We start from the raw sequence: 42,214 nt of genomic DNA, 5'->3' as shown, positions 1-42,214 counted from the left end.
GACGGGGGGCGCCAGTGCCTCGCGGCGGGCGGGACTTCGGGTGCGGGTGGGTGGGGGTTGCTCGCGCAGTTCCCCGCGCCCCTTCGGGGCGCTTGTGTCCTGTGCCTCTTCGGGGCGCTTGTGCCCCGTGGGTCACATGCCGGGTGGGGGGCCGGTGGTGAGGGCCGGGGCCAGGGACGGGAGCCAGAAGACGGCGGGGGCCAGGGCCAGGGAGGCGATGCCCACGGCGCGGGCCAGGAGGCGGCCGGCCGGCGCCAGTTTCTCGGCGGTGATCACGGCGGTCAGGACCACCATGGCCCAGAGGTTCATCAGGCCGAACGCCGCCAGCAGCACCATCAGCGACCAGCAGCAGCCCAGGCAGAAGCCCCCGTGGTGGGCTCCGGCACGCAGATCGCGTGCGGCGCCCGGGTAGGAGGCGTAGCGCAGCATGCTCGCGACGGGCGAGCGGCACCGCGCCAGGCAGCGGTCCTTGAGGGGGGTGAGCTGGTAGACGCCGTTGACCGCGAACACCGCCGCGGCCACCGCCGTCCCCGCCGCCGCGGGGAGGCTCGCGGTGCGTCCCAGGCCGGCCGCCAGGCCGTACGCCGGGAGCCCGGCCGCGGCCCAGACCAGCAGGTAGGCGGCGGTGAAGACGGCCATGCGCGGTGCCCGGTGCGCGGTGATGGTGCGTGCGTACAGCGCGGCGACCGGCGCTGTGGCGGGCAGCATCATCGCGGCCGTCATCAGCGTCCACACGGCCAGGAAGGCGGGCAGTCCCAGGCCCATGGTGCCCGGCATCGCCGCCGCCCCGCCCCGGTGCGCCACCACCCATACCCAGGCCGCGGCCGCCGCGACCAGCAACAGCCCGGCGGGGGCCGCCCCGCGGGCGACGGTGGCCGGCCTGCCCGTCACGCGGACCATGTGAAGGGCGCCGAGTGCCCGTTGCCGCCGGCGAAGTCCCAGGACCTGCCGTAGACACCGGTGCCCGTGGCCCGGCTGGAGCGGGCGACGGTCAGGGTGCTGCTCACCGGGTGGAACACGCCGGTCAGGCCCATGACCGGGCCGTCCTCGCCGAACTGCGGGGCGACCTGGTCCTCGATCTCGATGTCGATGGCGTCGCCCACCCGTACGGCGTGCCGGCGGCCGTCGTCGCGGTAGGCGATGGGCGCCCGCTGCACGCCGAGGACCTCGCCGATGAGCGGGGTGAGCGCGGCCATCGGCCCGCCCGCCTGACCGGAGAAGACCTTGCCGAGCGCGTCCGCCTGCCCGTCGTCGGCCGAGGCGTCCAGGTACAGGGCCACCTTCCAGTCGCCGTCGGCCATCACCCGGGGCGCGTCGATGAACACGGCGACGCTCCGGTCGGAGACGTCCACGCCGTCGACGTCTCCGCTGTCCACGTGGAACGCGAAGGTCACCTGGCAGCGCTCGTGGTCGGCCGGTGCGGTGAGGCCCGAGGTGGTGCACGGGCAGACCACCTCGCAGTTGCAGCTCTCCAGGTAGGTGCCGCGCAGATTCCAGGGCATGACCTTTCGCCTCCCTCTCCCACGTCCCTCGCGGTGAAGGGAGCGCATCGGGAGGCGCAGCCGCGTCCCGGTGCCACTCGTGTCCGGACTTTTCCCGACCAGTCCAGGCTATTCCCGCCGACCCCCGTCGCGCAGATCCGGACACGGAGACAGAAAGCCGCGGGAAACGCCAGCACTCAGGCCGGGATCAGGTCGCGCAGGTTTTCCGGGGTGACGACCCGTGAGCCGGGAGGCGGTCCCTCGGGGCGTTCGAGGCCGAGGTACGTCACGGGCTCCTCCGGGATCCGGGCCTACCTGACGCGGCGGGCGGGCCGGGTGGCCTGGTGCAGCAGGTACTCCAGGGGCCCGCGCCGGAACCGACGGGTCCAGAGCGCGGCCAGGACGGTCGCCGTGCCGATGAAGCCGAGCAGGACCGGCAGCCCGCCGCGCAGCGAGTCGTCCTCGACCGCCGGCACGCGCCAGACGTCGGCGAAGAACCACAGGGCGACGATGTGCAGGACGTACACCGTGAGCGCCATCGTGCCGACCGCCGCGACCGGCCTGGTCAGGGCCGGCAGGCGGGGCGTCCGTTCGGCGACGGTCAGGCATCCGGCGACCACCGCGAGGGCGACGCCCGTATTGCCGAGGACGGAGAACGTGGTCTGGCTGTGCGGCGCCGCCACCAGCAGCCAGGCGAGCGGCGGGTGGGCCACGGGATCGCCGACGGTGTCGGACCACCAGGCGGAGGACGCCGAGCCGCCGTCCGTGGCGGCCGCGACGGCGGACAGGGCGTGCGGGACCAGGCGCAGGGCCAGCCAGGAACCGCCGTAGCCGAGGAGGGCGAGCCCCCCGCCCGCGAGGGCGAGCCGCGCGCGGATGCCGGGCCGGGTGAGGTCCAGCCGGGCCACCGCCATGCCCGCGACCACGAACGGCAGCCAGGTGAGCACTGGGTACTCGCCGGTGAACAGCAGTTCCACGAAGCCGTCCGTGCCGGTGACGCGGGCCAGCGGATCCCGCGCGACGACGGCGTCCGCCCAGCTCCCCGGCCCGGTCGTGGCTCTGATCGCGTGCAGCAGCAGGGGCATGACCAGCGCGCCCGCGGCGGCGATCAGCGTGAGGGTCCCGGCGCGCAGCCGGTACAGCGGGAGGACGGCGAGGAAGAGCAGCCCGTAGAAGCTGAGGATCACGGCCACGTCGGTGTCCAGGGCGGTCAGGGCGTAGCCGAGCACCGCCAGGACCACGGCGCGGATCACGATCCGGGCCACGGCCTGGCGGCCGGCGCGCCCGGTCCGCGGCCGCGGCCGGCCGGTGATGATGACCAGTGAGAAGCCGGCCAGCAGCGCGAACAGGGCGGAGGACCGCCCGCGCGCCGTCTCCAGCAGGAACCCCACCGGGCCGCCCACCGTCACGTCCGGCCCGACGTGCGCGGAGTACATGCCGAAGACCGCGAGACCGCGGGCGAGGTCGATGCCGACGAGCCGTCCCGTGGACGGAACGGCGGCCGGGAGGGGGGAGGCCCCGGCGCGGGGGGCGGGCGGGGGTGTGCGGGCGGCGTCGGGGGCGCGTGCCCCGGGGCACTTCTCCGACCCCCGCACCGGCACCGCCGGCGGTGCTTTCGGTGTCATGCCTCGATGGTTCACCGTTCGGCCGCCCCGTCCACCCGTGCGTGTGTCCGGAGGCACCCCGCCGACCGGCTGATGTCACCCCCGCCAACCGGCGGGAATCGCCGACGGCCAGGCGGCGGACGGCGCCGCGGTGGTACGGATCCAGCGGTGGTGGTCCGATGAGCGGAGCGCGGGTGATCCGGGTCCTGGTGGTCGACGACGAAGCCCTGGTCCGCATGGGCTTCTCGCACATCCTCAACGCGGCGGACGGTATCGAGGTCACGGCGGCGGTACCGGGCGGCGAGGCCGTGCGGACGGTGCGGGAGCTGCGGCCGGACGTGGTCCTGCTGGACATCCGGATGCCGGACGTCGACGGGCTCACCGTCCTGGCCCAGCTGCGCCGGCTGCCGGAACCGCCGGTGGTGGCCGTGCTCACCACCTTCGACACCGACGAGTACGTGGCCACCGCCCTGCGGTCGGGCGCCGCGGGCTTCCTGCTCAAGGACACCGACCCCGAGGAGCTGCCGCATCTCGTGCGCACGCTGGCCGAGGGCGGCACCGCGCTGTCGTCCAAGGTCACCCGCACGGTGGTGGACGGCTACCTCGACGCCGGCGGACCCGAGCCCGCCGCGGTGCGCCTGGCCGCCCGGCTGACCGGCCGGGAGCGCGCCGTTCTCGTGCTGATGGCCGAGGGCCTGGCCAACAACGACATCGGCGCACGGCTCCACCTGAGCACCGGCACCGTGAAGGGCCACGTCAGCGCGGTCCTCGGCAAGCTGGAGGTGGGCAGCCGGGTGCAGGCCGCGCTGATCGCCGAGCGGGCCGGCCTGCTGGCGCCGGCGGCCGACGAGGACGCCGGATGACCAGGCCGAGCCCGTCGGTCGCGGTCCTGGACGCAGCCCTCGTCGCGCTCGCGCTGGCGGACGCCTCGGTGCACGTGGACGGCGGGGACCGGCCGGCCATGGCCCTGGCGCTGCTCGCCGCCGGAGCGCTCACGCTGCGTCGTCGGCTGCCGCTGACGACCTTCGCCCTCACCCTGCCCGCCGCCCTGATCTCCGACGCGATGTTCGCCATCACGGTCGCGCTGTACACGCTCGCCTCGGTCAGCCGCCATCGCCTGCTGCTGGCCGGGTGCGCGCTGCTCTTCGCCGTCGGCGACTACCTCGCCTGGCCGCCGTGGTCGTCCCTGAACGCCACCCAGCTCACCGGGGCGGACGGCCTGCTCCACCTCACCTACACGCTGGCCACCGCGGCCGCCCCCGTCTTCCTGGGCCAGCTCGTCCAGGCCCGGCGCGACCTGTCCCTCAGGCTGGCCGAGATCTCCGAGGCCCGCGAGTACGAGCGGCTGCTGACCGCGCAGAGCGTCCTCGCGAAGGAACGCGCGCAACTCGCCCGGGAGATGCACGACGTGGTCTCCCATCAGGTCAGCCTCATCGCCGTCCAGGCCGGAGCGCTCCAGGTGGGCAGCGGCGACGGCGACACCAGACGGGCCGCGGCCACCATCCGGCAGCTCAGCGTGCAGACCCTCGACGAACTCCGGCACATGGTCAGCGTGTTGCGCGCCTCGGGCAGCAGCCCCACGGAACTCACCCCGCAGCCCTCCCTGGCCGACCTGCAACGGCTGGTCGACAGCAGCTGCATCGCGGCGGAACTGAGGACGGACCTGCCGGAGAACCTCCCGCCCACCGTCCAGCGCGCCGTCTACCGCACCGTGCAGGAAGCCCTCACCAACGTCCGCAAACACGCGCCCGGCGCCACCGCCGCCATCCACATCCGTCACCGGGACGGCCGGCTGCGCACCACCGTCACCAACACCGCCCCCACCCACCTCCCGCTCAGCCTGCCCAGCGCCCACCACGGGCTCGCCGGGCTGCGGCAACGCGCGGAGCTCCTCGGCGGCACGGTCACCTCCGGACCCACCCCCGACGGCGGCTACGAACTCCGGCTGGAACTGCCCACCGAGCCGGCCCGGTGAAGCGCGGGCCCCCGCGGCAGCAGGGCCGCCGCGGCGAGGCCGGCCAGGCCGATGACGGCGAGGGTGAGCATCGCGGCGGCGTAGGCGCCCTTGGTGAGACCCGCGACGAGGATCGTGCCGGCGATGGCCGTGCCGAAGGACGAACCGAGGTTGGAGACGCTGCGGGACAGGCCGGAGATCTCGCCCTGCCGTTCCTCGGGGAAGCTCGACTGGACGACGTTGACCGACGGGGTCAGCATCACGCCCAGGCCCAGTCCGATGAGGAGGAGGCCGGGGACGAAGGCCCACGCGGTGGCGAGGTTCCCGGCCAGCACGACCAGGACGACCACGCCGGTGATGACGACGGCGAAGCCGGTCATGACGAGCGTCCGCTGGGAGTGCCGGGCGGCGAGCCGCTCGGCGGCGAGCGAGGTGGCCAGCAGGCCCAGGGTGGCCGCGGTGAAGACGACGCCGGTCTGGATGGCGTCGTAGCCGCGGACGACCTGCAGATAGGCCGCCACGGTGAAGGACGTGCCCATGAGCAGCAGCCACTGGATGTTCTGGGTGACGAGCCCGAGGTTGGACGTGCGGTCGTGGAACAGGCTCAGGGACAGCAGCGGCTCCCGGCCGGACGCCTCCTTGGCGCGGGCGGAGCGGAAGAACCACCACAGGACGAGCGCGCCGAGGGCGAGCAGGGCGACCGTCAGCCAGACGTTGTTGTCGGCGGCCAGGATGCCCATGACGACGAGGACGAGGCCGACGGCGGACAGGACCGCGCCCGCGGTGTCGAAGGGACGGGCCGGGTCCGGGGGCAGCGGGTCCTCGATACGGCGGCTGAGCGCGACGATCACCGCGATCACCAGAGCCTGGAAGACGAACGCCGCGCGCCAGCTGATCGCGGTGGTGATGAGCCCGCCGATCAGCGGCCCCGCGGCGGCCCCGATCCCGCCCAGCGCCATGACCACCCCGAAGGCGCGGGCACGGGAGGTGAGGTCGGGGTACAGGAGCGTCGTGAGGATGTAGACGGGCGGGATGAGCAGGGCGGTGCCGACGCCTTCGAGGATCGAGTTGCCCAGGATCAGCACGCCGAGTCCGGGAGCGCCCGCGCTCAGCAGGGCGCCGGCCGCGTAGACGACGAGGCCGGTCAGGAAGCAGCGTTTGCGGCCGTACCGGTCGGTGAGCTTGCCGCCGGGGATCATCAGGGCCGCCATCACCAGCAGGAAGACCGTGATCGCCACCTGCACGCCCTGCACGGTGGTGCCCAGGTCCCGGCTGATGTCGTTGATCATCACGTTCATGTTGGAGCCGGCGAAGCTGCAGATGAACTGCGCCAGGGCGAGGGCGGCCAGCACGCGTCCGTGGCCGGCGGGCTGTCCGGTCCGCGCCGTCTCAGCCATCGGTGCCGCTCCCGCCCGGCGCCTCGCCGTCCGTGTCCTTGCCCTGCGCCTCGCCCGGCTCCTCGTCGGGCGTCCGGACGCCGAGGGCCACCGGGTGCCCGCGGTCGCGGCGGCCCCGTCCGCTCCGCGCCTTCGCCAGTTCCTCGTCGAGCGCCATGGCCGCGCTGACCAGGGCGAGGTGGGTGAACGCCTGCGGGAAGTTGCCGAGTTGCTCGCCGGAGGGGCCGATCTCCTCGGCGAACAGGCCGACGGGGTTGGCGTAGGTGAGCATCTTGTCGAAGGCGTACCGGGCCTGGTTGAGCCGGCCGCTGCGGGCGAGCGCCTCGACGTAGAAGAAGCTGCACAGGTTGAAGGTGCCCTCCGAGCCGCGCAGTCCGTCGGGGGAGGCCGCCGGGTCGTAGCGGTAGACCAGGCTGTCGCTGACGAGTTCCTCCTCCATGGCGTCCAGGGTGCTGAGCCAGTCCGGGTCGTACGGTGAGACGAAGCCGACCCTCGGCATGACCAGCAGCGAGGCGTCCAGGACGTCGGTGTCGTAGTGCTGCACGAAGGCCTGCCGCTTGTCGTGCCAGCCGTGTTCGACGATCTGGCGGAAGGCCGCGTCCCGGGCGCTGGTCCAGCGGGCGACGTCGGCGGGGCGGGAGAAGCCGGTGGCCGCGCGGAGGCCCCGGTCGAACGCCACCCAGGTCATCAGCCGGCTGTAGGTGAAGTTCTGCCGCCCGCCGCGCGTCTCCCAGATGCCCTCGTCGGGCTGGTCCCAGTGGTCGGCGAGCCAGTCCAGCACCCCGCCCAGCGCCCCCCACCCGCGGATCGCGCCGATGTCGCCGCCCACCACGAGGGCGTCCGACACCTCGCCGTAGATGTCGAGCTGGAGCTGGTCGGCCGCCGCGTTGCCCGCCCGGACCGGACGGGAGCCCAGGTAGCCCTCCAGGTGGTCGAGGTTCTCCTCGGTCAGGTGGGGGTCGCCGTCCACCCGGTACATGATCTGCAGCGGGTCCGCGGAGGCAGCGCCCCGGCTCTCGATGCGCTCCCGCAGCCAGCGGCGGAAGGCGTGCGCCTCCTCCTGGAAGCCCAGGTCCATCAGCGTGCGGACCGACAGCGACGCGTCCCGGATCCACGTGTAGCGGTAGTCCCAGTTGCGCTCCCCGCCGATCTGCTCGGGCAGTCCCATCGTGGCGGCCGCGACGGGCGCGCCGGTCGGGGCGTACGTGAGCAGCTTGAGGGTGATCGCCGAGCGGTTCACGACGTCCTGCCAGCGGCCCCGGTAGACGCAGGAGCGCAGCCACGACAGCCAGAAGTCGCGGCACGACTCGAACGCGTCGCCGACGCCTTCGAGGGACGGGCGGGGCGGGGCCGGGGCGCCGCTCGCCGTGCCGGTCAGCACCACCGCGGCGGCCTGGCCGGCGGACAGGACGAAGCGGGCGGTGATGTCGTCGCCGTCCGGGCGGAAGGCGATCCCGGCGGTGGACTGCACGTGCAGGTCGGTCCCCGGGCCCCGGAAGAGCACGGTATGACCGTCGGTCCGCGTCGGCGTGTGCGGGGCGCGGCCGTAGTCGAAGCGCGGCCGGCAGGCGAAGGCGAACGGCAGCCGGCCCCGGACCACCCGTGCGACCCGCACCAGGCGGTGCGTGTCGGTGGGGGCGGGGGAGTCGACGGGCACCATGAAGTCGGCGACCTCACCGACCCCGTCCGGCGTCATGAACCGGGTGACCAGGATGGCGGTGTCCGACAGGTACAGCTGCCTGACGGTCATGCCGTCGTCGCGGGGCAACTCCACGGCCAGCCGGCAGTGGCCGCCGCGCTCGCTGTCCAGGAGCGAGGCGAAGACGCTGGGCGAGTCGAAGCGGGGCGTGCACCACCAGTCGATGGTTCCGCCGGACGACACCAGGGCGGCGGTCTGGAGATCGCCGACCATGCCGTGCTCCGCGATGGGCGGGTACCGGTCCACTTGCCCTCCCGGTCGGTTCCGCGGTGCCGCGGCGGCACGGGTGCCCGCCGGACACCGACCTGTGCACGCCAAGGCTCGGGCATCACCGCGGCCCGCGCCTCACCCGTGCCGGGTGACCCCGGGCAGTCGCGGCCCTCCCCGCGCGGGCCGCCTCGCCCTGACGCGCGGCACCGCCCGCCGGTGTCTACGCTTGACGGGTCACCGCCGGGCGTTCAGGGGGGACCCGCGGGCAGCGGGTGGCGGTCCGACTCCCCACGACACCGGAACGGAAGGCACTCCCGTCATGGCTATCGCACCTGAGTCCGACACCCCCGTCCTCGACACGATCGCCGCGATGACGATCGACTCGGTGGAGCACTGCCACATGGACGAGCGCACGCTCATCCAGAGCCGCATCGCCGCGCTCGTCGCCATGGACGCGCCCGCGATCTCCTACCTGGCCCACGTCAACCCGGCCATCAAGGCCCAGTTCACCGTCGAGCAGCTGCAGGACCTGCTGATCGCGATCGCACCCGTCGTGGGAACGGCACGCGTCATGTCCGCGGCCGCCCACATCGCCAAGGCGTTCGGCGTCGCGCTCGCGCTGGTCGACAGCGAGGCCGAGGCCATCGCCCAGGCAGAGGCCGACAGCCGCACCATCGGCTGACCCGCCGTCATCTCGACGGCGGGGCCGCACGGTACGGCTGTCCTGCCCCGGGCACCGGCGCCCTACTGCCCGATCGGGTTGACGTAGGTGCCCGGGTGGGTGGCGCCGTCCTGCTTGAGGATCTGGCCGCCGAACGGCCACTTCAGGGTGAAGTGCTTCGTCTCGTTCGGCGGGGTGACCAGGAACGTCGCCGGGACGAACTTCTGCTTCGCCGGCGTGGACCTGGCCACCGGGAGCAGGGCGACACTGAAGTCCACGGTGTCGCCCTGCTTCAGCGTGATCTTCGCGGGCTTCTTGGCGGAGCGGACCAGGGACCAGGTGCCGTCGGTCCGCTGGGCGCCGACCATGTCGACACCGGCGAAGCCGGACAGGGTGCAGGCGTGCCTGCTGCGGTTGGTGAACCAGATGAACGCCTCGGTCTGCTTCCCGGTCCGCCCCATCTCCGGCTTGGCGTCGCCCCCCGTGGCGAAGCCGGCCTTCAGGTCGGCGGTGTGGCAGCGGGCCGCCGCGGCCTTGGCGGGAGCGGCCGAGGCCGGCACGGCGGCGGCCGCGGTGCCGGCGACGACGACGGCGGCGAGTGCCACGGCGGTCAGGTTGGTCTTCATGAAGTTCCGGTTCCCCTCGAGTCCGAATCGGCGCGCGAGGTCAGCGCGCGCTCACGTACCTGGAGACGTACGAACGCCGGTCGGGGTTCGGTCCCCGGGCGGACGATCTGCGCCGAGCGACTCCCCGCGTCGAGCCGACACGCGTCCCGTCCGGTCCGGTGCACGAGCGCGGCCCGTGAGCGTCCGGGAAGGCGCGCGGCGTGTCCCCGGAACAGCGGCTCGGTGTCGTTACCTGAGCCGTTGGGCCGTCCGGGGGAGCCGGGGCGGGCGCAGGTCCGTGTCCAGGCCGCTCGCGGATTCCGTGGCCCCTACAAGCGAGCGTTACGGATATATCCGTATTGTGTAACGCACGTCCTTCGTGTGCCCGGGTGGCGCCGTCGGCGGACCACAGTGTGGGTCCTCGGCACCGCGCCGGGAATCCCGGACTCTCGCCCGGCCCCGACCAGGGCCGGTCTGCACGAACGTGAGGTGACGGATCCATGTCTGTTTCTCGTACGGCGGTCCGCCTGATCGCCACCTGTGTGGCCTCGGGCGCGCTCGTCGCCGCCGCCGCCATCCCGGCCCTGGCCGCCGGACCCGGCCACGAACGCGACAACGGGTGGCGCTACGCGCACAGTCACAGGAGCGACCACGACGGCCGCTTCGGCGATCACGACGGCCGTTTCGGCGATCACGACGGCCGCTTCGGTGACCGCGACGGCCGTTTCGGCGACCGCGACCGGGACCGCGACCGGCGTTGGCACCACGGCTGGGACCGGGGCTGGGACCGTGACCACGACCGGCACCTGCACCAGGGCTGGGACCACGACCGGTTCGGGCACCCCGGCTGGTACCGCGAGCGGCACGCGGACCACGACCGCTACCACGGCCACCGTTAGTCGCCCGCGGGTACCACCACCGCATCCGGCCGGAGGGCCGAAGACCGCGCCGCGCGGTCTTCGGCCCTCCGGCCTTGGCAGGTGTGAGGCGGGAGATCGCGGGTAGTCGTCGCGCGCCGGCGGCGGAGCGGCGCGAGCGCCTGGGGAGGTCGAGCGCCGCTCCCTGCCGGCGGCGGCCCGGGTCGGCGGGTGACGCACTCCGTGCGGATCGGCCCAGGATGGTCTCGCCCTTCCGGGGCATCCGGTAGGACATGGCTACTGGATCGGCAACGGCAGGCGGACGAGGGCGGGTTCGCCGAGCGGCGAACGGCGACGCGGTCGCGGTGGCGGCCCGTGCGGGCTTTGTCGGACGCGGCGTCATCTACGCACTGATCGGCGTTCTCGCACTGCGGATCGCGTTCACCGGCGGCGGCCAACAGGCCGACCGGGGTGGCGCGGTCGCCGAGATCGCCCACAAACCCTTCGGCACCGTGCTGCTGTGGCTGCTGGGCGCCGCCCTGGCCGGCATGGCCCTGTGGCGGCTGTCCGAGGCCGCCTTCGGGCAGGCCGGCCCCGACGGCGGGAAGCCGGGCAAGAGGGCGGCGGCCGCGGGCCGTTGCTGCTTCTACGCGTTCGTCGCGTACTCCGTGCTCTCCTTCGCGGCCGGGGCCAGGAACAGCGGCAGCGGCAGTTCCGACCGGAGCTCCCAGGACGTCACGGCGCAGGCGCTGGGCTGGCCCGGCGGGCAGTGGATCGTCGGTGCCGCGGGCGCCGTGGTGGCCGCGGCCGGCCTGTGGATCGCCGTCCGGGCCCTGCTGCGCCGGTTCGAGAAGCACCTCAGGATGTCCGACATGTCGCGGCGGATGCGCAAGGCCGTGTCGTTCCTGGGGATGTTCGGCGGTACGGCCCGGGGCGTCGTCTTCGCCACCGCGGGCTGCTTCGCCATCGCCGCGGCCGTCCGCCACAAGCCCGGCAAGGCCAAGGGCATGGACGACACCCTGCGCACGTTCGCCGACACCCCGGCGGGCCCCTGGCTGCTGGCGCTGATCGCGGTCGGCCTCATGGCGTTCGGTGCCTTCTCCTGGGCCAACGCGCGGTGGCGCAGGGTCTGACCGGCGGGGAGCACGGCCCACACCAGGTGCGGACCGGCGCCACGGACGCCACGGACGTCCGGTCGGCGGCGTCGCGGGACGGCGCACCGTCAGGCGTGCTCGGATCCCCCGGGTTCCGGCGCCGCGGGGCCGGTGGCGGCCTGGCTGTCGGGCAGGATCGGGAAGATCTGGTCGAGGCCGACGATTCCCAGCACGCGCAGGGTGTGGGCCGGGACGGCGGCGAGCGCGATGCCGGCCCCGGCGGCCAGGGCGTGGTTGCGGGCCACGATCAGGGCGGTGATGCCGCTGGAGTCGCAGAACTCCATGCCGTCCAGGTCCAGCACGAGGCGCTCACCCGGCCGGAGGGTGAGGGCGGTGACCTGGTCGCGCAGCTGTCCGGCGGTGGTGTGGTCGAGTTCGCCGAGGACCGCCAGAACGGGGCCCGTCGTCGCGGAGCGGGTGGTGATCTGCAGCGGGCTCATCTCGTGTTCTTCGTCGTGGAAAAGGCGGCGGGGACGCCGATGGCGAGCAGGGCGGTGTCGTCGTCGAGTCCGTCGCCGAAACCGTCCAGCAGGCCGGTCAGGGCCTGGATGACGGCCTGCGGGGACCGGCCGGCGTGGTCGGCAGCGAAAGCGCGGAGCTGGTCGTCGCCGTACAGGGTGGTGCGGTCGGCGCCGGTACGGGCCTCGGTGACGCCGTCGCTGTACAGCAGGAGGGTGTCGCCGGGATCGAGGGTGGTGGTGACGGTGGTGAAGGGCGCGGAGGGCAGGATGCCGACGAGCAGACCGCCGGGGGTGTGCAGGTAGTCGGCGGTGCCGTCCGCGCGCAGGACCAGGGCCGGGGGATGGCCGCCGGAGGCGAGCGTGACGGTGGCCTGCCCGGTGCCGACGTCGGGCTCGGCGACCCCGAATATCGTGGTGCAGTAGCGCGGGTCGCCGCCGGTGTACCGCTCGTGGAGCACCTTGTTGAGGGTGGACAGCGCGGAGACCGGGTCGGGGTCGTGCAGGGCGGCGGCGCGCAGGGTGTAGCGGGTCAGTGAGGTGAGGGCGGCGGCCTGCGGGCCTTTGCCGCACACGTCGCCGAGGAAGAAGGCGAAGCGCTTGCCGTCGACGGGGAAGAGGTCGTAGAAGTCGCCGCCGAGCCGGTCCGGCGAGGCGGTGCGGTAGTGGGCGGCCGCCTCCATGCCCGGCACGGGCGGCAGGGAGTCGGGCAGCAGCGACCGCTGGAGCACGGCGAGGGCGTCCTGCAGCCGGGCGCGGTCGGCCTCGGCCTGTTCGCGTGCCTCCTCCGCCGCCCGGCGGGCGCGCAGGAGTTCCTCCTCGTAGGCGCGGCGGTCGCGGGCGTCGAAGACGGTGGTGCGGATGAGCAGCGGTTCGCCGCCCCTGCCGTGTTTGACCGCGGAGGAGACCAGCACCGGCATCCGCGCGCCGTCGGCCTGTCTGAGTTCCAGGGCGATGCCGCCGATCTCGCCCCGCATCCGCAGCAGCGGCGCGAAGTGCGTCTCGTGGTACAGCCGGCCGCCCACGGTCAGCAGGTCGGCGAAGCGCATCCGGCCCACCACCGCGTCCCGGTCCAGGCCGAGCCAGCCCAGCAGCGTCGCGTTGATCTTGGCGATGGTGCCGTCCATCAGCGTGGACAGGTACCCGCACGGCGCGTTCTCGTAGAGTTCCTCGGCGCTGTCCTCCAGCAGTGCGGCGAAGGCCGCGGTGGCCGCGTCCTCGTCCCCCGCGCCCTGCGGGTCGGGTTGCTGCCCCGTCCGGGACATCATCGCAGGCCGGCCAGGAAGGCGGTGATCGCCTGGTTGGTGGCCTCCGGCGCGGACAGGTGCGGGCAGTGCCCGGTCGCGTCGAGGGTGACCAGCGTCGAGCCGGGGATCGCCCGGTGGACGAAGGCGCCGACCTCGCGGGGGGCGATGGCGTCCTGGGTGCACTCCAGCACCAGCGTCGGCACGGTCACGGTCTTCAGGTCGTCCCTGGAGTCCGAGAGGAACGTGGTCCGGGCGAAGACCCGCGCCATGTCCGGGTGGGTGGCGCAGAAGCTGTTGGTCAGCTCCGCCGCCAGCTCGGGCCGCTCGGCGTTCCCCATGATCACCGGGGCCATCGCCGCCGACCAGCCGAGGTAGTTCGCCTCCAGCGAGGCCAGCAGTTCGTCGATGTCCTCGGCGCTGAACCCGCCGCGGTAGCCGTCGTCGTCGATGTACCGGGGGGAGGGGGCGACCATCACCAGGGCGCCGATGCGCTCCGGAGCCAGGCCGGCGGCCAGGACCCCGATCATCGCGCTGACCGAGTGCCCCACGAACACCGCGTCCCGCAGGTCGAGCGCCTCGCAGACCTCGACCGCGTCCCGGGCGTAGCCGTCCAGGGAGGCGTAGCGGTCCGCCGAGAAGGCGGCCGGATCCGAACGGCCCGACCCCACGTAGTCGAACAGCACCACCCGGTACTCCTCGGCCAGGGCCGGCACCGTCAGCCGCCACATGTTCTGATCGCAGCCGAACCCGTGAGCCAGCACCACCGCCGGACCCTGCGGGTTGCCGACGACGGTGACGTTGTTCCTGCGATCGATATCCATGACTTCACCCTCTCAGACACCACTCACCACTCCAGCACGCCCGCAGGGGACCGGCCGATGCGGGCCGGTCCCCTGCGGGGCGGTATGCGCGAAGTCAACTCACCATCGGTACCAACGTCCCCGGCCACCGCCGGCGTTGGTGGAACGTGCCACGAATCCGAGCAGCCACAGCACCAGGACGGCGAGCGCCACCCACCACAGGATCTTGACGGCGAAACCCGCACCGAAAAGGATCACCGCGAGAAGCAGAACAAGAAGAAGTGGAACCATGTTTATCGACCTCCTGTCGCTCCGGGTGCCCGGCGATTGCACCGTCATTCCCGTTCGGTGCCTTGTTTGTGAAGGAAAGTTGTGGGCATCCGCGCTGCTGACGTGCCTTCTTGCCAGGCGGCGGGCCTTCCCGGGGACAATACGGGAAGGCCCTTTGTCACTTGTGCCGCCCTCGCGCCGATGTGCCGGATCTGCTCATGAACACCGGGACGGCGGGTAAGTGGAATTGCGCGACGGCGGGCGCCCGCCGCGAAAAGGCAGGCACCCGCCGCGAAAAGACGGAACGAAGACCACGTGAAGACGGTACGAAAGCGACGGAAAGAACAGGCCGACCCACGGGAAGAGTTCTATGGTCACCCCGCTGAAGAATCGAGCGTCGGAAGAACCGGAACCGGAGGCGTCCCCGCGGTACAGCGCCACCTGGGACACCACGGACACGGCGATCACAGACGCGCGAGCGGCCGTACGCGCCCTGCTGGCCCGGTTCGGCCACCAGCAGGACGCTCGGCCCAGCCAGGACGCCCAACTCGTCGTCAGTGAACTGGTCACCAACGCGGTACGTCACGCGCCGGGCCCGGTGGGCCTGGCGCTGGAGCTGTCACCCGACGCCGGGCTGCTGCGCATCGCCGTGAGCGACAGCTCTCCGCGTCCGCCGGAACCGCGCGAGGCCGACCCTGGCCGGGTCGGCGGACACGGGCTGCGCCTGGTGGTCCGGCTGTGCGGCCGGCTGCACACCGTCGCGCGGGAGAGCGGCAAGGAGGTCGTCGTCCACCTCCGCCTGCGCGGGGAGGAGGCCCCCCGCCGGGAGTTCAGGTGAGCATGCCCTCGCGCAGCCGGGCGAGGGTGCGGGACAGGAGCCGGGAGACGTGCATCTGGGAGACGCCCAGGTGTTCGCCGATCTGGGCCTGGGTGAGCTCCTCCACGAACCTCAGGTGGATGATCTGCCGGTCGCGTTCGGGGAGTTCGGCGATCAGCGGGGCCAGGGCGTGGAAGTCCTCGACCAGTTCCAGGGCGGTGTCCTCGACGCCGATGAAGTCCTGCAGGGCGCTCTCGCCGTCCTCGCTGTTGTTGATCGTGGCGTCCAGCGAGGAGGAGTTGTAGCCGTTGGCGGCCAGGCGCGCCTCGCGCACCTCGTCCTCGGGCAGGCTCATCAGGTCGGACAGCTCCTTGACCGTGGGGGTACGGCCGAGGCGGCTGCGGAGTTCGTCGGTGGCGCGGGCGAGCTGGACGCGGGCCTCCTGGAGCCGGCGCGGCACGTGCACGGCCCAGGTGGTGTCGCGGAAGAACCGCTTGATCTCGCCCACGATGTACGGCACGGCGAAGGAGGTGAACTCGACCTCGCGGGATATCTCGAAGCGGTCGATCGCCTTGATCAGCCCGATCATGCCGACCTGGACGATGTCCTCCATCTCCTCGGGCTCGCGGCTGCGGAATCGGCCGGCCGCGAACCGGACCAGGGACATGTTCATCTCGATCAGCGTGTTGCGCGCGTACTGGTGCTCGGGCGTGCCCTCCTCCAGGACGGCCAGCTGGTCGAAGAACAGCTTCGACAGCTCGCGCGCGTCCCGGGGCGCGACCTTCGCGGGGTCCGCGATCTCCGGCACGCCCACCGTCTGCCCGGCAGTCTGAACGGTCGTCGTCGGCACGATGCCCCTCCCAGTCGGTCGCCCTCGTCCACGCCGGTCCGTCGCCCGGCAGACACGCGCCTACCCCGGCCGTCGAGCGGCATTCCCCCGATCGCCGTGATTCTTCCGGAAGGTCGCTGCCCGTCAGGGGGTGTGGGGGCGGCCGGGAGGGGGACTTGGAGACCAAGCCGAGTCCAGCAGCGTTCCCCTGGGGACTGGCCCGGCCCAGGCTTCTCTGGTTCAGCCGAAGTGCCGGAGGAGCCGCCTGACGGGGTCAGGAAAGGGTGCCCTCCTCGCAGACCCGGCGGGCGACCTCGCGGAGTTTGACGTTGTTCGCCTGGGAGTAGCGGCGCAGCACGTTGAACGCCTCCTCCTCGGTGAGGCGGTGGCTGCCCATGATGATGCCCATCGCCTCGCCGATGGTGTGACGGGTGGCGATGGCCTGTTCCAGCTGGGCGTGGGTGCGGGCGCTGGAGAAGGCGACGGCCGCGTGCGAGGCCAGCAGCCAGCCCGCCAGCTCGCTGGCCTCGGTGAACGCCCCCGGTTTGCAGGAGTAGAGGTTCAACGCCCCCAGGTCCTCCTCCTCCGTGTACAGCAGGAAGCCCATCATGCTGCCGACGCCGAGCCGGTGGGCCTCGGGCGCGAAGGCGGGCCAGCGCTGCTCCTCGCCGGTGAGGTCGGCGATGCGGTAGACCCGCTCGCCGTGCGAGCTGTGCGCCGCGTCGAAACACGGGCCCTCGCCCAGCCGCTGCTGCAGCCGGTCGCTGTCCGTGACCAGCTGGTCGGTGGGGGCGAGCGTCTCCACCCGCGCGTCGTGCAGCACGAGGATGCCCGCCGCGTCGCAGCCCTCGACCAGTTCGGTGGCCGATGCCGTGATCCGTTCCAGAGTGCTGGCCACGGAGTCCTGTGCCAGGAGATCCCGTGCCATCGATGCCATCTGCTCCGCGAACCGACCCCAGTCCACGCCGTCCTCCGCTACTCGTCCCGTCCGGACAAGCCTCGCGATCAGCTTGTCACGCGAGGCTCGCTCCTGCCTCGCAAGCGGATACCCGTGGCGGGCCGGGAGATGACTGCGGGTGCCGACGACGCGGCCGGGTCGGCGCACAATTCGACCAGTTGTTCGTTGTCCGCCCGCTCGGCGTGCTTGATGTACGTGTCCAGCCGGAGGGCGTGGTCAGGCAGCTCTCGACGTACCGGAGAAGACCGGTGAAGGCTCTCCGCGCGCCGCCCGGCATGAGGCACCGGGACCGGGGTACCCGGCCTTGGTCCACCCCGCCCGGCCAGGAGCGGGACCCGGAGACGACCCGCCCTGTCGGCGGTGCCGTCCCTCTCCCCTCGCGCCCTCTGCCCCGGCGGTCTGGTTCCTTTCGCGCCGCTGTGTCAGGCTGGCGGGGTACCAACCTGGTCCTGTGGGGGACCCCGCGCTGCCGAGCGGTCACCGAGGAAACGTGGCCGGCGGTGGGTACGGGTTGTCTCGCTCGGCTGTGCGCGGCGCTCCGCCGCCGCCCCTGGACGGCCTTCTTCCGGCAGTGGGAGCCGACCGCGATGGTCCTCGACCGACCCCCGAACGGTGGTTCTGCCCCATGGTGGACTTCGACGTACGCATCAGCGACTCCCCCACCCGGATCCTGCTCGCGCTGAGCGGGGAACTGGACTTTCCCGCGGGCGCGCGGGCCGCGGCGGTCACCGACGGGCTGCTGCTCGGCGGCCGTGACCTCACGGTCGACCTGACACGGGTGGGCTTCATGGACGCCGGCGGTCTGGGGATGCTGCTGCGCCTGCGCCTGCGCGTCGTCGCGGACGGCGGCGTGCTGGGCCTGTGCGGCGTGCGGCCCCAGGTGCGCCGGGTGCTCCAGCTGACCGAGACCGAAGCGCGCTTCGGCTCGGTCCTGACCGGTACCGCCGCGGACGGGGCCTAACCGGTCAGGGCGACCGCCATCGCGATGAGGCCGATCACCACCAGCAGCACGACGGCCATGATCAGGACGAGCGGCATGGCCGCCCAGCCCTTGCGCAGCTCGGGCGGCTCGGGATGAGCGATGCCGGAGATGCTGCCCTCCGCGGGCGGGGTGTCGCCGGGCGGCACGCCGCCACCTGGTTCGAGTCCCGGGGTTCGGCCCGGCTCGGGATCAGGAGTCGTCATGACGCGGACTCCTCTCGGTTCTCGGTCGGCCGCGGCCGACGGGCACCGCGGCGAGCTGGCGGCCTCCGGGTTTCCCGCCCACGTGCCGCCAAACAGACCGGCCCTCCAGCGCCGAAGGGGTGACCCCGGCACGCCGGGATCACCCCTTACCGTTCCCGCGCGGAGCGCGTCAGCGCAGGTCGCGCACCTTGATGGTGTAGATGCCGCGGCCGTGGGTGGCCGCGTACAGGGTGCTGCCGTCGGGGCTCGGCTTCAGCTGGAGCACGGCGACGGCCGGGAGCGAGCCGACCCGCTGCCAGTGGGTGCGGCCCGGGGCCCGGTAGACCACACCGAGGTCGGTGGCGACGGCGAGGCCGCCGTCGCGCGTGACGAGGGCGGAGTTCGCCGGCACGTCGGGGAGGTCGGCCGAGATGTCGGTCCAGGTGGTGCCGCCGTCCTTCGACTCGAAGACGTGGCCGACGCCCGCGCCCGGTCCCTCGGTCCAGTGCCGGGAGAAGCCGTTGACGGCGAGGAAGACGTGGTCGGCGTTGCGGGGGTCGACGGCGAAGCCGCTGAGGTAGCGGTTGGGCACCGTGCCGTCCACCGGCAGGGTGATGTCGTGCCAGCCGGTGCCGTCCGCGTTGCCGACGGCGATGCCGCGGGCGAAGCCCTGGTTGTTGCAGGGGCCGCACCAGCCGACGTAGACCTTGCCGCCGGAGGCGGCGACGGCGGTCGCGGTGCGGCCGGCGCCGAGGTCGTGCACGCTGGTCCACTCCGCACCGCTGCGGATGGCGTAGCCGTGGGTCTGCACCCAGACGTGGCGGCCGCCCGCGATCCAGGTGTTGCTGTCCTTGACGTCCGTGGCGAGCGGGGCGATGAAGCGGGCCTCGCTGGTGGCGTTGTCGGCCGGGGCGACGTTGTACGACGTCGCCTTGCTCGCGTCGTTCACCCAACTGCCGTCGTTCACCGCACAGTTCTGGGTCACCTGGATGGCCAGGTAGACGTACTCCTCGGCGATGTTGCAGCCGTTGGCGGGGTCGGTGAGCGTGTCGCCGCCGTCGCCGCCGAAGTTGGAGCCCATCACGGTGTCGTTGCTGCGCAGGACGGACTGGCCGTTGTCCTGCAGACCGCCGGTGACGGAGACACCGCCGTTGGTCAGGTCCTTGCCGATGCCCACCGAGTAGTACTGGAGGGTGTCGATGGTGCCGTCGTTGAGGGAGGTCCAGTCGGTGGCGTGGCCGGAGGCGTCCTGGGAGCCGTCGACGGGGCGCTTGTAGACGCCGCCGTCGTTGCCGACGTACACGAAGCTCTTGCCGTGGTAGCGGCCGATCGCGACGCCGTGCTGGTCGGAGTGGGTGGTCTGGCTGCAGTCGCCGGTCTGCTTCGCCGGGTCGATGGACCAGCAGGGGAAGGTGAAGTTCCAGTACGGGCCGACGGTGGACCAGGTGGAGCCGCCGTCCTTGGTCTCGTAGACCTCCTCCAGGCCGGCGTAGACGTGCTCCGCGTTCGCCGGGTCGACGGTGAGGAACTGGTTGTACCAGGCCTGCACGCCCGGCATGTAGCCGCTGGTCGTCAGCGCCGAGCCGTCGGCGGCCAGGCCCTGGTAGTCGGCGATCTTCGTCCAGGGGCCGGTGGGCGACCCGGACTTGGAGACGTAGATGCCCTCCAGGCCGCTGTCCGGGTTGGTGTTCAGCTGCTCCGGCGACTCGTCGATGGCGTAGTAGCGGGAGCCGTCGGCGGACCGGGCGAAGGTGACGTTGCCGACGTTGTCCGCGTCGGTGGGCAGGTCACCGAAGCCGCTGCTGATGCGGGTCCAGGTGCCGTCGGTGCCCTTGGTGTAGAAGCCGTTGTAGTCGTCGCCGCTGCGCCAGCCGACCGCGAGGATCACCTTCGAGGGGTCCTTGGGGTCGATCGCGATGTCGTTGGCGATGTTCTTGTACGCGGCCGACGGGTCGCTCGCCAGCGAACCGCCCGGCAGGTAGTCGGGGTTGGGCGCGAACTCCAGCTTCCAGGCGCCGGTGAGCTTCCTGGTGGAGTGGCTCCACACGCCCTCGCTGGTGGCCGCCCACACCTTGCCGCCGCCGAAGCGCAGTTCGTGGATGGTGGTGGACTCCAGTTCGTCGCCGCCGACCCGGCTGCGGGCGGAGAAGGTGCCGTGGTGCGGGTGGGAGAGGACGTAGACGCCGCTGCCGAGGTAGGCGTCCGCGTTGGTGGTGGCCTCGCCGGTGCCGAGCCAGAGCCGTCCCGCGCCGTCGAGCGCGAGCGCGCCGGTGGACTGCGAGGGCAGCCGGTCGCTGATCGGCTTCCAGTGGCCGCCGCCCCGCCGGGACCGCCAGACACCGCCGCCCGCGCTGCCCGCGTAGACGTATCCGTCGTCGTCCGCGGCGATCGCCGCCATGCGGCCGGTGACGTCGCCCGAGCCGCCGCTGGAGTTGGAGTCGATGTCGCGGTAGCGGGCGTCGTCGGAGTCGTACGGGAGGTCGGTGATGTTGCGCCACCTGCCGCCGGTGGCGGGCAGCCTGGTCAGGCTGGTCCAGGCGGCGCCGTAGGCGCCGGGGGCGACGATGCCGGGCGAGGTGCGGGCCTCCGCGTACTGGTCCGCGCCCTCGGCGATCTCGTCGGCCTCGTTGCCGTCGTCGTCGTCCGCCGTCACCTTGGGAGTGACGGCCCCCACCGAGTGCGCGCGCTCGGCGGCGAGCCGGTCGAGCGCGCGGACGCCGAAGGGGCCGGAGGCGCCGCCGGGCGCGGCGCCCGCGGGTATCGCGACGAGCGCGGCGGACGCGGTGATGGCCCAGATCGTGAGCCACCGTCTCTTACGGGTTGTTGCTGACACCGGATCCTCCCGAACGGGCAGTTGCACAGACGTCGCACAGCACCCGATCACCGGCGGCGCGGGGTGTCCGGAACTTGGTCAGTTATTGACCAGAACCTGCCATCCCCGGTGGGCCGGTGGCGCGGCGTCAGCCCGAAGTCACCGTGCCCCGCCCCCGGTTGCTCAGGGGCGGGGCACGGGCGCAGGACGGCGGCCGGCCGTCACGGTCTCCTGCACGTCAGGGGCGACGACCGGGTTTCGGGTGGTGCCCCCTGGGGTGCGGCGGGTTCCTGGTGATGTGCACCTTGAGGACCGGCGAGGCCGGGCTCACATTGCCCGCGAGGTCTTCCAGCCGTACGGCGAAGCCGTACTTCCCCAGGTCCAGCGGGGCGCTGACGACCTCGTAGGCGCCGCCCGAGGTGACGGTGCCCGTGCCGACCACGACCGGGCCGGCGTGCCCCTTCGGATCGGCGGTCAGCCGCACCAGGGTGTGGGGCTCGACCCGGCGGCCCTGGAAGGCGGGCCTGCTGATCGAGGTGATGTTGTCCCGGTGGTCGCCGGTGTCGCTCGACGGCAGCAGGTCCGGGGCGCCCGGCCGCCTCGGCGCCCTGGTGTCGAGGGTGATCGACAGCCGGTGTGCGCTCTCCGGGCCCGAGCCGACGGCGTGGGACACCCCGGGGGCGTCCGGGTCGTCGGACCGGTCGACGATCACCACCTCGGCGGTGATCTGGTTCTCGCCCTCCAGCAGGACGGGTTTCAGCCGGATCCGGTACAGCCCCGGCCGGTGGGCCGGGTCCACCGGCCGGGCGAAGCCGACGCGCCTGCCGTCGCGTTCCACGGCCACCTTGTAGCCGGGGGCGTCGTCCGTGAGCGTGGCCGTGGCGTTCTGCGGTGACAGCGGGATGCCCGCGGCCCTCAGCCGGGCGTCGTCGACCCGCAGGAGGAGATCGGGCCCGGCGATCCTGGTGACGTCGTCGTTGTCGTACCGGCCCGTGTCGGACTCGTGCCGGAGGTCGAGGCCGAAGGGCTCGGGGGCCGCCCGGTTGACGACCGTGAGGTCGTAGGTGGCCTGCGGCGGGTCGGTCGGCGAGGCGTCACCGGGCCGGGTCGGGTCGGCGATGCCGGCGTCGGCGACCGCGAGGAAGTACGGCTGGTCCGCGACGACCGGGAGCGCCAGCCCGCTGACCGAACTGCCCGGCCTGGTGGTGGTGCCGGTTCCGGTGGCCACCCGGTTGCCGAACTTGTCGTAGGCGCGGATCCGCAGCCGGGAGACGACCTCGTTGAACGCGATCTCGGCCCGCAGGAGCCCGGTCCGGCGGGGCTCGATCCGGAAGAAGTCGACGTCGGTCGCGTCGTGCAGGGTCAGCCGCGGCCTGGTGACCCTGTTCCTCGTGCCGAGCGCGGTGGCGACGGCCGTGTCGATCGAGTCGTTCGGCTCGTAGGCGTCGGGAAACGCGCCGAGCAGCGAGAAGACGTCGAAGTACGTGGTCTGGTTGCCCTGGGCCGGCGCGGTGGCCGTCGGCGGGGTGGTGTTGCCGGTCCAGCTGGCGTATCCGATCCCGTCGGCCGCCCACAGCCCGTTGTACTCGCCGATGCGCAGCGTCTGCTGGGTGGAGCCGGCGGCGCAGGCGAAGCGGCAGGGGGCGTTGCGGTCGGGGTCGAAGGGCGAGTCGGCGACCCGGAAGTCCCGGGCCCAGGTCCGCCCGCCGTCGCGGCTCGTGGTGCCGTAGAGCTCCAGCAAGAAGTTGTTGGTGCCGTTCGGCCCGGTGCCGAAGTTGCGCCGGCCGCCGCGGTTGTCGTACCAGGTGACGACCACGTTGCCGGCCTGGTCGAGGTGGGCCGCGGGCATCACGGCGAACGTCTGGCCGGGCCCGTGGTCGACCCTGCCGCGGGTGAACGTCCGCCCGTTGTCCGTGGAGCGGGCGATGACGACGTCGGCGTCGTCGCCGTTCGCGAAGACGTTGTCGGGGTCGTCGTTCGCGACGACGTAGACGTTCCCGGGCCGGGCCGGGTCGGCCAGGACCCACGGCTGCATGCTGCCCTGGAGCCAGAAGTCGGTGCCGGGGATGTCACCGCCCGGGGAACTGACCACGTTGCAGGTGATGGTGGCCTGTCCCGGCCCGAACGGCGTCGTCCGCTGCTCGACCGTGCCGGCGGCGAAGTCGGCGCCCCCGGAGCCGTCGCGGAGCAGCTGGGTGGTGCCCTGGCCGGGCGCGCCGTCGGTCCCCTCGGCGCATCCGTTGGCGTGGTAGGCGACGTAGAGGTCGCCGTTCGGGCCGACGGCCGCGTGCGAGGGCCAGACGTTCCCCTCCCCGGCGGCGGACAGGACGCTCGGCGCCGACCACGCGGTGCTGCCGCTCACGAGGCGGGAGAACTCGATCTGCCACGGGGTGCCCAGATGCGACCAGACGACGTACAGGTTGTCCCGGTACGGGCTCGTGGGCTCGGCGTCGGCCACCAGCCAGGGCTTGTCGTCGTTGACTCCGCTGCTCGCGCTCACCTGGGCCGCCGTGTACGGCTGGTTCCCGGGCGTCGTCAGGTCGGTGATCCGGGCCACGCCCACGCCGAAGGCGGGAGCGGTGTTGAAGCTCCTGGAGAGGTGGGCGACGAACAGGCGCCCCTGCGAGTCGAAGGCGAGGGAGGGGTCGCCCGAGCAGGGCAGGGTCGACGTCCGGGTGATCGGGAAGCCGTCCTTGCCGAAGTGGTTGTCGATCCGGACGGTGCATCCCTGCATGACGGCCACCTGGCTCGGCCGGCGGGGATTGACGGTGGCGTTGTGCGGCTCGTTGCCGTTCGTGGCGAGACTCCGGTCGTCCCCCGCCCACGCGGGGGAGGCGGGTCCGAGGACCACGAGTGACTGCAGGACCAGCAGCACGCTGCCGACGAAGGTGAGGACCCGCCGCTGCGCGTGACCGTTCACCGTGGGTCCCCCTGTCTGGTTCCAGCCATCCCGCTCCTTCTGGTCCGGTCGGCCTGGTCCGGTCGGCGTGCGGGCACGCCGAAGACCTGTTCATCGGGCGAGACGACTGTCGCATCGCGCTATCGGCCGCCCCGCGAGCCGCCGACCGGGACACGCGGAATTCACCGATCTCCCCACGGGAACCACCCGTCCGGACCCCTCCGCTTCCCCGGTGCGGTGGGCGGAGCGCGGGACGAGTGGCCCGGTGCCCCTCGCGTTTTCCCAACTCTCTATAGTTCCGGACGAGTTACGGAGACAGCGGCGGCCGACCGGGCGTCCTCGGATGGAACCGCGGCCTCCTCACCGTCATCTCTTCAGGACGACGGAGAACGGAGCAGCATGACCTGGTACAGACGGAATTCCAAGCGGTGGCCGGCGTCGGCCGTCGCCGGCAGCATCGTGGCGGCCGGGGCGTTGGCGCTCCTGCCCTCGGCGGCGCAGGCCCAGCCCACGGCCCCCCGGCCGTCCGGCCTGCAGGCCGACTTCACGGCAGCGGCGGCGAAGTACGACGTCCCCGTGTCCGTGCTCATGGGCGTCACCCGCGAGGAGTCCGGCTGGCAGACCCACCCGGGCTACAGCGACAAGGGCGGCTACGGCCTCGGCAACCTCACCGACGTGACGACGGGCATGCTCGTCGACGGCGCGGCCGGCGCCGGTGGCCGCTCGGACCTGGCCGCACTGGTGAACCGGCCCGGCATGCACACCCTGCGGACGGCGTCGAAGCTGACCGGCATACCCGCGGCCCGGCTGCGGACCGACCGCGCGGCGAACCTGGAGGGCACGGCCGCGCTGCTGGCGTCCTATCAGAAGACCCTCACCGGCGCCCTGTCGGCGGACCCGTCCGACTGGACCGCGGCCGTGGCCCGGTACGGGCAGTTCACCGACCGGAAGGCCGCCACCCGGTACGTCGACGACGTCTTCGGGGCCATCGCGTCGGGCGCCCGGCAGCCCACCGCCCAGGGAACGCTGCGGCTGGCCGCCGACGAGGACGCGCGGCCCGACCTGTCCCAGCTGGGCAGGCTCCACCTGACGAGCGCGACCGCCACCACCGGCGCCGAGTGCCCGGACACCATGAACTGCACCTACGCGCCGGTCGCCGTCACGGGCAGCAACGGCCAGGTGTCCGACCGGCCCGCCAACGGCATCCAGATCGACCGGATCGTCATCCACACCGCCGAGGGCAGCTTCGCCAGTGCGCTGTCCGCCCTGTCGGCCCGCGGCGCGGTCACGTCCGCCCACTACCTGATGGACACGGACGGCAGCACCACGCAGCTGATGCCGGTCGAGGACATCGCGTTCGCCGTCGGCAACTACCACTACAACCTGCACTCGGTCTCGATCGAGCACGCGGGCTTCACCGCGCAGGGCGCCCAGTGGTACACCGACGCCACCTACCGGCAGACCGCCGAGCTGGTGACGTACCTCGCCCAGCGCTACGGCGTGCCGCTGGACCGGCAGCACATCCTGGGCCACGACAACGTCCCCGGCTCGCTCGACTCGAACCTGGCCAAGCAGCACTGGGACCCGGGCACGGCCTGGGACTGGAACCGCTTCATGCGGCTGCTCGGCGCGCCCACGGACACCGGCCCGCACGGGGTGGGCCCGGTCGGCTCGGTGGTGACCATCGCTCCGCGCTTCGACACGAACACCCAGTCCTACACGGTCTGTCCGGCCGACGACCCGTCCGGCACGACCACCGCCTGCGGCGAGGTCGCGCAGGCGTCGAACTCGCTGTTCGTGCGTCAGTCACCCGCCGCCGACGCGCCGCTGCTCCTCGACCCCGTCGTGCACCCCGGCCTGACGGCGGGCACCGACGACATCAGCGACTGGAGCGACCGGGTGCAGGCCGGTCAGCAGTTCGTGGTGGCCGACCGCCAGGGCGACTGGACCGCGATCTGGTACGACGGCCAGGAGGGCTGGATCTACAACCCGTGCGGGCGCAACACCGTCCCGACCACGGGCGTGACCGTCATCAGCGCCGTGGGCCCCGGTGCCGCGCCGCTGTACGGCCAGGCGTACCCGGCGGCGTCCGAGTACCCGGCCGGTCTGTCGCCGTCGCGACAGGTCGCGCTCACCGCCCCCGGCTACCGGATCCCGGTCGGCCAGGCCTACGTCGTGGACCAGCCGGCCGCGGCGGCCGACGACTTCTTCACCTCGGGTGCCGTGGTGAAGGGCGCGCAGAAGTACTACCAGGCCCAGTTCAACAACCGGACCATCTACGTGAACACGGCCGACGTGACGGCCACCGTGGCCGGGTGATCCCGGCGCCCGCACCCTGCGGGAGCCGAACACCGGAGGTGCCCGAAGCCGAACGGCTCCGGGCACCTCTCCGCGTCCGGCGCGTCACCGCGTCCGGTGCCTCTTCGTGTCCGGTGTCGCTCAGGGTCTGGTGCCTCTTCGTGTCTGGTGTCTCTCGGCGTCCGGCATCTCTTCGCGTCCGGCGCCTCTTCGCGTCCGGCGCCTCTTCGCGTCCGGCGCCTCTTCGCGTCCGGCGCCTCTCGGCGTCCGGCGTGTCACCGCGTCCGGTGCCTCTTCGTGTCCGGCACCTCTTCGTGTCCGGTGTCTCTCGGCGTTCGGCGCGTCGCCGCTCCGGCGCCGATGCGACGGTCCGGCGCCTCTTCGCGCCTGGTACCTCTTCGCGCCTGATACCTCTCGGCGTCCGGTACCTCTCGGCGTCCGGCGCGTCGCCGCGTCCGGCGCCTCTCGGCGTCCGGCGGGTCAGCGCTCTGGCGCCGATGTGGCGGTCCGGCGTAGGGGGAGGCGGCTGACGCCGGGCCCGTCGAGGGGCGGCCCGCCGGGGTGCGTTCCCGTCTCGATGTCGGCCCACCAGTCGGCGCCGTCCTCCAGGAAGCGCAGCAGGATGCCCTCGCGCAGCGCCCAGGGGCAGACGGCGACGGTCTTCACCCCGCTCAGCTTCATCGCGGTGTGACCGACGACCGCGCCCGCCAGGCTCTGCCGGGCCCGGGGCGCGGAGATGCCGGGCAGCTCCGCGCGGGCGGCCGCCGGCACGGCGGCCAGCCGGTCGATCGCGCGGCGCAGGTCACCGCGGCGCAGCACCCGTTCGGCGAACGGCCCGTGCCGTCCGGGCACGGCGCCGCACAGCCGGGCGAGCTGCTGGAAGGTGCGGGAGGTGGCCACGGCGGTGTGCGGATGCTCCCAGCGGATCCGGGCGGTGGCGTCCCTCAGCTGGTGGCGCACCGCGCGGCGCAGGGCCTGCAGTTCGGCCTCCGACGGCGGCCCGTCGAGGTCGAGGTACTCCCTGGTCAGCCTGCCCGCGCCGAGCGGCAGGGAGGCGGCGAAATCCGGCATCCGGCCGCGCCCGAAGGCCACTTCGAGGGAGCCTCCGCCGATGTCGAAGAGGGCCAGCGGCCCGGCGCGCCAGCCCATCCAGCGCCGGACGCCGAGGAAGGTGAGCTCGGCCTCCGTCTCTCCGGGCAGCACGCACAGCCGTACGCCGGTCTTCTCGTGCACCGCCCGCAGGACGGCGGCCCGGTCGGGGGCGCCCCGGACGACGGCGGTCGCGAACGCCAGCGGCTCCGGCGCACCCCAGCGGGCGGCGAGCTCGGCGGCCTTGCGGACCGCCTTGACCAGGTGTTCGGTGGCCTGCTCGCCGAACCGGCCGTCGGCCGCGACCTGTTCGGACAGCCGCAGCTTCCATTTCGCGGTGTGCACCGGCAGCGGCACCCCGTCCGCCGCGTCCGTCACCACCAACCGCACCGTGTTCGAACCGGCGTCCAGCACGCTTACCCTCATCAGGGCGCAGTACCCACCGTCGCCGGGTTGATGCGCTCCGTACGGAGCGCGGTGCCGCTTTCCCGCCAGTCGGCGAGCAGCCGCGCCGCCAGCCGGTCCTCCAGGTGCCCGGTCGCCCGGATCCCGAAGACCACGTCGGCCTCCAACGCCGGTTCGTCCGCCAGCAGTCCGGCGACGACCTCGTGCCGTACCACCTGTTCGTGCACCGCGTCCGCCTCGACGTGCTCGGTGTAGAAGCGGACGGCCGCCGGCCCCGCGCCCATCCGGCGCAGCGCCTCGGCGAGGCGGCGGGAGGCCGGGGAGGACGTCACCTCGACCGTCGCGAAGTGGCCGACGAGCGCGCCGCGCAGGGCCCGGTGCAGGCCGAACAGGGACATCATGTTGACGGTGGCCAGGGCCTCGGCGGGTGCCGCGTCGACGTAGTGGCCGTAGGAGGTGTCCAGGCCCAGGTCGGCCATCAGGTCGGCGAAGAGCCGCGCGTGGATCTGGTCGGCGCGGCCCGCGCCGAACTCGTCGAACTCCACCGCCACCATGGCGGCCTTGGCCCGGCCGCGCAGCCGGGGGATCACCCAGGCGTGCGGGTCGGCCTCCTTGAGGTGGTAGAGCGAGCGCAGCGCCGCGTACTCGCGGAACTGGCCGAGAGTGCCCCGGTCGCGCAGGAAGTACGAGATGCTGCCGCCGTCGTCGCCGACGGGTTCCAGCTGGAGCTCGTCCAGGGCGCGCGCGGCGGTGTCGGACGCGTCGACCGGCACGTCCGCGCGCAGCGCGCCCAGGAAGCGGTCCTCCAGCGCGGCGCGCAGGGCGAGCAGCCGGGGGTCCCACTCACGGTCGTCGGGCACTTGGGCGAAGCCCAGGTAGTGGAGTTCGTAGAGCAGGTACAGGGCGAGCTGGAGGTCGTCGCCGTAGGGGTCGGCGTGCAGCGGCGGCGGGGCGGGGTCCGCCCCGCGCAGCAGGTCGGTCAGCGCGGCCGAGAACGGACCGCGCGGCTCGGGCAGGCGCACGTCGCTCATGAGGTCTCGTCCGGTTTCGTACGGCGGCGGTGGCTGGTGTCGCACCAGGGCGGGGTCCGGGTGCGGCGGCAGGTGCAGACGGCGACCACGAACCGGTGGGACACCGTCACCCGGCCGTCCTCGTCCACGACTTCGACGGGGCCCTCCACCAGGAGCGGGCCCTCGCGCTGGACGCGGACGCGGCGGGGGCGTTCAGGAGTGTGCGGCACGGATCACCACCAGCTCTTCCGTGGTCCGGTCGGCCACCAGTCCGCGTTCGCGCAGCCAGGTGAGCCGGGAGTGCAGGACGCGCCCGAACGGCAGCCGGGCGCGGTCGACGACCTCGGCGCGCAGGCCGGCGGCGCCGAACCGGTCCAGGGTCTCCTCGACACCGCTCAGGTGCGAGTGGACCATCAGCAGCCGCCCGGCCGGGCGCAGCACCGCGGGGGCCGCCGCACAGATGCGGTCGATCAGCAGCCGGCCGTCCGGGCCCGCGTCCCAGGCGCGGGCGGCGCCCCGGGGCGGCCCGTCGGCGGGCGGGGCGGGGACGTACGGCGGGTTGGTGATCACGAGGTCGAAGCGGCGGCCGGGGACCGCGGCCGCCAGGTCACCGTGGCGGACCCGCACCGTGTGTCCGTTGAGCAGGGCGTTGCACCAGGCCGTGGCGAGGGCCCGCCAGGAGATGTCCACGGCGGTGACGCGGGCGCCGTGGCGGGCCGCCTCCACCGCGAGCGCACCGCTGCCGGTGCCGAGGTCCAGGACCTCGGTACGGCTGGTGATCCGCTCCCGGCGCAGCGCCCGGCCCAGCAGCGCGGTGTCGGTCTGCGGCCGGTAGACGCCCGGCGGCGCCCAGCAGCGGAACCGGGGAGCGGTGACGAGGGAGTCGACGGTCATCGCGGTACCCGCCTCAGCTCGATGCCCGAGACGGCCGGAGGGGCAGCCGGGGGGACGGCCGGGGGGACGGCCGGGTGGCGGCGGCCGGGGCCGGCGCCTCGGCTGCGGAGGGCTCCGGGGACGTGCCGGGTGTGCGGTCGGTCACGAGGGGTTTCACAGGTCTGCTCCACGGGCCGGGTCGGATGGGTGCGCGGGCCGGCGCGCCACACGGGTACCCCTGGGCAGCAGACGTAACGGACCGGCCGCCGCCGGGGCACTAGAGGTCGCGCCGCTCCAGCGGTCGCACGGCCGGGCCCTGGAGGATCCGGCCGTCCGGGGCGAAGCGGGAGCCGTGGCAGGGGCACTCCCAGGCCTGTTCCGCGCGGTTGAAGGCGACGACACAGCCGAGGTGGGTGCAGCGGGCCGAGACGGCGTGCAGCTGACCGCCGTCGTCCCGGTGGACGGCGCACTGGTGGCCGTTCACCCGTACGACGGCCCCGTCCCCGGGGGCGAGGTCCTCGACGGCGGGCGCCGTGCCGGACGGCAGCCGGTCGCCGACGAAGTGCCGGGCCACCTGTGCCTGGTGCTTGAGGAACGACCCGCCCTCGCGGACCACGGAGGCCAGCCGGCGCGGGTCGTAGAGCCCCGCCCACGCGCAGTCGCGGCCCTCGACGAGGTCGCTGATCAGGCCGCCGGCCATGATGCCGCCGCTCAGCCCCCAGCCGCCGAAGCCGGTGGCCACGTAGGTGTGCCGGCTGCCGGGGTGCAGCGGGCCGACCAGGGGCACGGAGTCGGTGGAGTCGTTGTCCTGGGTGGCCCAGCGGTGCGTGACCGTCAGCCCCGGGAAGCGGCTGTCGGCCCAGGCGGTCAGCCGGGCGAAGCCCTCCTCCGCGTCGCCGGTGCCGGGGGTGAAGTGCTCCCCGGTGACGACCAGCAGCCGGGTGCCGTCGGCCTGCGGAGCGCTGCGCACGGACCGGGTGTTCTGCTCGGGCGTGATGTACATGTCCCGCGGGGCCCGGTCGGCGTCCACCGTCCCCGCGACGACCAGTTCACGGCGCGGGGAGAGCCGGGTGAACAGCAGCGCCCGGTCGAACACGGGGTAGTGCGTGGCGACCACGACCTCGCGCGCCCGCACCGTCGCGCCCACGTCGGTCGCGAGGACGCAGGGCTCGCCCTCGGAGAGGCCGGTGACCCGCGTCCCCTCGTACACGGCACCGCCGCGCCGGCGCAGGTCGGCGGCGAGGGCGCGCAGGTACTTCACGGGATGGAACTGCGCCTGGCCGGTGACCCGCACCGCGCCGGCCACCGGCCAGGGCAGCTCGGTCCCGGTGACGAACTCGGCCGGCAGCCCCGCCTCGCGCGCGGCCTCGGCCTCCGCCCGCAACTGCCCGACGTGCTCCGGGCGTTCCGCGTAGGTGCAGGCCGCCGCCTCCTCCCACTCGCAGTCGATGCCGAGGTCGGCGACGATCTCGGCGGCCCGGCGGATCGCCGCCGACTGCGACTCGGCGTACAGCCGCGCGCCCTCCCGGCCGCGGGTGCGGCGCAGATGGTCGTAGACGAGGGTGTGCAGCGCGGTCAGCTTCGCCGTGGTGTGGCCGGTGACCCCGGCGGCGAGCCGCCCCGCCTCCAGCACGGCCACCTCCCGGCCGCGCCGGGCCAGCTCCCACGCCGTGCTGAGCCCCGCGATCCCGCCGCCGACCACGGCGACGTCGACGGTGACGTCCCCGTCCGGCGGCGGAGCGGGCGCCCCGTCCGGCGCGGTCTCGATCCAGTACGAACCCCGCAGTGCCTGAGCGTTCATGACCGCCGGGTTCCCGTCCTGCGCGGGCGACACGCACGACCGTGCCGGGCGGGAGTTTGCCCGGCGCCCGGCGGGCAACTCGGCGGGCAGACGACGAGCAGAAAGAAGATGAGCGGCCGTGACCAGGCGCATCCATGAGCAGTCCGCCCTCCGCGTGGCGAAGACCGGCTGGGCGAAGGCACACCACTTCCCGCGCGAGCGCATGCGGACGTGTGTCGCCGCCGTCGCGGACGAGAGCGCCACGGCCGGCGCGCCCCCGACCGGCGACGGGAACATCGTCCGGGGCGACGACTGAGCCCCCGCCGGAGCCCGCCTTGCCCGCCTCCGACTCCGTCTTCTCCCGCGCCGCCGCCGCGGCCCTGGCACACCGGCTCCCGCACGTCACCGCGTGCGGGAGCCGTGCCGTCCCGGCCGGGTCAGCCGCGCAGGGTGTCGGCGGGGCCGGTGGCGTACGCGGCCCGGTAGAGCGCGGCGAAGCGGCCGGGGTGGGTGAAGCCCCAGCGGGCGGCGACACCGGCGACGGTGACCCCGCTGTGCGGGTCGGCCGCGAGCAGGTCGTGGTGCGCCTGCGCCAGCCGGACCCGGCGGAGGTAGGCCATCGGCGTGGTGTCGAGGTGCCGGCGGAAGGCGTACTGGAGCGTGCGGACCGTGACGTGCACGGCGTCCGCGATGTCGGAGACGGTGATCGGCCGGTCGGCGTGGTCGTCGATGTAGGCGACGGCCCGTCTCAGGGTGGCGGGGTGGGCGTCGCCGCGGTCCTGGCCGGTGGGGTCGGTCCGGGCGGTGTTGGGAAAGGCCGCCAGGACGCTCGCGGCCAGCAGCTGGCTGCCGGCCGAGACGACCAGCGGCTGAGCCGCGGTCTCGGGGTCGGCCAGGACGTGGTCGCGCAGGTAGAAGATGGTGTGCTTCAGCTGGTCGGCGGCGGCCTGCGACCGGGGGCGGTGCCCGGTCAGCCGCACCGGCGCGCCCGTCCGCGCGCCGGCGGAGTCGGCCACCTGGTCCAGCAGCCCGGGGTCCAGCATCGTGATGTTGTAGCGGGCGTTGCAGATCCGGCCCGCGTAGGGCAGGTCGTGGGGCGCGAACAGCACGGTGTCACCGGGGCCGAAGGAGTCCCGGACCCCGTGGAAGACGTGGTCCTGGACGGTCCCCTCGTGGACGACGCAGAGGCAGATCCGGCCGAGCGGGGTGACCGAGTAGGACATCTCGAAGTCCAGGTCGATCTCGTCCACGTTGAACGAGGTCGTCGCGTCGCGGCGGACGCGTGCGGTACTGGCGGCCGGTGTGGTGCTTCCGATGCGCATGCGCGCGTAGGCACGGGAGAGGAAATCCTCCGTCACACCGAGGTCGTCGCTCTCGAAAACCAGCGAGTCCATCCCTCCCGGCTGCCCCGGTGCCGGTGATTAAACCGGGAGAGACGGACATCACGGCGCTCGCGCACCACGGCGGCGGCGTTTCGTTCCGTGGACAGCGAGGGCGTCGGCCTTGCGTTTGCTGTCCCCCTTCGGAGGGCCGGACGCGGGCAGGTTGGAAGAGACCGGCCCGACAGCCTGACCAGAGAGCCCCCCACGATGCCCGAAGAGCCCGAAGCGCCCGAAGAGATGGACCCCCTCGCCCGGATCGCCGCCCTTGAGACAGAGATCGCCCAGCTCCGGCACGCCGTGACCGCCCGTGCGACGGTCGACCAGGCCATGGGCGTCGTGATCGCCTACAGCGGGGTGATCCCCGACACGGCCTGGGAGATCCTCCGGGACGTCTCGCAGCACACCAACACCAAGCTGCGGGAGATCGCCGAGCAGATCGTCCAGTGGCCGCACTGCGCATGGCTCCCCGACGACGTACGCCGCGCGCTGGACGCGGCGGTGCTGACGCGGACCGTGCGAACCCCCGCCGCGCCGCCCGCCGCCCGACGAGCCCGGCCGATGGCGGCGGCATACGCTGATCGAGGGGGTGCGTTCGGGTGATTCGCACGCGGAAGGGGCGCCCCGATGGACGACTACCCGCTGATCGAGAACCACGGGCTGATCGGCGATCTGCAGACCGCGGCTCTGGTGACCACCGAGGGAGCGGTCGACTGGTTCTGCTTCCCGAGGTTCGACTCGCCGAGTGTGTTCGGGGCGCTGCTGGACAAGGAGAACGGCGGACACTGCACGGTGCGGCCGGCCCATCAGACCCATTCGACCAAGCAGCTGTACCTGCCCGACACCGCGATCCTGGTGACCCGGTTCATGACCGAGGCGGGCGCCGGCGAGGTGCTCGACTTCATGCCGGTGACCGGCACGACGGCCACGGAGCGGCACCGGCTGGTCCGCCTGGTGCGCTGCGTGCGCGGCACCATGACGTTCGACGTGGAGGTCGCCCCGCGGTTCGACTACGGGCTCATGAAGCACGAGGTGCATCTCACCCAGCACGGGGCGGTGTTCGCCGCGGAGGACGGCACACAGCTCACCGTGCACCTCGTCCGGGAACCGGACGACGAGCGGCTCACGGACATCCTCACGCACCGGGACGCCGACCTCCAGGTCTCGCTGACCCTGGCGGCGGGTGAGCAGCGCGGGCTGGTCCTGGAGACGGCGGCCGACGGCCCGCCCCGGGAGATCCGCCGCGCGGAGCACGAACGGCTCTTCGAGGAGACGGCGGCGTTCTGGCGGACCTGGCTGGCCCAGTCGCGCTACACCGGGCGCTGGCGGGAGGTGGTGGAGCGGTCCGCGATCACGCTGAAGCTCATGACGTTCGCGCCCAGCGGGGCCCTGGTGGCGGCCCCGACGGCGGCGCTCCCGGAGCAGCTGGGCGGTGAGCGCAACTGGGACTACCGCTTCACCTGGATCCGGGACGCGTCGTTCTCCGTGTACGCCCTGCTGGGGCTGGGGTTCACGGAGGAGGCCAGGGCGTTCATCATCTGGCTGGGCGACCGGGTCAAGGAGCGGGCCGGCCGGCACGGGGACACGGGTCCGCTGAACATCATGTACACGGTCGACGGCTCCTCCGACCTGACCGAGCAGATCCTCGACCACTGGGAGGGCTACGAGGGGTCCGCCCCGGTCCGCATCGGCAACGGCGCCGCCACCCAGCTCCAGCTGGACATCTACGGCGAGGCACTGGACAGCATCTACTTCGCGCACCGGCACGGCTTCACGCTCGGGCACGGGGGCTGGACCTCGCTGCGGACGGACCTGGAGTGGCTGGCCGACCACTGGGACCAGGCCGAGGAGGGGATCTGGGAGACCCGCGGCGGTCGGCAGGACTTCACGTACGGCCGGGTGATGTCGTGGGTGGCGTTCGACCGGGCGCTGCGGCTCGCCCAGGCGACGGGGTGGCCGTCCTCGCCGGGACGCTGGCAGGCCGAACGGGACGCCGCCTACGAGCAGGTCATGGCCAAGGGCTGGAGCGAGCAGCGGCGGGCCTTCGTCCAGCACTACGGCAGCGAGGTGCTGGACTCCTCGCTGCTGCGGATGGCGACGGTCGGCTTCCTCACCCCCGGTGACCCCATGTGGTCGTCCACCCTGGACGCCGTGGAGGAGGAACTGGTCAGCGACAGCCTGGTCTACCGGTACAACCCCGATGCCTCGCCCGACGGCCTGCGCGGCTCGGAGGGCACCTTCTCGCTGTGCACGTTCATGTACGTCGACGCGTTGGCTCGCGCCGGCCGGACCAATCGGGCCCGGCTGGTGTTCGAGAAGATGATGGGGTACGCCAACCACCTGGGCCTCTACTCCGAGGAGATCGACCCGACCGGCCGCCAACTCGGCAACTTCCCGCAGGCGTTCACCCACCTCGCCCTCATCGACTCGGCGATCACCCTCAACCAGGCACTGGACGCGCGCTGAGCGCCCCGTAAGGGGCGCGGGGAACTGCGCGACCGGCCCCCACCGGCCCGCAGCCGACCACGACCGGACTTCGGTCAGGTGCGGCACCATCGCGGCTGGTCGCGCAGTTCCCCGCGCCCCTATCGGGGCGTTGACGGCGGCCCCTGTGACAGGTCGGCGTCCGTGAGGCCCTCCAGCTCGCCGTGGGTGTCCAGCCAGTACAGGAAGACGACCGCGGGGACGACGAGGACGACGGCGACGAGGGTGACCAGGCCCAGCCAGCGCAGCGTGCTGTGCGCGCCCGCGCCCTCGGCCACGGTCAGCGACGTCGGGACGAGGTAGGGCCGCTGCGCCATGCCCCAGCCGATGACGGCCGAGGCGACCGCACCGACCGCGGTGACCCGGGACCAGGCCGCGGAGGGGCGGGTCAGCAGCCAGGCGGTGGCGAGCGTGGCCAGCGCCGCCACGACGACGAAGACCAGCCCGACGCCGTGCGTGAGGCCGTGCCAGACGTGGGGCGCGTCGCCATGGGTGACGACGAGGGTGACGACGGCCAGTACGGCGACGGCGGCGAGGGCGCCCCACGCCCGCCGGCGGAAGTAGCGGTCCAGGTCCGGCACGCCGAAGCGGCGCGCGTCCGCGGCGAGGAAGACCGCGCCCAGGGTCGCCGTGGCCGCGACGGCGAGCAGGCCGAACAGCAGGGAGGTGGGGTTGGCCCAGGCGTCCGTGGACGCCGTCGACGTGGCGGTCACCCGGCCCGAGGCCACCCCGCCGGCGGCGGCACCGAGGAAGAACGGCGTCAGCAGCGAGGAGACGGCGAAGACCGCCCCGTACAGGCGTCGGCCGGCCAGTCGCCGCACGGGCCTGCGCAGGGCGAAGCCGGCACCGCGCAGCACGATGCCCACGGCGGCCAGCGCCAGGGGCAGCCACATCGTGGTGAAGACGCGCTGGAAGAGGACCGGGAAGCCGGTCCACATGAGCACCAACACGAAGATCAGCCAGACGTTGTTGACCTCCCAGACCGGTTCCATCGCGTGGTCGATCAGCCGGCGCGGGCGCCTGCCCCGCTCGGCGCCGCCCGCGGTCAGGTCCCAGAAACCGGCGCCGTAGTCGGTGCCGCCGCCGCAGGCGTACGCGGCGATCGCCAGGAGCAGGACGACGGCGATGACCCCGGCGATCACGGCCGGCTCCCGGCGGAGCGCGGGCCGTACGGGGTGTCCGTCTCCGGTGTGTCGGCCTGTGGCGTCTCCCCCGGCGGCCGCGGCCCGCCCCGCTCGTCGGCGAGCCGCCAGCGCGCCCGCATCCTGAGCAGCACCACGAGGAACGAGCCGAAGACGAGGACGTACACGACGACGACCACCGCGAACATGATCCACAGGCTGGTGGAGCGGGTCGCGGTCACCGCCTCGGCCACCCGCATGTTCTGGTAGACGATCCACGGCTGGCGGCCCACCTCGGTGGTGATCCAGCCGCACTCGACAGCGGCCACCGAGGCGACGCCCGCGCACGCGGCGGCGCGGAAGAACCACGGGGAGACGGGCAGCCGGCGGCGCCACAGCCACAGGACGCCGTACCAGAGCGCGAGCAGGAGCAGCAGGGAGCCGATCCCGACCATGGTGTCGAAGGCGAAGTGGGCGATGGTGGCCTGGGCGGGCGTCGGCCGGTCGCTCGCGGGGACCGAGGTCAGGCCGGTGACCCGGGTGTCCGGGCGGAAGCCTGCCAGGACGGAGTCGAGTTGCGGGATCCGGATGCCACCGGCCACGGTGCCGTCCGGGCGCAACCGGCCGTACAGGTACTCCGGCTGGTGGGTGGCGGTCTTCCAGACGATCTCCATGCCGGCGAACTTCACCGGCTGCTTGTGGAAGACCTGCCGGGCGATGGAGTCGCCGAGCACGAACTGGACGGGCGTGCAGACGGCGGCCAGCGTGAAGGGCACGGTGAAGCCGAGCCGGTGGTAGCGGTCCCGGCGGCCGCGCAGCCACCCGACGGCGTAGACGCCGGCCACGACATAGCCCGCCGTCACGAACATCGCGAAGACGAAGTGCCAGTACTCCGGGCCGAACATGGGGGTGAAGACGGCCTTCCAGATCTTCACGTCGACCGGGTTGCCCGCGGCGTCGAGGGTGAAGCCGCGCGGGGTGTTCATCCACGAGTTGGCGGCCAGGATGCCGAAGGCGCCGAGCAGCGCGACGAGCGGCAGCGGCAGCCCGAGCAGGAAGTGGGTCCGGGAGGGCAGCCTGCGCCAGCCGTAGAGGTAGATGGCGATGAGGACGGCCTCCAGGAAGAACGCCCACGCCTCGACGCCGAAGCCGATGCCGAAGACGTCGCCCCAGCGGCCCATCAGGCCCGGCCAGAGCAGTCCGAACTCGAAGGACAGCACCGTGCCGGTGACCACGCCGATCGCGAACTGCACCGCCATGACGGCCGACCACCGCCGGGCGAGCAGCAGGGCGGTGGCGTCGCCGCGGCGCAGGCCGTAGCCGTGCAGGACGAGCGTGATCAGCGGCAGCGCGACGCCCAGGGGCACCAGGATGATGTGGGAGGCCAGGGTGAAGGCCATCATCGACCGGGCCGGCAGCGTCTGCGCCGGTACGCCGGCGAGGGATCCGGCGAGGACCAGGTCCGTGTGCACCGGTCAGCCGCCGGTGGCGAAGCCCGGGAAGAGGGTCATCCCGCCGTCGACGTAGAGCGTGGCGCCGACGACGTAGTCCATGAGGTCGGAGGCGAGGGCGACGGCCGCGCGGCCGATGTCCTCGGGGTCGCCGACCCGGTCGTAGGGGATCAGCTTCAGCAGGTCCTGCTCGGCCTGAGGGGTGTCCCAGGCGCCGCGGTTGATGGGGGTCCTGATGGCGCCGGGGGCGATCGCGTTGACGCGGACCTTCTTCGGGGCGAGCTCCTGGGCCAGCGTCTCCATCATCATCTGCACGCCGCCCTTGGAGGAGGCGTAGTTGACGTGCCCGGCCCACGGGATGATCTGGTGCACCGAGCTCATGCAGATGATCTTCCCGGCCGCCCGGGAGACCTCGGGCACGACACCGCGGCGCAGGAACTCCTTGGTCGCCTCCCGGGCGCAGAGGAACTGCCCGGTGAGGTTGACGTCCAGGACCTTCTGCCACTGGGCGAGGGTCATCTCGGTGAACGGGGCGTCCCGCTGGAGTCCGGCGTTGGCGACCAGGATGTCGATCGTGCCGAACTCCCGGACCATCCGGTCCACCATCGCGACGACCTGCTGCTCGTCGGAGACGTCCGCCTGGTAGGCGGCGGCCTTCACCCCGTGGCCGGTGATCTCCTCGACCACCTTCTCGGCCTCGTCGCCGCCGGCCACGTAGTTGACCACGACATCGGCCCCGGCCCGGCCCAGGGCGATGGCCGTCGCCTTGCCGATACCGGAGTTCGCGCCGGTGACCAGCGCCTTCTGGCCCTTCAGCAGGTGCGTGGGGATCACGTCCCGGGGTGCGCCCTCGGTGGCACTCACGATGTCCTGCTCCTCCACTGCCGGCCCGTCTCCACCGGGCCCGTCGCCCGGAGGTCCGGGCATCAGACAAGCACCGGCCGGGGACGGCGGCACGCGGTGGCGGACCGCGTTGCGCTGCCCGGCGGAGGATCTTCGCCCGGTCGGGGGCGGGTGCCCGCGCAGGCTCAGCCCAGTCGCTCCAGCAGGTGGTCGCCGACGCGCAGCGCGTTGGCGATGGCCGTCAGGGACGGGTTCACCGCGCCGATGCTCGGGAAGAAGCTGGTGTCCACGACGTAGAGGTTGTCCAGGTCGTGCGCCTTGCAGTTGACGTCCAGGGCCGAGGACGCCGGATCGGTGCCGAACCGCACCGTGCCGGCCTGGTGCGCGGTGGCGCCGATCGGCATGCCCTTGTGCAGGTAGATGCTGCGGGACAGCAGACGGTGCTCGTGCATGCCCAGGTGGCCGAGGATGTGCTGGAGCTTGTGGCGCAGCCGGTGGAGCCCGGCGATGTTGTTGCCCTCGTCGAGGGTGAGCCGGATCCGGCCGTCCTCCTCCAGGGTCACCCGGTTGTCCGGCCGCGGCAGGTCCTCCCCGCACAGCCAGAAGTCGACGGCGTGGTGGGCCAGCACCTCGAACGGCATGTCCGGCGCGACCGCGCCCGCCCAGCGCGGGGCCTCGCCGTGGATCTGGTCGGCGTCGGACTTGCCGAGCATCTGGATCCCGCCGAGCGGGTACTCCCAGTCGTCCGCGCCCAGGTACCAGTCGTGCAGTGCGAGGGTCTTCTGGAACCGGGTGTCGTTGGGCTCCTTCGAGACGGCCATCAGCGCCAGGTTGTTGTGGCGCATGTAGTACCGGCCGACCACGCCGGAGCTGTTCGCGAGCCCCTGCGGATGCCGGTCGTCGGCCGAGGCCAGCAGCAGCGCCGCCGAGTTGACGGCCCCGCAGGCCACGACCACGACATCGGCCGAGAACCGGGCCTCCCGCTCGCCCGGCAGCTCGGCGACCACGGAGGTGACGCTGCGTCCGGTGGGATCGGTCTCCAACCGGGTCACCCGGGCGTTGGTGACCATCTCCACGTTCGGGTGGTCGAGCGCCGGTTCCACGCAGATCACCTGGGCATCGGACTTGGCGCGCAGCAGGCAGGGGAAGCCGTCCACCCGGTCGCAGCGGATGCAGACGCTGGAGTGGGTGGCCCGGCCGTCCTCGTCCTGGGTCAGGTCGACCCCGATCGGCAGGTGGAAGGGGTGCAGTCCCTGCTTCTCCAGGTCCATGCTCAACTGCTCGATGCGCGGCTCGTGTTCGACCGGTGGATACGCGTACTGGGCGCTGCACGGCCCTTCCAGCGGGTCCTCGCCGTGCCTGCCGTGCACCCGGTAGAGGTGCTCGGCCTGGGTGTAGTACGGCTCCAGGTCGTCGTAACCGATCGGCCAGGCCGGGGAGACGCCGTCGTGGTGGCGGAGTTCGCCGAAGTCCTCGGGGCGCAGCCGGAACAGCGCGGCGCCGTAGAACTTGGTGTTCCCGCCGACGTAGTAGTTCACCTCGGGTGGGAACTCGTTGCCGTGCCGGTCCAGCCAGAACTCCGGGGCCCGGTACTTGGCCTTCACGAAGACGGCCGTGGAGTCCCAGTTGTCGCGCTCGCGCGGCAGGTAGTCGCCGCGTTCGAGGACGAGGACCCGTTTGCCGGACGGGGCGAGGCGGTGCGCCAGGGTGCCGCCGCCGGCCCCGGTGCCGATCACGATGACGTCGTACGGGGGCAGGGTGTCCATGGCAACCACCGTCCTTGTTCGGCTTCTCCGCTCGCCCTTTCCGCGCCCGGCGCGGGCCTCCCCTCTCCTCGAACGTACGCGCGGTACGGGGACGCGGCACCCCGGGAGCCGCGCCGCGGCGCGGCTCCGGCCGTCACAGGACGGCGATGGGGTTCACCGGGGAGCCGGTCGCCGCCGGGAGCCGCAGCGGGGCGACCACGCACAGGAAGTGCCAGCGCCCCAGCTCCGCGCAGACCGGTGTCAGGGCCTCGAAGTCCAGCCAGTCCAGCAGGTGCACCCCCATGGCGTTGACGGCCAGGACGTGCACCGGGAAGCCGACTCCGGCGACCGCGCTGGGCGCGGCGTCGCTGTTGCCGTCCGAGCCGAGGACCGACACGCCCCGCTCGGCGAGGAACTCCATGGCCGTCGGGTGCAGGCCGGCGCGGGCCCGCGTCACGTCCCAGGGGCCGAGGCTCCGGCGCCGCAGCCGGTGCCCCACCCGCACGAACAGCAGGTCGCCCGGTCCGACCGGAGACCGCTGGGCGGCCTCGGCCGCGCCGAGGTCCTCGGCGGTCACCCGGTCGCCGGGCTCCAGCCACCGCGCTCCGCGCAGCCGCGGGATGTCCAGCAGCACGCCCCGGCCGACGATCCCGTCCCGCACCAGGTCCAGCGAGAGCGCCTCGGCCCCGGCGGGGGTCAGGGTGCGCGCCGGGACACCGCCGTACAGCTCGCCGTCGAAGAGCACGTGGCAGAGCGCGTCGAGATGGCTGTCGACGTCGTTGTGCACGTTCATGGCGAACCGGTCGCGGGCGAACACCAGGCCGGGTGCGTCCCGCTCCGCGGGGGCGGGGGCCGTCATCCGGTGCGTCGCGGGCTCCGGACTGTCCGGAGCGCTGTGCGTCTCGACGGCCGCGGCCAGCGACACGGCGCGCCCGCACCCGACCGAGGCGGCGGCCGCCACGACCCGCTCCGGCGTCAGCCGCCCCAGCGCGCCGCGCTGTTGTGCCCCGGCGTCCCCGGCCCTCTCCCGCAGCCTGCGGTACAGCTCCCGGAAGGCCGCTTCGGAGAGGTCGCCCGGGGGCACGGGCGCGGCGGGCGCGGGCTGGTCCGAGGCCATCGGGGCACCTCCTGCTGCGGTCCTGCTGCGGTCGGGTTCCGGTCCGGTCCGGTTCCGGTCCGTTCCGGCCGGCCCCCGCCGCCGCGCCGTTCGGAACTCCTGCTGACACCGAACCACCCGGAGGGCCGGACCACCCGCCGGACGGGCGCGCGGGACACCACGGGACCGGCCGCTCCCGGGCGGCGGACCCCCGGCTTCCCGGCGTGCGGGGGCCGGGGGCGCGGCCTACGCTGATCGGGTGACGTCGCGGGATCTCCAGGCGGTCTGACCGCCGTCCGCAGGTCCGCGCGACGACCGAGTCCCGTGCGCGTTCTTTCTCGCGACACCAAATTCCTCTGCGGAGACCCGACTTGGCGGTGCGCCGCCGCCCGGTCCGGGTCCGCAGCCTGCAGCCCCTGTGGAGGCCGGGATGCGAGTCGTCGTTGATCTCTCCCGATGTGAAGGCTATGCGCAGTGCGCGTTCCTGGCTCCGGACGCGTTCCGGATGCACGGGGAGGAAGCGCTGATGTACGACCCGGAGCCCGACGACGCCCAGCGGGAGCGGGTGTTGCGGGCGGCGGCGGCCTGTCCGGTCCAGGCGATCCTGGTGGACCGGCTGGAGAGCCGGACGGTGCCTGCCGAGGCGGCGACGTCATGACCAGTGCCGAGAACCTGCGTGCGTTCCGGCGTGAGGGCCGCATCGTGGTCGTCGGGGCGTCGCTGGCGGGGCTGCGGGCCGCGGAGGCGTTGCGGGACGAGGGGTT

Annotated in this window: 38 protein-coding genes; 12 read left to right on the top strand and 26 right to left on the bottom strand. The window is 73.2% G+C overall.

All coding sequences use genetic code 11. The features are described from left to right. Positions 1–132 precede the first annotated feature (132 nt). The 3 genes from AB0M11_RS29825 to AB0M11_RS29815 all read right to left on the bottom strand — a co-directional run bounded on the left by AB0M11_RS29825 (position 133) and on the right by AB0M11_RS29815 (position 3,106). Positions 133–891 carry a DUF2182 domain-containing protein gene (locus tag AB0M11_RS29825; RefSeq protein ID WP_365710877.1) on the bottom strand — a complete coding sequence of 253 codons (759 nt, stop codon included), beginning with the start codon at positions 889–891 and terminating at the stop codon, positions 133–135. Next, entirely contained in the window at positions 888–1,502 is a 615-nt protein-coding gene (locus AB0M11_RS29820) for a DUF1326 domain-containing protein (protein ID WP_365710875.1), read from the bottom strand. Before AB0M11_RS29820 ends, AB0M11_RS29825 begins: the two co-directional genes overlap by 4 nt. Positions 1,503–1,792: 290 nt before the next feature. Next, positions 1,793–3,106, bottom strand: a complete 1,314-nt coding sequence (locus AB0M11_RS29815) for a DUF418 domain-containing protein (RefSeq protein ID WP_365710873.1) — start codon at positions 3,104–3,106, stop codon at positions 1,793–1,795. A gap of 173 nt (positions 3,107–3,279) precedes the next feature. Between AB0M11_RS29815 and AB0M11_RS29810 the strand changes: the two genes are divergently transcribed. Together AB0M11_RS29810 and AB0M11_RS29805 are read left to right on the top strand one after the other, a co-directional pair. Continuing rightward, entirely contained in the window at positions 3,280–3,948 is a 669-nt protein-coding gene (locus tag AB0M11_RS29810; RefSeq protein WP_365710885.1) for a response regulator transcription factor, read from the top strand. Further along, the gene (locus tag AB0M11_RS29805) at positions 3,945–5,060 is read left to right on the top strand and encodes a histidine kinase (RefSeq protein WP_365710871.1); all 1,116 of its coding nucleotides are present in this window, start codon (positions 3,945–3,947) and stop codon (positions 5,058–5,060) included. Before AB0M11_RS29810 ends, AB0M11_RS29805 begins: the two co-directional genes overlap by 4 nt. Here AB0M11_RS29805 and AB0M11_RS29800 read toward each other — a convergent pair. Further along, positions 5,018–6,436 carry an MFS transporter gene (locus AB0M11_RS29800; protein ID WP_365710869.1) on the bottom strand — a complete coding sequence of 473 codons (1,419 nt, stop codon included), beginning with the start codon at positions 6,434–6,436 and terminating at the stop codon, positions 5,018–5,020. The genes AB0M11_RS29805 and AB0M11_RS29800 overlap by 43 nt on opposite strands. Further along, entirely contained in the window at positions 6,429–8,381 is a 1,953-nt protein-coding gene (locus AB0M11_RS29795; protein WP_365710867.1) for a glycoside hydrolase family 15 protein, read from the bottom strand. Before AB0M11_RS29795 ends, AB0M11_RS29800 begins: the two co-directional genes overlap by 8 nt. 283 nt (positions 8,382–8,664) lie before the next feature. On the opposite strand from AB0M11_RS29795, the gene AB0M11_RS29790 reads away from it, so the two are divergent. Then, the gene (locus AB0M11_RS29790; RefSeq protein ID WP_365710865.1) at positions 8,665–9,027 is read left to right on the top strand and encodes a carboxymuconolactone decarboxylase; all 363 of its coding nucleotides are present in this window, start codon (positions 8,665–8,667) and stop codon (positions 9,025–9,027) included. Positions 9,028–9,089: 62 nt separating this feature from the next. Here AB0M11_RS29790 and AB0M11_RS29785 read toward each other — a convergent pair whose 3' ends face one another. Next, positions 9,090–9,632, bottom strand: a complete 543-nt coding sequence (locus tag AB0M11_RS29785) for a DUF4232 domain-containing protein (protein WP_365710863.1) — start codon at positions 9,630–9,632, stop codon at positions 9,090–9,092. 479 nt (positions 9,633–10,111) lie between these two features. Here AB0M11_RS29785 and AB0M11_RS29780 point away from each other — a divergent pair, with 479 nt between their 5' ends. Continuing rightward, a complete protein-coding gene (locus tag AB0M11_RS29780; protein WP_365710861.1) occupies positions 10,112–10,510 on the top strand; it encodes a hypothetical protein in 399 nt (132 codons plus the stop codon). 251 nt (positions 10,511–10,761) lie between these two features. Continuing rightward, positions 10,762–11,601 (top strand): DUF1206 domain-containing protein, encoded by an 840-nt coding sequence (locus AB0M11_RS29775; protein ID WP_365710859.1) that lies wholly within the window; start codon positions 10,762–10,764, stop codon positions 11,599–11,601. Positions 11,602–11,690: 89 nt separating this feature from the next. On the opposite strand, the gene AB0M11_RS29770 is transcribed toward AB0M11_RS29775, so the two are convergent. From AB0M11_RS29770 to AB0M11_RS29755, 4 genes are all read right to left on the bottom strand, one after another. Beyond that, positions 11,691–12,062: an STAS domain-containing protein gene (locus AB0M11_RS29770; RefSeq protein ID WP_365710857.1), complete on the bottom strand. Its 372-nt coding sequence runs from the start codon at positions 12,060–12,062 to the stop codon at positions 11,691–11,693. After that, positions 12,059–13,345 carry a SpoIIE family protein phosphatase gene (locus AB0M11_RS29765; RefSeq protein WP_365710883.1) on the bottom strand — a complete coding sequence of 429 codons (1,287 nt, stop codon included), beginning with the start codon at positions 13,343–13,345 and terminating at the stop codon, positions 12,059–12,061. The genes AB0M11_RS29770 and AB0M11_RS29765 overlap by 4 nt, the downstream gene beginning before the upstream one ends. Further along, positions 13,345–14,148, bottom strand: coding sequence for an alpha/beta hydrolase (locus AB0M11_RS29760; RefSeq protein ID WP_365710855.1), 804 nt, complete (start codon positions 14,146–14,148; stop codon positions 13,345–13,347). Before AB0M11_RS29760 ends, AB0M11_RS29765 begins: the two co-directional genes overlap by 1 nt. Before the next feature lie 99 nt (positions 14,149–14,247). Next, positions 14,248–14,418 (bottom strand): hydrophobic protein, encoded by a 171-nt coding sequence (locus AB0M11_RS29755; protein ID WP_365710853.1) that lies wholly within the window; start codon positions 14,416–14,418, stop codon positions 14,248–14,250. Between the two features lie 349 nt (positions 14,419–14,767). Between AB0M11_RS29755 and AB0M11_RS29750 the strand changes: the two genes are divergently transcribed. Then, positions 14,768–15,235 (top strand): ATP-binding protein, encoded by a 468-nt coding sequence (locus tag AB0M11_RS29750; RefSeq protein WP_365710851.1) that lies wholly within the window; start codon positions 14,768–14,770, stop codon positions 15,233–15,235. Here the strand turns inward: AB0M11_RS29750 and AB0M11_RS29745 are convergent. Beyond that, positions 15,228–16,064 (bottom strand): RNA polymerase sigma factor SigF, encoded by an 837-nt coding sequence (locus AB0M11_RS29745; RefSeq protein ID WP_365710849.1) that lies wholly within the window; start codon positions 16,062–16,064, stop codon positions 15,228–15,230. The genes AB0M11_RS29750 and AB0M11_RS29745 overlap by 8 nt on opposite strands. A gap of 253 nt (positions 16,065–16,317) precedes the next feature. Next, complete coding sequence (locus AB0M11_RS29740; RefSeq protein WP_365710881.1) at positions 16,318–16,980, bottom strand: GAF and ANTAR domain-containing protein; 663 nt, start codon at positions 16,978–16,980, stop codon at positions 16,318–16,320. A gap of 646 nt (positions 16,981–17,626) precedes the next feature. Between AB0M11_RS29740 and AB0M11_RS29735 the strand changes: the two genes are divergently transcribed. Beyond that, on the top strand, positions 17,627–17,962 hold the full coding sequence (locus tag AB0M11_RS29735; protein ID WP_365710847.1) for an STAS domain-containing protein: 336 nt from the start codon (positions 17,627–17,629) through the stop codon (positions 17,960–17,962). On the opposite strand, the gene AB0M11_RS29730 is transcribed toward AB0M11_RS29735, so the two are convergent. From AB0M11_RS29730 to AB0M11_RS29720, 3 genes are all read right to left on the bottom strand, one after another. Next, positions 17,959–18,186: a DUF6480 family protein gene (locus tag AB0M11_RS29730; RefSeq protein ID WP_365710845.1), complete on the bottom strand. Its 228-nt coding sequence runs from the start codon at positions 18,184–18,186 to the stop codon at positions 17,959–17,961. The two genes, AB0M11_RS29735 and AB0M11_RS29730, sit on opposite strands and share 4 nt — an antisense overlap. 169 nt (positions 18,187–18,355) lie before the next feature. Continuing rightward, positions 18,356–20,998 (bottom strand): glycosyl hydrolase, encoded by a 2,643-nt coding sequence (locus AB0M11_RS29725; RefSeq protein WP_365710843.1) that lies wholly within the window; start codon positions 20,996–20,998, stop codon positions 18,356–18,358. A 217-nt stretch (positions 20,999–21,215) separates the two neighbouring features. Continuing rightward, positions 21,216–23,897: an Ig-like domain-containing protein gene (locus AB0M11_RS29720; protein WP_365710841.1), complete on the bottom strand. Its 2,682-nt coding sequence runs from the start codon at positions 23,895–23,897 to the stop codon at positions 21,216–21,218. Between the two features lie 378 nt (positions 23,898–24,275). On the opposite strand from AB0M11_RS29720, the gene AB0M11_RS29715 reads away from it, so the two are divergent. Continuing rightward, a complete protein-coding gene (locus tag AB0M11_RS29715; RefSeq protein ID WP_365710839.1) occupies positions 24,276–26,195 on the top strand; it encodes an N-acetylmuramoyl-L-alanine amidase in 1,920 nt (639 codons plus the stop codon). A gap of 459 nt (positions 26,196–26,654) precedes the next feature. Here the strand turns inward: AB0M11_RS29715 and AB0M11_RS29710 are convergent, their stop codons facing one another. The 5 genes from AB0M11_RS29710 to AB0M11_RS29690 form a co-directional block, all read right to left on the bottom strand. Continuing rightward, positions 26,655–27,689, bottom strand: coding sequence for a Ppx/GppA family phosphatase (locus AB0M11_RS29710; RefSeq protein ID WP_365710837.1), 1,035 nt, complete (start codon positions 27,687–27,689; stop codon positions 26,655–26,657). Beyond that, the gene (locus AB0M11_RS29705) at positions 27,689–28,699 is read right to left on the bottom strand and encodes an iron-containing redox enzyme family protein (RefSeq protein WP_365710835.1); all 1,011 of its coding nucleotides are present in this window, start codon (positions 28,697–28,699) and stop codon (positions 27,689–27,691) included. The genes AB0M11_RS29710 and AB0M11_RS29705 overlap by 1 nt, the downstream gene beginning before the upstream one ends. After that, positions 28,696–28,908, bottom strand: coding sequence for a CDGSH iron-sulfur domain-containing protein (locus tag AB0M11_RS29700; RefSeq protein ID WP_365710833.1), 213 nt, complete (start codon positions 28,906–28,908; stop codon positions 28,696–28,698). Before AB0M11_RS29700 ends, AB0M11_RS29705 begins: the two co-directional genes overlap by 4 nt. Further along, positions 28,892–29,572: a HemK2/MTQ2 family protein methyltransferase gene (locus tag AB0M11_RS29695; protein ID WP_365710832.1), complete on the bottom strand. Its 681-nt coding sequence runs from the start codon at positions 29,570–29,572 to the stop codon at positions 28,892–28,894. Before AB0M11_RS29695 ends, AB0M11_RS29700 begins: the two co-directional genes overlap by 17 nt. 256 nt (positions 29,573–29,828) lie before the next feature. After that, the gene (locus AB0M11_RS29690) at positions 29,829–31,352 is read right to left on the bottom strand and encodes an FAD-dependent oxidoreductase (protein ID WP_365710830.1); all 1,524 of its coding nucleotides are present in this window, start codon (positions 31,350–31,352) and stop codon (positions 29,829–29,831) included. Between the two features lie 118 nt (positions 31,353–31,470). Here AB0M11_RS29690 and AB0M11_RS29685 point away from each other — a divergent pair, with 118 nt between their 5' ends. After that, positions 31,471–31,647, top strand: a complete 177-nt coding sequence (locus AB0M11_RS29685; RefSeq protein WP_365710828.1) for a hypothetical protein — start codon at positions 31,471–31,473, stop codon at positions 31,645–31,647. Between the two features lie 121 nt (positions 31,648–31,768). Here AB0M11_RS29685 and AB0M11_RS29680 read toward each other — a convergent pair whose 3' ends face one another. Continuing rightward, entirely contained in the window at positions 31,769–32,725 is a 957-nt protein-coding gene (locus AB0M11_RS29680; RefSeq protein WP_365710826.1) for an AraC family transcriptional regulator, read from the bottom strand. Between the two features lie 195 nt (positions 32,726–32,920). On the opposite strand from AB0M11_RS29680, the gene AB0M11_RS29675 reads away from it, so the two are divergent. Together AB0M11_RS29675 and AB0M11_RS29670 are read left to right on the top strand one after the other, a co-directional pair. Beyond that, positions 32,921–33,313: an ANTAR domain-containing protein gene (locus AB0M11_RS29675; RefSeq protein WP_365710824.1), complete on the top strand. Its 393-nt coding sequence runs from the start codon at positions 32,921–32,923 to the stop codon at positions 33,311–33,313. Positions 33,314–33,337: 24 nt separating this feature from the next. Beyond that, on the top strand, positions 33,338–35,176 hold the full coding sequence (locus tag AB0M11_RS29670; protein WP_365710822.1) for a glycoside hydrolase family 15 protein: 1,839 nt from the start codon (positions 33,338–33,340) through the stop codon (positions 35,174–35,176). Positions 35,177–35,295: 119 nt separating this feature from the next. On the opposite strand, the gene AB0M11_RS29665 is transcribed toward AB0M11_RS29670, so the two are convergent. The 5 genes from AB0M11_RS29665 to AB0M11_RS29645 form a co-directional block, all read right to left on the bottom strand. After that, positions 35,296–36,336, bottom strand: a complete 1,041-nt coding sequence (locus AB0M11_RS29665) for a cytochrome d ubiquinol oxidase subunit II (protein ID WP_365710820.1) — start codon at positions 36,334–36,336, stop codon at positions 35,296–35,298. After that, positions 36,333–37,718: a cytochrome ubiquinol oxidase subunit I gene (locus tag AB0M11_RS29660; RefSeq protein WP_365710879.1), complete on the bottom strand. Its 1,386-nt coding sequence runs from the start codon at positions 37,716–37,718 to the stop codon at positions 36,333–36,335. The genes AB0M11_RS29665 and AB0M11_RS29660 overlap by 4 nt, the downstream gene beginning before the upstream one ends. Before the next feature lie 72 nt (positions 37,719–37,790). Then, positions 37,791–38,630 carry an SDR family oxidoreductase gene (locus AB0M11_RS29655; RefSeq protein ID WP_365710818.1) on the bottom strand — a complete coding sequence of 280 codons (840 nt, stop codon included), beginning with the start codon at positions 38,628–38,630 and terminating at the stop codon, positions 37,791–37,793. Between the two features lie 164 nt (positions 38,631–38,794). Further along, positions 38,795–40,375, bottom strand: a complete 1,581-nt coding sequence (locus AB0M11_RS29650; protein WP_365710816.1) for a GMC family oxidoreductase — start codon at positions 40,373–40,375, stop codon at positions 38,795–38,797. Between the two features lie 133 nt (positions 40,376–40,508). Next, the gene (locus AB0M11_RS29645; protein WP_365710814.1) at positions 40,509–41,471 is read right to left on the bottom strand and encodes a cyclase family protein; all 963 of its coding nucleotides are present in this window, start codon (positions 41,469–41,471) and stop codon (positions 40,509–40,511) included. A 409-nt stretch (positions 41,472–41,880) separates the two neighbouring features. On the opposite strand from AB0M11_RS29645, the gene AB0M11_RS29640 reads away from it, so the two are divergent. After that, entirely contained in the window at positions 41,881–42,108 is a 228-nt protein-coding gene (locus AB0M11_RS29640; protein ID WP_365710812.1) for a ferredoxin, read from the top strand. Positions 42,109–42,214: the final 106 nt, after the last annotated feature.

This window comes from Streptomyces sp. NPDC051987, from assembly GCF_040680735.1.
GTDB lineage: Bacteria > Actinomycetota > Actinomycetes > Streptomycetales > Streptomycetaceae > Streptomyces.
Note: the sequence above shows the minus strand (reverse complement) of the source record. Positions and strands in the feature narration are given on the sequence as shown.

What these genes read in the sequence shown, in the direction of transcription:
- AB0M11_RS29770 (WP_365710857.1), bottom strand. Translation starts at nt 12,062, where the DNA reads ATGAGCCCGCTGCAGATCACCACCCGCTCCGCGACGACGGGCCCCGTT.
- AB0M11_RS29805 (WP_365710871.1), top strand. Translation starts at nt 3,945, where the DNA reads ATGACCAGGCCGAGCCCGTCGGTCGCGGTCCTGGACGCAGCCCTCGTC.
- AB0M11_RS29755 (WP_365710853.1), bottom strand. Translation starts at nt 14,418, where the DNA reads ATGGTTCCACTTCTTCTTGTTCTGCTTCTCGCGGTGATCCTTTTCGGT.
- AB0M11_RS29815 (WP_365710873.1), bottom strand. Translation starts at nt 3,106, where the DNA reads ATGACACCGAAAGCACCGCCGGCGGTGCCGGTGCGGGGGTCGGAGAAG.
- AB0M11_RS29765 (WP_365710883.1), bottom strand. Translation starts at nt 13,345, where the DNA reads ATGTCCCGGACGGGGCAGCAACCCGACCCGCAGGGCGCGGGGGACGAG.
- AB0M11_RS29710 (WP_365710837.1), bottom strand. Translation starts at nt 27,689, where the DNA reads ATGAGGGTAAGCGTGCTGGACGCCGGTTCGAACACGGTGCGGTTGGTG.
- AB0M11_RS29695 (WP_365710832.1), bottom strand. Translation starts at nt 29,572, where the DNA reads ATGACCGTCGACTCCCTCGTCACCGCTCCCCGGTTCCGCTGCTGGGCG.
- AB0M11_RS29705 (WP_365710835.1), bottom strand. Translation starts at nt 28,699, where the DNA reads ATGAGCGACGTGCGCCTGCCCGAGCCGCGCGGTCCGTTCTCGGCCGCG.
- AB0M11_RS29730 (WP_365710845.1), bottom strand. Translation starts at nt 18,186, where the DNA reads ATGACGACTCCTGATCCCGAGCCGGGCCGAACCCCGGGACTCGAACCA.
- AB0M11_RS29760 (WP_365710855.1), bottom strand. Translation starts at nt 14,148, where the DNA reads ATGGATATCGATCGCAGGAACAACGTCACCGTCGTCGGCAACCCGCAG.
- AB0M11_RS29670 (WP_365710822.1), top strand. Translation starts at nt 33,338, where the DNA reads ATGGACGACTACCCGCTGATCGAGAACCACGGGCTGATCGGCGATCTG.
- AB0M11_RS29675 (WP_365710824.1), top strand. Translation starts at nt 32,921, where the DNA reads ATGCCCGAAGAGCCCGAAGCGCCCGAAGAGATGGACCCCCTCGCCCGG.
- AB0M11_RS29750 (WP_365710851.1), top strand. Translation starts at nt 14,768, where the DNA reads ATGGTCACCCCGCTGAAGAATCGAGCGTCGGAAGAACCGGAACCGGAG.
- AB0M11_RS29680 (WP_365710826.1), bottom strand. Translation starts at nt 32,725, where the DNA reads ATGGACTCGCTGGTTTTCGAGAGCGACGACCTCGGTGTGACGGAGGAT.
- AB0M11_RS29660 (WP_365710879.1), bottom strand. Translation starts at nt 37,718, where the DNA reads ATGATGGCCTTCACCCTGGCCTCCCACATCATCCTGGTGCCCCTGGGC.
- AB0M11_RS29775 (WP_365710859.1), top strand. Translation starts at nt 10,762, where the DNA reads ATGGCTACTGGATCGGCAACGGCAGGCGGACGAGGGCGGGTTCGCCGA.
- AB0M11_RS29820 (WP_365710875.1), bottom strand. Translation starts at nt 1,502, where the DNA reads ATGCCCTGGAATCTGCGCGGCACCTACCTGGAGAGCTGCAACTGCGAG.
- AB0M11_RS29650 (WP_365710816.1), bottom strand. Translation starts at nt 40,375, where the DNA reads ATGGACACCCTGCCCCCGTACGACGTCATCGTGATCGGCACCGGGGCC.
- AB0M11_RS29785 (WP_365710863.1), bottom strand. Translation starts at nt 9,632, where the DNA reads ATGAAGACCAACCTGACCGCCGTGGCACTCGCCGCCGTCGTCGTCGCC.
- AB0M11_RS29780 (WP_365710861.1), top strand. Translation starts at nt 10,112, where the DNA reads ATGTCTGTTTCTCGTACGGCGGTCCGCCTGATCGCCACCTGTGTGGCC.
- AB0M11_RS29640 (WP_365710812.1), top strand. Translation starts at nt 41,881, where the DNA reads ATGCGAGTCGTCGTTGATCTCTCCCGATGTGAAGGCTATGCGCAGTGC.
- AB0M11_RS29735 (WP_365710847.1), top strand. Translation starts at nt 17,627, where the DNA reads ATGGTGGACTTCGACGTACGCATCAGCGACTCCCCCACCCGGATCCTG.
- AB0M11_RS29740 (WP_365710881.1), bottom strand. Translation starts at nt 16,980, where the DNA reads ATGGCATCGATGGCACGGGATCTCCTGGCACAGGACTCCGTGGCCAGC.
- AB0M11_RS29690 (WP_365710830.1), bottom strand. Translation starts at nt 31,352, where the DNA reads ATGAACGCTCAGGCACTGCGGGGTTCGTACTGGATCGAGACCGCGCCG.
- AB0M11_RS29800 (WP_365710869.1), bottom strand. Translation starts at nt 6,436, where the DNA reads ATGGCTGAGACGGCGCGGACCGGACAGCCCGCCGGCCACGGACGCGTG.
- AB0M11_RS29790 (WP_365710865.1), top strand. Translation starts at nt 8,665, where the DNA reads ATGGCTATCGCACCTGAGTCCGACACCCCCGTCCTCGACACGATCGCC.
- AB0M11_RS29715 (WP_365710839.1), top strand. Translation starts at nt 24,276, where the DNA reads ATGACCTGGTACAGACGGAATTCCAAGCGGTGGCCGGCGTCGGCCGTC.
- AB0M11_RS29645 (WP_365710814.1), bottom strand. Translation starts at nt 41,471, where the DNA reads ATGGCCTCGGACCAGCCCGCGCCCGCCGCGCCCGTGCCCCCGGGCGAC.